The following is a 57,671-nucleotide window of genomic DNA, read 5'->3' on the forward strand; positions in this document are numbered from 1 at the left end:
TGGTGATTTACTGTCAGCCACCTGCCGATTACTTACCCGCGCCAGAAGCGGCGCTCATCACGGGTATCACTCCGCAAACGGCGGTCAGTAAAGGGCTGCCAGAACCTGAATTTATCGCCCAGATTCACGCGCAATTGGCGACGCCCAATACCATAAGCTTGGGCTACAACAGCATTCGTTTTGATGATGAAGTGACGCGCTATACCTGTTATCGCAACTTCATTGACCCCTATGCATGGAGCTGGCAAAACGGCAACTCTCGCTGGGATCTATTGGATGTGCTACGCGCGTGTCATGCGTTGCGACCTAAAGGCATCGAGTGGCCAGAAAACGAAGAAGGCTTTATTAGCTTTAAGTTGGAACATTTATCGGTCGCTAATGGCATTGAACACGCCAACGCGCACGACGCGATGGCGGATGTGATTGCCACCATTGAGATGGCAAAAAAAATCAAAGCCGCACAGCCCAAATTGTTTGATTACTTTTTGTCGATGCGCCATAAACGCAAACTCAATGAGCTGATCGATATTGTCAATATGACCCCCTTGATGCACGTCTCCGGCATGTTAGGCCGAGAGTGCCAATACACCAGTTGGATGGTTCCAGTGGCGTGGCACCCGACCAACCAAAACGCAGTTATCATGGTCGACTTAGCCAAAGATCCTCAGCCACTGTTGGATCTTGATGTCGACGCACTCAACACGCGTTTGTACACCAAGCGAGACGACCTAGGGCCAGATGAACTGCCCGTGCCGGTCAAACTGGTACATCTCAATAAGTGCCCAATTCTCGCCCCTGCGAAAACCCTCACGGCGGACAATGCCGCTCATATTGGCATCGACCGCGAGCAGTGCTTACAAAACCTAGCCACGCTGCGCCAACACCCAGAAATCCGCGAAAAGTTGATTGGCTTGTACAGTATTGAAAGAGAGTACGCCGCGTCATCCGACGTGGATACTCAGTTGTATGACGGATTCTTTTCTCCAGCCGACAAAGCGGCCATGGAGATCATTCGCCAAACGGATCCGCAGCAACTCGCAGGTCTAGACATTGAATTCAGTGATCCACGCATCGCCCCGCTGCTATTTCGCTACCGCGCACGCCACTACCCATGGACATTGGATGAAAAAGAGCAGCAGCAGTGGGCGGCGCATTGCCGCGAGTACTTCGAAAGTCGCATTGAAGATTACATGATCAATCTGGAAAACTTAGTTCATGAACATGAAAGTGACGAAAAGAAAGTCGCTATCTTAAAATCGGTCTATCAATACGTTCAACAGTTGGTCTCTTAAGGCAACACCGCTCTTATGCCTCGTACTTTATTGCACTACTTCATCTCATTTGGCTTGATTTTTCTCTGCCTGATCGCCGGTCTTAATATTCAGCAATGGCTGGAGACCTCGATTCCCGGCAGCATCATCGGCATGCTTATTTTGTTCTCCTTGATGGCAAGCGGCTTGGTGCCCTCAAAGTGGGTCAAACCCGGTGCGACGCTGTTTATTCGCTATATGGTACTGCTGTTTGTGCCCATCAGTGTCGGCCTGATGAAGCACTTCGATCTGCTCTACCACAATGCGTGGCCAATTCTGGCAAGTGCGATTGGTGGCACAGCGATTGTCCTCGTCTCTCTGGGCTGGATGCTGGATCGCCTGCTTAAGCGAGGCGACCAATGATGTGGCTACTCGTAACTGTGGTGGTGTTTTTGAGTGCGCGTTGGGTGTGCAGCAGAGTCAACTCACCGTTAATGAACCCGCTGCTGGTCAGCCTAGCGGTTCTTATCCCGCTTCTGACTTGGCTGAGCGTTCCTTTTGAAACCTATTACGAAAGCAATCACTGGATCAATCTCCTGCTGCAGCCTGCGGTTGTGGCCTTGGCCTACCCACTGTATGAGCAGCTCCCCCAAATTCGGGCCAATTGGCGCATCATTATGTTGGCATGCGGCGTGGGTAGCGTCCTGTCAATGGCGACGGCCAGTCTGATTGCCGTTAGCCTAGACACCGACTTAACCTTGATCGCCAGTTTACTCGGCAAATCGGTAACCACGCCGATTGCGATGGAAGTCTCTAGCCATTTGGGCGGCGAACCCGCGATTGCAGCGATCTTAGTGCTGTTGGTCGGCTTGTTTGGGGCAATTTTCGCCTACCCTATCTACGGGCTGTTAAACATCACCCACCCAATTGCAAAGGGTCTGACCATGGGCACCGTCTCACATGCCCTTGGCACCGCGACCTGTGCGGAGAAAAACGCGCAAGATGCGGCGTTTAGCTCTCTGGCTCTGGTGGTATGTGGCGTGATCACCTCCATATTGGCACCGTCATTTTTCGCTCTGGCGCTCTGGTTATCGCACTAGCTGCGGCTAGGCAGTGCGCCAAAATTGTGTGACATCACTCATCTATCAGTAAATTTGCACTCGTTACAAGCGTAAGTGTGATTTTTATCACTGTATTGTTTGGTGCGTCGCATAGAATGATTGTCCAGTATCACAAGATGTCAACAACCTAGCTATGTTTTCCCTAGCATCGAGCTTGACTCTGAAATAACAATAAAGGATTCACTATGACCAGCCGCATAGAACAAGCCCTGACACAGCTCCCTAGCGACGTTGCCGATTACCTCAAACCCATCGTGCTGAGCGAGTCATTTGATGCCACCCTGTCAGCCGACCAATTTGAGCAGTTAAAAAACATCAGCGGTAAAAGCGATGCCGACACGCGAGTGATGCTCTTGCCTGTCGCGGCGGCGTTTTCCTACGCCCCCCTGTCTAAATTCTACGTCGGTGCGATTGTGCGCGGCTTAACCGGTCGCTTATATTTCGGCGCCAACGTTGAGATTGCCGGTGTGCAACTCGGTCAAACAGTGCACGCCGAACAATGTGCCATCAGCCACGCGTGGATGAAAGGCGAGCAAGGCATTTCTGACATCACCATCAACTACAGCCCTTGCGGCCACTGTCGTCAGTTTATGAATGAACTGTCGACGGCAAAAGAACTCACGGTTCAATTGCCTGAACGTGAAGGCAAGACTCTGCACGATTATCTGCCAGAAGCCTTTGGTCCTAGCGATCTCGGTATTGAGTCGGGTTTGATGTCTGAGGTCAATCACGGCTATCACAGTGAAGACGGTGACGAGTTGGTACAAGCGGCTCTAAAAGCGCTGAATATGAGCCACTCACCTTACACTCACAACCTGAGCGGTGTCGCACTCAAAACCACCGATGGGTCGACCTATCTCGGTGCGTACGCTGAAAACGCTGCGTTCAACCCTAGCTTACCACCGCTGCAAGTCGCGTTGATTCAATTGTTGATGGCCGGTAAATCCTTCAGCGAGATTGAATCTGCAGCCTTGGCAGAGATGGCCGAAGGTGGAATCAGCCACTTGGCCGACACGCAAGCGACCCTTGAAGTATTAGGACCAGATATTCCGCTGACCTATCTTGCGATCTAAGCTTTAACGCCGACACATTGTGCTCGATAAAAAAGCGCCTTTTATCCACATAACGTGAGTAAAAGGCGCTTTTTCTGTTTACGGTGACTATTTTGTCTGCGAAGACCTATTCTGCCTACAACGAAAAGTAGCGGCTCACTATCGAGGCATCAAACGTCAAAGAACGGCGTCGCATCCACTTCTAGCTGACTTGGCGCAATCGCTTTGGCAATCTTGACGCTGCTGCGCTTGAGATCGACAAAAGCCACATCGACATAATGCTTGTTCTTACGCGAGTAAAAACACTTCACTTCCGGTTTCAGCGGCTCAGATTCATTGGATGTCCAGACGATGCCCACTCGCCCATCACTGAGTTCGACCAACGCCCCCACTGGGTACATACCGATACAGTTGATGAACTTATACACCAATTCACGATCAAGGTGATTGGGCGTGAGGCTCAATAGAATTTTAAACGCCTCTGCCGAGCTCATTCCGCGCTTGTAGACGCGATCCGCAGTGAGGGCATCGTAGATATCCACAATGCAACTCATGCGACCATGCAGTGGAATTTCATCCCCTTTAAGGCCATTCGGGTAGCCGTTGCCGTCCAGTTTTTCGTGATGCATCAGACAGACATCACGGCTCACATCACTGAGCCCAGTCACGGACATGATCATATCTTTCGCAAACACTTGATGAAGCTTCATGTGCTCAAATTCTTCCGGTGTTAAGCGTGCCGGTTTGTGCAGCACCTTATCATCCACCTTCACTTTGCCCACATCATGAATAATGCCGCCGATCGCCATCTCTTTGAGCATCTCTCTTGGCAATTGCAGATGTTTACCAAAGGTCACCAATAAGGTGGCCACATTGACCGAATGCTCCAATAGATACTCGTCCTTGTTGCGCAGCGCTGAAACACATTGCAGCGCATCGGAGTCCACCAGCGCGGATTCAATCAAATCTTCCGCCCAATCATCGAACTCATCGACGTGCACAGTTTTGCCATCAAACGTATGGGTCAGAACTTTCTGTGCCAGTCCTTTCGCCTCACGAATGATATTGGCGGCTTTTTTCTGCATTGAGAAACGACTTTTCGGCTTGCGCTTCACCGCCTCGGTGCGAATCACCTCGGTCGCTGCAGGCGGCGCAATGTCATGGGAATCATCTTCTTGATCTTTGACCGGAGTAAAGACACAGCCTTTCGCGGACAGGCTTTCATCCACCCACGCGAACTTGATACCGTTGCCGATCAACTGCTTGACAGACTGATCAGACGGCACGCGCCCTGCGTTGGCGAGATTGACCTTTTTGTTGTCTTCCAGTGCGGTGACAAACATCCCAACGGTCAGTGTCTCTATTGGAATTTTGATGGAATTATTAGGATCGTATTGCATGCTTATTGATAGTTATATTTACAACATGTGACTTACAAAAGTATAACCTCGATTTATGAGCATTGCTCTACAAATACATGCAAGACTCCTAATATAAGTCACAAAATTGAGATAGACGCAAACGTTTGCCTTTTGAGATCTATCCTCGTATGATCAGCGCCAAATTCTACATCTCTAAAAGGTTGATTATGTTTGGTACAGCGACTCGTCAAAATGCAACGCGTGTTCTTCTCCTCGGCTCAGGTGAACTGGGTAAGGAAGTCGCCATTGAGTGTCAGAGACTGGGCTTAGAAGTCATCGCGTGTGACCGCTATGAAGATGCCCCTGCTATGCAAGTCGCGCATCGCAGTTACACACTAGACATGCTTGACGGCGACGCACTGCAAGCCATCATCGACAAAGAGCAACCTCACTATGTCGTGCCAGAAATTGAAGCGATCGCAACCGACAAGCTGGTCGAGCTTGAAGCGCGTGGTCTCAATGTCGTGCCGAGTGCGAAAGCCACACAGTTGACTATGAACCGCGAAGGCATTCGCCGCTTAGCCGCGGAAACGCTCTCTCTGACCACCTCTCCATACCGATTTGCCGACAACTATGACGAATTCACCGCAGCGATTGAGGCGGTCGGTCTGCCATGCGTGTGCAAGCCTGTGATGAGTTCATCGGGTAAAGGACAAAGCGTCATTAAGACCGATGCAGACATCGAAAAAGCCTGGGCATACGCTCAAGATGGCGGCCGCACTGGCGCAGGCCGCGTGATTGTTGAAGGCTTTATTGATTTTGATTACGAAATCACCCTACTGACGGTACGCGCCGTTGACGGCGTTCATTTCTGCGCCCCAATTGGTCATCGCCAAGAAGATGGCGATTACCGTGAGTCTTGGCAGCCACAAGTCATGTCGGATAAGGCGTTAAAAACGGCGCAGCATGCGGCGCAAAGCGTTGTCGATGCATTAGGCGGCTACGGCATTTTTGGTGTCGAACTCTTTATCAAAGGCGACACGGTGATTTTTAATGAAGTTTCGCCGCGCCCACACGATACCGGCTTGGTCACTTTGATGTCACAAGACAGTTCAGAGTTCGCACTGCATGTCCGCGCGTTTACCGGCATGCCAATCAGCAGCATTACTCAATACGGCCCTGCCGCGTCTGCCGTCGTGTTAGGTCAAGGCACCTCACAAGACATCCGTTTTGAAGGCATGCAACAGGCACTCAGCGCGCCTCAAACTCAGCTGCGTTTATTCGGTAAACCTGATATCAACGGTCGCCGCCGTCTTGGCGTTGCGATTACACGCCGTGACGCCATTGAGCAAGCCATCGAGAGCGCTGTCGAAGCGGCCGGTAAGATCAAGGTGATTTACTGATAGGTTCACGCCTCCCTCTATTTAAGTAATAAAAAACTCTGGTCCGCAATGGCCAGAGTTTTTTATTTTCGCCGATTGTCAGCGTTCCGATCGTCGCCTTATGATGACGCCTGAATCAAATAGACCTCTTCGGCAAAGCGTGACAAACCGCGCTTCGCAATTTTTGGATGGCGCTCGTCGGCATCATCTCGATAGAGCTTAGTCACTTGATACCCCTCAAACAGGGCACGAACTTCCTGCTCGGCCACGCTAAATGGGGGGCCCGCCATCTCTGATTGAGGATAATCTAAGGTGACGAGTAAAATCCGCCCACCGGGTTTGAGTAACGACTGAATTCTTGCCACATAGTCGACACGCATCTCTTCAGGCAGCGCCACTAAGGCTGCGCGGTCATAGACCAAATCGACCGGTTTGACGGGCGCGGTAAAGATGTCTCCGGTGTAAATAGAGAGCTCATCGAATTGAAACAGCTCATGCTGACCATTGAGAGGAATCACCAACGGCGTATAAAAATGCTCAGCGAAAAAGGCGCGCACTGCTATGTTACTCAGCTCCACCCCTTGCACGTCACTGTGCTTGGTGGCAAGCCACACCAAATCTTCTGATTTACCACACAACGGCACAAATACGTTTTCATCTGCGCTGGGGTTGGTCGCTGGCCAGTATTGAATCAGCAATGGATTCACGTCTTCCAAGTGGAAACCAATCTCATTGGATGCCCATTTGGCATGCCAAAACTCAGGATCTTTCATTCTCTTTCTCTTTCGATGACTGACGTGCCATAGCCTAACGGAAAGTCAGCCTTCGTGGTAGGTGGGATAAGGCGTTCGGCGATGGAATCTGGTCATAATTGGTTACAACTTACGGATGAACTTAAGCAAAAACGCGCAATCCAACCAAGGTAAGCCAATGAAATTGAGACCAACGTCATAATTCAAAAGTTTATCGAATAGCAGACCTTGGAAAGGCCATTTCCATCCCAAGATCTTAATCAGACACGTAGCACTTAGCGGTTCCTTTTTCCTCCATTTTCTAAGCGACTACGATTCTAAGGAGAGTGAATGAGCGTATTCTTGCGTACCACTGCACTGATGCTGTTAATGCTCAGCCGCGCCCCGGCGTTTGCCGCCATCCCTATGGCCCCTGACCGAGATGAAGGACCCAGTACTAAGCAAAACCAAGTCAGTCCTAAAGCGTTTAAACACAACTTGAGCGGTTTGTACGGCATTAAATCAACCGACGCCTCACCCACTCAACCCTATTCAGATTTTGACGTGCTCTACAGCAAAGCGCACCAAGCGCAAGCGGAGCTCGAAACCTTATGTAAAAGTACCGCACTGTTAACCTCCACCGACGCTTACTTTGCTGGCGTAAAATCAAGCCAGCGAGCACAAGAGAAAATTGCCCATGAGCTCGACGGTCAAGTAGATCGCATCACCGACCTTGCTAGAGCCACCATAGTGGCGCACGATATTGATGGCTTGATGTCCGCCTATGAAGCATTAGCGCGCGAAACTACGGTAGTCAAAGTGAAGAACCGTTTTAAGAGCCCGCAAGCATCAGGCTATCGTGACTTGAATATTCTGGTTCAACTGCCCAAAACTCAACTGGTTGCCGAGGTGCAACTGCACCTCAAAGCCATTGCGGATGTCAAAAATGGTGCAGAGCACGATATTTATGAGCAGATTCAGCTGATTGAGCGTCAAGCCGCCGCAGAATCGCGCCCGCTTAATGACATTGAAATGGCCAAGGTCGATAAAATGCGCAAGCTCTCTAAAGCGCTGTATCAAGACGCTTGGCACCCCTACCTCACTACGCATCTTAGCGCTGCCTAATTAAGTTCAGCTCTCCTCATTAATGGGCAAACAAGGGGCAAGACCCTGTTTGCCTCACAACTTGCTCACTCCTGCTTGACGCATTCAGCCAATCGGTTACCCTTTTGTATAGTCAATAATGGATGGCGTGTCCCTCTGAAATCAGTGAGCTTATGAGTCAATCACCGTTATACCTGCAAATCAAACACTACATCGAACAACAGATCAGCTCGGGTCATTGGCCAGTTGGTCACCAAATCACCACCGAGCTTGAGTTAACCAAGCAGTTCAATGTCAGCCGTATGACGGTCAACAAAGCGATTCGCGATCTGGTTGCTGAGGGCAAACTTCAGCGCCGACCTCGATTGGGCACGTTTGTTTGTGCACCAGATGAGAAAGCGGAGTCACCGCTGCTTGATATTCGCAATATCGCAGAAGAGGTCGCGCAGCGAGGCAAAGCCTACTCCAGTAAAGTGATTAAGCAGGTCGAGTTATTGGCCGACGGCGTGATTGCGACCAAGCTGGGGGTGATGCTCGATACCAAGGTGTTTTACAGTGAAATCATTCACTTTGAGGACAACTCCCCCATTCAATACGAACTGCGCTGGGTCAACGAAGCGTACGCGCCCGACTATCTCTCGCAAGACTTCACCACCTTAACGCCCAACCAGTACCTTTCTCAGCACTGCCCGCTCAGTGCGATTGAACACACAGTGGAAGCGATCGTGGCAGATGATAAAGTCCGCAGCGCATTAAAGTTGGCGGCGAACGAGCCCTGTTTGCTGCTCAATCGCCGTACCTGGAGCCAAGATAAACTGGTCAGTACCGCGTTACTTTATCATCCCGGCACGCGTTACAAACTCAGCTCAAAAGTGACCTTCTGACCGTTTGAAATTGGTCTAGCGATCACATTTTCATAACATCACACTTGATCATTTGACTACTCAAGACTCATTATTTGTATATACATTTAAATCTAAGAGTCTATCGAATGTTCTCCTCTGAGCTACCCTACTACGACTTGGTGCTCTCCAATGCTCGGCTCGTCACCATGTGTGAGGGCGAGAGCGGCTATCAAGTCAGCGCGCCGACCAGTATCGGTATTGTGCAAGGTAAAATCGCCTTTGTCGGCGACATCCAACCGCAGCCCGAACGCTATGATTGCCAAGGCCAACTGGTGACGCCGGGGTTGATTGATTGCCATACTCATCTGATTCATGCCGGTAGCCGAGCGCACGAGTTTGAAATGCGATTGTGCGGCGCCAGTTATCAAACCATCGCGGAGCAAGGCGGCGGCATTCTCGCAACCGTGAAAGCCACTCGAGAGGCGAGCGAACAGACGCTCACTGAACTTGCGCTGCCTCGTTTGGATGGACTGCTACGCACCGGTGTCACGTCAGTGGAAATCAAATCCGGTTATGGCCTTACGCTCGCCGATGAGCTGAAAATGTTGCGCGCCGCCAAAGCACTTGAACAGCACCGTAAGGTGCGCGTGACGACCACCCTGCTTGCCGCCCATGCGGTGCCACCAGAATACCAAGGGCGCGCCGACGATTACGTTGACTATATTTGCCAAGCGATCATTCCTGCCGTGGCCGAAGAGCAGCTTGCCACTAGTGTGGATGTCTTCTGTGAATCCATCGGCTTTTCACTGGCGCAAACCGAGCGTGTCTTCCAATGTGCGACCGCGCATGGGCTCGCGATTAAAGGGCATACTGAGCAACTGTCGAACCTTGGCGGCAGTGCGTTAACGGCCAAGTACTCTGGGCTCTCAGCGGATCATATCGAGTACATGGATGAGACCGGCGTGAATGCGCTTGCTCAATCAGGCACTGTTGCCACCTTGCTACCCGGCGCGTTTTACTTTTTAAAAGAGACACAGCACCCACCGATAGACTCCTTGCGCCAAGCCGGCGTCCCTATGGCGCTCGCGACAGACTTCAACCCCGGCACCTCGCCGTTTGCCGACTTAACCATGATGATGAACATGGCGTGCACCTTATTTGGCTTAACGCCACAAGAAGCGCTGCGCGGTGTCACCTGCCACGCCGCGAAAGCGCTGGGCTATTCACCGACCCGCGGGCAGATCGCACCAGGCTTTGACGCTGATCTTGCGATTTGGGACATCGCCCACCCAGCAGATCTTAGCTACCAGCAAGGCATGCCGCGTTTAACCGCACGTGTTGTATTGGGAGAGCTCAATCATGCCTAATCAACCTCAATCATCTTTTCACTGGCAAGGGCGAGATGACAAAGAAGATGGCGCACTGGGCCAGCGCGTCCATCATGTCGTCACCTCTACCACTAGCGACGCACTCAGTGAGCACACTCAAGATGCCATTGCCCTATTGGGTTTTGCCTGTGATGAAGGCGTGGCACGTAACAAAGGACGAGTCGGCGCCGCCGGTGGGCCAGATGCGATTCGCCAAGCATTGGCAAACCTCGCGTGGCATGAATCGACCCCTTGGCTGGACTTAGGGAATGTCACCTGCACCCAAGGTCAGCTTGAGTCGGCGCAGCATGAGTGCGCGCAGCACATTTCACTCGCACTCGAGCACAGCAAAGTGATCACCTTAGGTGGCGGGCATGAAGTGGCGTGGGCCTCTTTTCAGGGGTTAGCGAGCTTTCTTCAGCACCACTTGGATAAAACATCGCCTGCAACCACAACTCAAGGCGGAGCTCAACAGCAGCAGATCGCACCGAAGATAGGCATCATCAATTTTGATGCCCATTTTGATTTACGCACCTTTGATACCCAAGACACGCAACCGAGCTCAGGCACGCCGTTTCATCAAATTGCTCGTTACTGCCAAGCGCATCAATGGCCCTTTCAGTACGCGTGCATTGGTGTAAGCCGCGCGAGCAATACCGCCGCGCTGTTTCAACGTGCGGATGAACTGGGCGTCTTGTACATCGAAGACACCGAGCTCGCGCCCTACTCACTCAAAACCCCACTCGAGCAGTTGCGCCAATTTATCGAGCAGTGCGATTACCTCTATCTCACTATCGATCTGGATGTCTTTCCTGCCGCCACAGTACCGGGCGTGAGCGCACCTGCCGCTCGGGGCGTGAGCCTTGATACCTTATCGCCACTTTTACAGCTCTGTCTTGCTCAGCCTGAAAAGCTGCGTCTAGCCGACATTGCCGAATACAACCCTAGATTTGACATCGACCAGCAAACGGCGCGATTCGCTGCCCGCTTATGCTGGGACATAGCTAAGGCCATGGTGAACACACCAAGCCAGACTAAACAACCGAACAAGGAGTTCCCCCAATGAGTCAACCGACCAAGCACCACAACCCGCGCCTCGATACGGCGCGTACCATTCGCGCACCACATGGCACAACCTTGCGCGCGAAGTCTTGGCTTACCGAAGCGCCACTGCGTATGTTGATGAACAATCTAGACCCCGATGTGGCCGAGCACCCACACGCGCTCGTCGTGTATGGCGGTATTGGACGCGCGGCGCGCGATTGGGCGTGTTATGACAAAATCCTCGAGGTGCTGGAGCGCCTTGAAGACGACCAAACCCTAGTGGTGCAATCGGGCAAGCCTGTTGGTGTTTTCCCCACTCATAAAAATGCGCCACGCGTACTGATCGCTAACTCGAATCTCGTTCCCCATTGGGCCAACTGGGAACACTTTAATGAGCTCGATAAGCAAGGGCTGATGATGTACGGTCAAATGACGGCGGGCAGTTGGATCTACATCGGCTCGCAAGGGATCGTCCAAGGCACCTATGAAACCTTTGTCGCGGTAGCCAAACAACACTTCTCTGGTGATGCCAGTGGCCGTTGGGTGCTTACCGGTGGTTTAGGCGGCATGGGTGGCGCTCAGCCGTTAGCCGCGACGATGGCGGGTTTTTCGATGATCGCCGTTGAATGTGATGAGTCGCGAATCGATTACCGTCTGCGTACTGGCTATGTTGATAAAAAAGCGACCTCGCTCGATGAAGCACTAGCAATGATTGCAGACGCTACCACGCCGATTTCTGTTGGCTTACTGGGCAACGCCGCCGATATTTTCCCTCAGTTGGTTGAGCGCGGCATTACACCCGATGTCGTCACCGATCAAACCTCGGCGCACGATCCTCTAAATGGCTACTTGCCATCAGGATGGACGATGGCACACGCTGCGACAATGCGCTCACAAGATGAAGCCGCCGTGGTGAAAGCGGCCAAGCAATCCATGGCGCGCCAAGTGCAAGCGATGCTCGATTTGCAATCGCGCGGCGCCGCTACCCTAGATTACGGCAACAACATCCGCCAAATGGCGCTTGAAGAGGGTGTCGAAAATGCGTTTGATTTCCCTGGTTTTGTCCCTGCCTATATTCGCCCACTGTTCTGCGAAGGGATTGGGCCGTTTCGCTGGGCGGCGCTCTCTGGCGATCCGGAAGATATCTACAAAACCGACCAGAAAGTGAAAGAGCTGATCCCCGATAACCCACATCTGCACCATTGGCTCGATATGGCGCGCGAGCGCATTCAATTCCAAGGTTTACCGGCACGAATTTGTTGGGTGGGCCTTAAAGATCGCGAACGTCTTGGCCAAGCATTCAATGAAATGGTCAAAAACGGCGAACTCAAAGCGCCAATTGTGATTGGCCGCGATCACCTTGATTCTGGCTCGGTTGCCAGCCCGAACCGTGAAACAGAAGGCATGATGGATGGTTCTGACGCGGTCTCAGATTGGCCCCTATTGAATGCACTGCTCAATACCGCAGGCGGCGCCACTTGGGTGTCGCTGCATCATGGCGGCGGTGTCGGTATGGGCTTTTCACAACACTCGGGTATGGTCATTTGCTGTGATGGCAGCCACGATGCCAGTGAGCGAGTTGCACGTGTCCTGCACAATGACCCTGCAACAGGGGTGATGCGCCATGCGGATGCAGGCTACGATATCGCGAAAAAATGCGCCGCAGAGCAAGGATTAGATCTTCCTATGCTCAATGAAGAACTGAAAAAGCTAAAATAACCCGCGCAAGAGAAGGAATATGAACATGCTCAACTTACTGTTAAAGCCGGGACAGCTCAGCTTACATCAATTGCGCCACATCAGTCGCAGCCCAGTTAACCTTTCACTGGACGACAGCGCCATCCCTGCCATTGAAGAGAGTACGCAGGTGGTGGAACAGGTGATCGCGGAAAATCGCACCGTCTATGGTATCAACACCGGTTTTGGCTTAATGGCCAACACGCGTATTGCGCCTGAAGACTTAGAAACCTTGCAAAAGAGCATTGTACTGTCACACGCTGCCGGCATAGGCGAGCTGATGGCAGATGAAACCGTACGCTTGATGATGGTGCTCAAAATCAATAGCTTAGCCCGTGGCTATTCAGGGATTCGCCTAAGTGTCATCCAAGCGCTTATCGAGCTGGTCAACGCGCAAGTCTACCCTTGCGTGCCGCAAAAAGGCTCCGTTGGCGCCTCGGGTGATTTAGCGCCGCTGGCTCACATGAGCACCGTGTTGCTTGGTGAAGGACAAGCGCGTCACAACGGAAAGATCATTTCGGGTCTTGAAGCCCTAACGATTGCGGGTCTAAAACCGATCACCTTAGCGCCAAAAGAGGGCCTTGCTCTGCTCAACGGCACACAAGCCTCCACCGCCTTTGCGTTAGAAGGTCTGTTTGCGGCTGAAGATCTGTTTGCTTCAGCAACCGTGTGCGGCGCGATGTCAGTGGAAGCAGCGCTTGGCAGTCGTCGTCCGTTTGATCCGCGCATTCATCGTGTGCGGGGTCATCGCGGACAGATGGACGCCGCTGCTGCGTATCGTCACCTGCTTGATAACAGCAGTGAAATCGGTGAATCGCACAACGGCTGTGAAAAGGTGCAAGACCCCTACTCCCTGCGCTGCCAGCCTCAGGTCATGGGCGCGTGTTTACAGCAGATTCGTAACGCGGCCGATGTGTTGCAGGTAGAGGCCAACTCCGTCTCAGACAACCCCTTGGTGTTTGCCGACGACGGCGACATCATCTCAGGCGGTAACTTTCACGCCGAGCCGGTGGCGATGGCTGCAGATAACTTAGCGCTCGCTATTGCCGAAATTGGCAGCCTTTCAGAGCGTCGTATGGCGCTACTTATTGACAGCGCGCTCAGCAAACTACCACCATTTTTGGTCGACAACGGCGGCGTGAACTCGGGCTTTATGATTGCTCAAGTCACCGCTGCGGCACTGGCAAGCGAAAACAAAACCTTGGCTCACCCTGCCTCGGTGGACAGCTTGCCAACCTCAGCGAACCAGGAAGATCACGTGTCGATGGCGACATTTGCTGGCCGTCGCCTCAAAGACATGGGCGAAAATACCCGCGGTATCTTAGCCGTTGAGTACCTATCTGCCGCGCAAGGGATCGATTTTCGTTCCCCTCTTTCCTCTTCACCACGTATTGAAGAGGCCAAGCACATCTTGCGCGAGAAAGTCAGCTTCTACGACAAAGATCGTTACTTCGCCCCTGATATTGAAAAAGCCAATAGCTTGCTCAAAATGGCCGTTCATAACCATCTGATGCCACAAGAGATCCTGCCGAGTCTCTAACCCTCTACACTCAAACATAATGCCTAGAACGCCACCTGCGTTCTAGGCCCATCTCAAAACGAGTCATGGTTTGGTGAAAATTCAACTGGATCGACCATTGAAATCAAATCGTCATATATAATCACGGCAGTTTTGGCTAAGTAGCGTACATTATGTTTTTAACTCCTTATTTTTCTAGCAACGACAAGCAATTCCAATTCACTCGCCTTCAGGCCAGTCATTTCGCCAAAAAAGTGGCCGGTGACTACAACCCTATTCACGATGAAGACAACAAGCGCTTCTGTGTACCCGGTGATCTATTGTTTGCTGTGCTGCTACAAAAAGAGGGCGTCAGCCAGAAGATGCGTTTTGACTTCTCAGGTATGGTGAATGATGGCATTGCCCTGCACATTGAGAACAAATGCAGCAAAGAAGCCGCTGTGGTTGATGCCAACGGTAAAGAGTACTTGCACATGAACCGTGAAGGCGCAGTGAGCCACGATCCTGCGTTCATCGAGCACGTTGTGACCAACTACGTACAGTTCTCCGGCATGAACTTCCCTCACATCATGGTGCCTCTGATGGAAGAGCAGCAGATGATGATCAACTGCCAGCGTCCTTTGGTGATTTACGAGAGCATGGAAGTGGAATTTACCCGCCTAGATCTGACCCACCCAGAAGTCAGCTTTGCCGGTGCCACCTTTGATGTGGAAGGTAAACGCGGCGTTGTTACACTCAACTTTGATTTTAAAGAAGATGGCGAAATTGTCGGCAAAGGTGTCAAGCGCATGGTTGCCAGCGGCCTGAAGCCATACAACCAAGCCGACATCGATGATTTGGTGAATCGCTTCAACGAGCGTAAGGAAGCGTTTCTTGCTCAGTTTAGTGTTGCTGCGTGATTAGCTAGACTCACTACATAGCGATTGATAGAACAACGCCTCACACAAGTGAGGCGTTGTTTTTTATATGTGTGATGATAGTTATTTTCTATATGGATTTAATCTAACACACTTTTGGACAATTCTGTGTTATATGTATTGCTAAATTAGTCATCCTTGAATAACTTTTTGTATACCGAAATCTCAAAACCACCAGTCCGCGGTGGTCTATTTGCGTGGGATTAAACAGTGATGTGCATCACTTTTGCTAAATGGGTGACTATTTACGCAACATAAATGGTAGCTTATTGACCCAGTGAATTATCCACCGAATTAAATCTCATCAATTCTCTTAAAGTGTCTTTTAGCCAAACCAGTTTAGGATTGTATGCATTACGTTTATGCCAAATCATAGTAAACGGGATCACCAGTTGCTTGAGGTGCTCAGGCTCTAGAGGGATAGGTAAAGAGACAAGGTTTGGGTGTAAATGCTCAATATACTTCTGACAATATTGTGGAGCAGTAGTTATTAACTGATGGTCTGGCTGCGCTGTCATGTAGAGAGCTTGTTCAAAACTTGATAGCGTTAAACCGATAGAGCGTGTCGCACCTATCTCGATCAAGACGTCATCAAGTGCCCATGTGTCGCTTTTCTCCCATACTATATTGATATGCGAATATTTGAGGAATGTACTTAAGTTCCAGTCTTCACTCAGTGCTGGGTGATCGTTACGCAAAAAAACTTTTGGGTTGTCATGAAACAGCACTTCAAAATCAATTGAGTATGGAAGCAAGTCTAGCGACTCTCTTGATCTTGGATGAGTCTCTCGTCCAGTAAACGCAATGTCAGCCTCACCACTGACCAAAGCTTCAATAGAATCATAATCCCAGTTGCTTGTTTTAACAGTAGCATTAGGGTAATACCGATGCACTTTGGTCAGTAGTTGATTGAGAAAGGTCAGCAGTAATGGAGACTCGACATGCAAATCAAAATGAACATTATTAGGAACGGGTTGACTTCGTTTTTCTAACAATTGATTGCTCATTTGCAGCCAATCAGACAGATCTTGCGACATATTTTCTACAAGTGGTGTTGGAAGAAGACCAGAAGGCGTTTTAACAAACAACTCGTCATCAAACCAACCTCTGAGTTTATTAAGTGATTTACTCACAGTCGATGGAGTTACGTTGAGCTTTTTGGCTGCCATAGTGACACTACGCTCCTGAACTAAAATCTGCAACGTAAACAATAGGTTAAGATCAAGGCTTGAGAGTGATTTTTTCATTGTTAGAGTAAGTTGTATTGAACCTCTCTAATAGTAATAGAACCATACTGATAGCACTACCTACAATCAAAATAACTATAAGAATATTAAAAGCACTCACATTTAAGGCTCCCATTAGCCATATATAAGCAGCAGAGAACGTAACGTGACTGATACAGAGCAATGAACTCGCTACCGCAGCTCGTTTACGAAAAGGGGCTAACGCTTGACTCATTAATATTCCAAAACCTAAAGAGAAAGCAACACAAAGGAAGGCAAAAGAGGCAATATAATACTTGGTATCTAGCTGTAACTGTGCAGAGCACACAAGCCCAAATGCTGAGAGCAAGAATAAAAGCTGCCCTATAAAGGTTAAGTGTTTTTGACTCAAATAGTTTAAAGCTAGCGGTGTAGCGAATGACGTAATCATACTAGAGCAAGCCGTGAAAGCCATAATCGATGCGTATGCTTCACGGTCAAGCTCAAGCGTTCCCATAATCACCATGGGTGACACATTCACAAAACTTAGAATGATCGTTACGCCCAATGAAGTGACGAGTAAACGCTTAATAAAATATGGGTTCACGAAACTTTCTGAATCGTTATATTTGCTATCAGATATAGCGGGTTTATCTAAGGTTTCTTTCAATACGAAGATAGCCATGACACAAACAAAACAACCAATACCAGCCATTACAGTAAATAAAGTACGCCAAGGGCTATAGAGCATGATCATATGTCCAACAACAGGGGCAATAACGGGAATAACGCAAATTATGCCATTCAGCATGGACAGCACTTTGGCTCTGACCTCATCATTGAGAGCATCACGCAAAATAGCAAATGCTGCCACATAGCAAGCACCAGCTCCAATTCCTTGAAATAATCTAGCCACTAAAAATGAGTTTATGTACTCAGTATTACCAGCTAACAAAGAGGCTATGATAAAAATCACACTACCGACAATAGCGACAGGCTTTCGACCAAACCTATCTGCTATCTTACCCGCAATAAACATAGTGCTCGCCATTCCACCCAGATAAACAGAGAAAGCAGTATGTAATTGCGATTCAGTGGCATTAAGATCCGTAGCAATTTGAGGGAGACCGACAAGGTAAAGGTCTATAGCTGTTGGATATAGCAGTACAAAGCTGAAACTGCACAGTAAAAAACGGATCATATAACCTCCAAATAATATCAACGACATTAGTTTAAGGTTTGACTGTGGTGAATGACGAGTGAACTAGGCGACAACGGGTATGTCGCAAATGGAAATTTCCGTTGTCCACATGTTCCATTGTGATGGGACTATGGTAAGCAGTAGTATTTGTGTCACATTGTACGCACACACCAGAGAGGGCATCATGTCAATCGAGTGGGATATAGGATCATTAGATGAAGTCATTTACGTTCAAAATCAGGTTCCTGAGTTTGAAAGAACCTCAACCAGAGAAGAGCTTGAACAACGTATAAACGATAAGCCCTCATTAGTGTTGATAGCGAAATCAAGAGGTGAAATTGTTGGTTATCAAGTTGGTTATCAAATTGATTCTCGGGAGTTCTATATATGGCTAAGTGGCGTTATTCCAGCATATAGAAGGATGGGTGTAGCAACAACGCTTAGAAAAGCTCAAGAAAACTGGTGTTCGGGAAAAGGCTATACAGCGGTCAGCGTTAAGTCAATGAATCGATATTCGTCCATGCTAAAGATGCTTATTTCAAGTGGTTACAAGATCTCAGGTTATGAGGATAAAGGGTGTTCTGACGAGAGTAAAATTCACTTTTTCAAAGACATAACTTAGGGCTGACAAATGGAATATAGTGCTATTTCTTTACTATCAAAGGCTCAGATAGTTTAGATAGAGCACTAGCTATCTATGCTGAACGAGATCAGGCTTATTTACTCCTGATCTTGAGATGTTGTGCAGCACAAATACACATAAATATTCACAACAGAAATACTCTATAAATTGTCGATAGCTACACTTTTGACTGCACTCAAGAACCGCAGCCATGAGGAAAAATAAGTCAAATGGCGCTTTGGCAAATTGAGTACTTAAACGGTCACAACTCACAATGGGGCATTTCCGAGCCATCCACCAAACACTTCTAATACCACGAGATATTAACGCCACAATCACCTTACAACTAAATCCACCGGCGCACGCTCTGCTTGTAATCAATAAACGCTTGGCCAAAACGTTGCTCTAAGGCGCGCTCTTCGGGTTCGATTTGGAAACGATTCATGTAGAGGACAAAGCCGAATGATAGCAGGATGGAGAGCAAGTTTTGTTGCCAGTAGGCAAAGCCGAACAGCAGAAGGAATAAGCCTAAGTACATCGGGTTGCGCGTGATGCTGTAAATGCCCTTCACGACCATTTGTGATGTTTCGTGGGGCTTTTGTGGGTGAACCGTAGTTTTGGCGCGTTTGAAGGCGATGATGCCTGTGATCCCCACGTAGCCAGCGCAAACAAAACAGATCGCAAACACGGTAAAGCCAAACGGCAGTGGAAAGCGCAACGTTGGGAAGAGCTGAGCGACTTTAGCAATCACAACAAACATCGCGATAAATACCACGACGGGAGGGATCTTAAGTTCGAGCTTTTGCATCTTGGTTCTCCACTGCTTTGTTTTGGGGAGTGTTATTACCCGCCAATATGATAAAAATAGCCCAGATGCGTGTTCTGGGCTATTGATAGCGTGACCTAGGGTGAGATCAGTTTATACGATTTGCAACAGCGCCTGTAACGGGTGCTGAGTCACCTGTGATTCAAAGCGTTTGACCTGACTGCGGCATGAGTAGCCGGTGATCAAACAGCGCTCTTTAGGCAATGCGTCTAAGTTGGGCTTCCAGCTCAGTTGATAAATGTCTTTCGACATGGTGAGCTTATCGACCTCGTGACCAAACGTCCCCGCCATACCACAGCAGCCCACTGGCACGGTATTTAGCTTGGCGCCGAAATGAGTAAAGATGGCGCCCCACTCTTTCTCAGCGTTTGGCATCTTGGTTTTCTCGGTGCAGTGCGCAAACAGATACCACGGTTCGTCATTATTGGCTGAATCACGGGTTGAGTTGTTTACCTCAAACTCTGACAATTTCGGATAGAGCCACTCATGCACGGTCAACACCTCAAAATCGCCGCGCGCCTCACCAAGTACCTCTTTATATTCGTCGCGGTAACAAAGAACCAACGCAGGATCGACGCCGACTAAAGGTACGCCGACATCAGCCACTTGCTCTAAGAAGGCGGCGGTGTTTTTCGCGCTTGAGGCAAACTGCTTCAAAAAGCCTTTGATATGCTGCGCTTTGCCGTTGGGCTTAAACGGCAGCAAAATTGGCGTTTTACCGAGCTTTTGTACCAACTTGGCAAAATCTTCCACAACTTGCGCGTCGTAGTAACTGGTGAATGGGTCTTGCACGATCACGACGTGATTTTGCTTGTCATCCGCAGAGAGCGCTGCAAGTTCTTGAAGATTAAACGGCTTAAGCGCGGATAAGCGCGATTTCAGCGTCGGTGTTGAGAGCAAAGGCGCATCCACATAACCGACGGTGGCTGCCGTCATCTCTTGTACCCACTTTTGGCTAAGTACGCCGTTGACCAACTTAGGCGCTTTTGCCATCAAAGGCAGCATGGTTTCAATGTTCGCCACCAGATAATCTTTCGCTGGACGCTGATAACGTGAGTAGTAGATGTTCAAAAAGCGCGAGCGGAAGCTCGGCACATCGACTTTAATCGGACACTGGCTCGCACACGCTTTACAGGCCAAACAGCCACTCATCGCCTCAAACACCTCGTGAGAGAAATCGTATTCGTGACGCTTGTTGAGTGTATTGCGGACACGGTCGATCATGGTCTTGATGCTTGGCGTGCGCTCTAGCGTCTGCTTTTCCAGGTCGAGCACATCAATGTTTTGCTCACTTAACTGGCGCAACCACTCTCGCACTATCCCTGCACGTCCTTTTGGCGAGTGACGGCGATCGGCAGTGACCTTCATCGACGGGCACATTGGCGAAGCGGTGTCATAGTTAAAACAGAGACCGTTGCCGTTACACTCCATTGCTTGCTTAAAGCTATCTCGCACTTGTACATCGATTTGGCGATCATAGTAGCCGCGTTTGGTATCGGTCACTTTAACCAAAGACTCTTGGCTATCGAGCGGAGTACAAATTTTGCCAGGGTTCATTTTGTTGTGTGGGTCAAAGGCGGCTTTAACACGGCGCAGCTCAGTAAAGAGCTCTTGACCGAAGAACTCCGGACCGTATTCAGAGCGGAAGCCTTTACCATGCTCGCCCCACATAAGACCGCCGTATTTGGCCACAAGCTTCACCACCTCATCGGAGATCTGGTGCATCAGCGCTTCTTGTTTCGGATCGCACAAGTCTAACGCAGGACGCACATGCAGTACCCCCGCATCCACGTGGCCAAACATGCCGTAATTCAGCTGCTTGTCATCCAGCAGTTGGCGAAACTCTGAGATAAAATCGGCCAAGTTTTCTGGTGGCACACACGTATCTTCGGCAAACGCGACCGGCTTTGCGCGTCCTTTCGCCGCGCCGAGCAAACCCACCGCTTTTTTACGCATATTGTAAATACGGCCAATACTCGCCAAATCATCGCACACTTGGTAGCCAATGATCCCGGCTTCACCCGCCGCGAGCATCTCTTCTAGACGGGCGGTTAAGTCACTCACTTGTTGTGCGACTTCCTGCTCATCTTGCCCGGCGAACTCCACCATGTTGATGCCCTGCATCTCTTTGCCCGGCACATCAGCTAACAGATCGCTGACGGTATGCCAAACAATGTCTTCTTTGGCTAAGTTGAGCACTTTAGAGTCCACCGTCTCAACGGAGAGCGCTTTGGCTTCCACCATAAACGGCGCATTGCGCAAGGCGGAATCAAACGTGTCGTATTTTACGTTAACTAGGGTACGCGCTTTAGGAGTTGGCGTGAGATTGAGTTTGGCTTCGGTGATGAAAGCGAGCGAGCCTTCTGCGCCGCACAGCACACGGGTAATATCGAAGGTATCGTTTGCTTCATCAAACGCATTTTTTAAATCGTAACCCGTTAAGAAGCGGTTAAGCGGCGGGAATTTAGCGTTAATCTGCGCGCGTTTGTCGCGGCACACTTGCTCAGTGACCGTTAGCGCTTGATGCGCATACTCGCCCTCTTTCGGTAGCCCATGAGATAAGTCCGACTCAAGAATCGACCCATCGGCAAACACCGCTTGCAATGACAGGACATGATCAGAGGTTTTACCGTATTTGAGTGACCCCTGCCCGGAGGCATCGGTATTGATCATGCCACCCAAGGTTGCGCGGTTACTGGTGGAAAGATCTGGCGAGAAGAAGTAGCCGTATGGGCGCACCGCATCATTGAGCTGATCTTTAATCACGCCGGTTTGCACTCGCACCCACCCCTCTTCTGAGTTGATTTCGAGAATCTTATTCATGTAGCGCGACAAATCGACCACGATGCCTTTCGTCAGCGATTGACCATTAGTTCCGGTACCGCCACCACGCGGTGAAAAGGTGACACGTTCATAGGCGGCTTTGCTGCCGAGTTGACCAATCAGCGCGACATCTTGCGTCGATTTCGGGTGGATAACGGCTTGCGGTAGTTGCTGATAGACGCTGTTGTCTGTGGCGACAGCGAGGCGACTTGAGTATTGGCTTTCGATATCGCCACTGAAGCCGGCGAGTTTTAATTCATCAAGAAAACCGAGGACGACGGGATCGACATCTGGTTGAGAGTGTAATCTTGGTAACATTTGCTTCCTGCCCCTACTGCGCTGATCCTATCAGCATTGGGTTCGATACATTCGGGTTATAATTTGAGTTAGGTCACTTTACAACATTTAAAAGGGTGATCAAAACAGAAATGCAGTGTCAAATTGGAACTTCTCGCAATTCTTTCCCACACTTAGAAATCATGGACTTGATTTAAAGTGCTTTTATGAGCGATTCATCAATGAAGAAAAACAAAATCATCACGACAGAAGACATTCTCCTTAAGTTATGCCAGTCCGTTTCTGGCGTTATGACCTCTGCGACCAGCTCTCAAATTACCTACTCTGCGATGGTGCAGAAAATCACCAAGACCAGCCTAAAACCGGACTTCGGTTGTTTTGTCCTCTTTGATGGTGGTTTTTCGGGGTTGGTGGTGATCAACTTTACGGCCAAAGCCGCGCTTGAGGTATACACCAACTACATGCGCAATATGGGGATGCCGGAAGAAGAGCTCGCCGTCACTCACACCTCCGACGAAGTGGCCGATGTACTGGGTGAGCTGATGAACCAGCTCGTCGGTGCGTTCACCAACCAAGTGCGCAAAGATCTGCAAACCCACATCACACAGAACCAGCCTAAAATGCTGTCACTCAACAAACAGGTGATTCTGTCGGTCGATACCAACCTTGATCGCCCTCAAGCGCGACGTGTGACCTTCTCGACCGAGAAAGGCAACATCTTCTACTTAGAGTTGGCGATGGATAAGACTGAGTTTATTCAGCTCGAAGAATTTGAAAGCCACGACGAAGATGAAACGCCAGACAGCATCCTAGAGAAAGCGCGCCAAGAGATGCAGGACAAAGAGAAAAAATCGGCCGATAAAAATGACGATGCCGATGACATCTTCGCCGAACTAGGTATCTAAATCCGCCAACTTTTCAGCCCAGCGGTTTTTACCCCCTTCAAACGCCATCGACTTTTCGGTGGCGTTTTCCTACATCACCATTTCCGTTTTATGACAGAACACGTTAAAATAGCCGACTTTGTTAAATTAGTTACCCCTTAGCTGTCGATGGATAAACAAAAAGCCCTCAAAAAAATAGCGAAGTGTCTGGAGCTCGGAAACTCAGCCAACGTTAACGAAGCCGCCAATGCCATCAAGATGGCACATCGCTTGATGCTCAAATATGGTCTAGACAAAGACGATATCGAGTTCATCAAGATGGGCAAAACCCAATCGACACACTTACTCCCTGCCAACGTCAGCTCAAATCTGCTGCGCATCATCCGTGGTATCAACACCAAATTCGGCGTTGAGGCAGTGCTGTTGAACCATAAGGGTTTAAAACGCGTGGAGTTTATTGGCGAAGCGGATCGCGCCATCTTCGCCGCGTTCGCTTTTGACATCGTATACCGCGAAATGAACGAACAGACCGGTCGTTTCAGAAACAGTTTTGCAGGCACCGGGACATCTAACGCCGAAGTCACTCGTCGCGTAAACTCGTTTTTGTCTGGATGGGTGGAAGGTGCGCTGGAAAAACTGCCGATCATCTCTCCAGATGAAGAGTCTGCGAAGAAAATCGATGACTACATCGATAAAGAGTTTCAAAACATCGATCGTGAAACCTTCAAGCAGCAGTTACGTGAAGCGATGAAAAACATCACAGAAGATTACGAAGTGGGTCTTAAGAAAGGTCGAACCGTATCGGTCAATCGCCCGCTCAATGGTGGACAAGCGCCAAAACTACTGCGTTAGCCCAAGAGTGCGCTCGCCAAATGCTTGAACGCTAGATTGGCAACAGCATTAAAGAAAAGCGACGGCGCGCACTCACCAACTTGGTTAAGATGCATACACATCTTTGCGCGGCTGAGTATAATCAAAGGTATCACTGGTCAACTTTACCAAACGGACGTTGTTTTTGACTCGATTTGCGGCTTTAGTTTTCCTTATTCTGAGCACCCCACTCTGGGCCAATACGCTTGAAGAGCTTCAGCAGCAAGCCCAAGCGAATAATGTTCACGCTCAGTTCCAACTCGCCAGCACTTACCTTGCACAAGAAAACCCCGATCAACAAACGATCGATGATGCCCTCTATTGGCTCGAAACATCGGCGCAAGGGGGGAATCGTCAAGCTGCGTTTGAATTGGCCAGCTTGTCGCTTGATAATAACAGCGTCAGACCCGACCTAGAAAAAGCGCTCTTCTGGCTTACGAAATTGGCATTGGCCGATGACGCTCAAGCTCAGCTGCAACTTGGCCGAGTCTATGAACAACTGTCAGTACAACCCGACAACCTTGATCTTGCAAAGATGTGGTTTCAACTCGCTGAGCAAAATGCCACTGACCCAAGCTTACAAAGTGACGCCGAAAACGGATACAACCGCGTCTTAGAAGCACAATTTAACGCCAGGAGAGCCAAGCAAGTGGCGGCCATCAGTCAACTAGACGTTGCCTTTGACGATGAATCCATCACCCTCAGCCCTCAAGCCCAAACCATCGACGCCAGCCAAGAGCACGATGGTGTTTTGTTCGGCTTGATGGGTCTTTGCCTGCTAACAAGTGGCCTTTGCATTTGGCTGTGGCGCAAGCAAAGAGGTTTAGTACGCCAGCGCACCGCGACTGAGCAACAAGGCCATGCTCAAACCTCTAAAATGCAAACCAGAGTTAAGGAGCAAGATGCCCTGCTCAAGCAGCAAAAGCGCCAGCTTGAAACTCTCTACCGTGAATTTAAAAAGCTGCAAGGACAGAGCAAGGTTTCTCCCACTCGTCCAACGCAGAGCAAACCTGCGGCGCCTTCACCGGTTCACTTAGCCAGTGCAATGTTTGGCTTTAAGCCCTCACAATTGCCCAGTGAGCGTGAAATCAAAGTACGTTACAAGCAATTGAGTAAGATTTATCACCCGGATCTCAAAGGCAGCGAAGAGGAAATGAAACGTCTTAACGGTGCGCTCAAGCTTCTGATTAAAGAGGTTAACAAATAGTTACATTTGCTCAGCGCATCCTGTTCAAGTTTTCACCAAGCGTTTAAAATTCAGCGTTGCGCAATCGATCTCCATCGCACTTCGATAACAAATCATTAACCTAACCGTGTTCTGTATGTCATAATCCTGCCCGACAATAAACCTGAGCAAGAAAAACAGACTCGGGTAAGATGGGGAGAACGAGATGTTTACGATCGAAGGAGTATGTGACTGGTGTAAAAAGCCTAGCCTACTCACCAAGCATGATTATGTCGATGGCAAGTACCACCACTCTTGCAAAGAGTGTTTTGAATACGCGACACTGGATGTGCGTCAATTCAATCTTGCCGAGCTGCGCCAACGCGAGCGCCTATCACACTCACTGTGATATAGACAGTTGTCAGCACTTCTCTCAAGGACGACAAGCCACTCTCAACGAGTGGCTTTTTAGTCTCTGGTTTTCTACTATTTTGGCGTTTTACCCGTTCTCTGGTGCATCGGCTTGACACTCAGGTCGTGCGCGAGCGAACGCCGCCAACTTACCAAGTGACGCCGTCACATCCGCAATATTGGGATAGCGCCGCATATCAAGGTCGAAGCGCTGTGCGTTATAGACCTGGGGCACCAAGCAGACGTCCACTAAGGTCACTTCATCCCCGACACAGTAGCAGCCGCGACGCTCGCTAATACGTGACTCAAGCGCCTCAAACGCGACTTCAATCCAGTGTCGGTACCACTGCTGTTTTTGCTCTTCGCTGACGTGCAATGTCGAAGTGAGGTACTGGAGCACGCGCAAGTTATTGATGGGATGAAGATCCGCGGCAATATCCAAAGCCAAGGCTTTGACCCAATAGCGCTCGTCACCTGACGGAGGAATCAGTCTTGAGTGTGGATAGGTTTCATCAAGATACTCAATAATCGCCAGTGACTGGTGAATGCGCCTATCACCCTCCACCAGCACAGGGACTGACTTCGCAGGATTGATCGCTTGATAAGCCTCGCTGTGCTGCTCTCCACCCTCTTTGACCAGATGAATCGGGCGTGATTGATAGCTCAAGCCTTTCAGGTTGAGTGCAATTCGGACTCGATACGCCGCAGAGGAACGCCAGTAATCGTAAAGAATCCGCTCACTCATAGCGCACAACCTGTTGATCAATAGCGCCAAAGATCGATGCGCCCTGCTCATCGAGCATCTCTATTTTGATGCGATCGCCAAAACGCATAAAAGACGTGGCAGGCTGACCATCGCGGATAGTTTCAATCATTCGCAGCTCAGCAATGCAGGAATAGCCAACACCTCCCTCCAGAATAGATGTGCCGTAATCCGTGCCTTGCTTGTTGGAAACGGTGCCTGAGCCAATAATGGTTCCGGCGCCTAGTGGGCGTGTTGCTGCAGCGTGCGCGATAAGCTCTGGGAACTCAAAGGTCATGTCCACACCAGCGTTAGGGCAGCCAAACGGTTCGTTATTGAAGTGGCTTAGCAGCGGCAACGCCACCTTTGCGCCATCCCACGCGTCCCCTAGCTCATCCGGGGTGACCGCGACCGGAGAAAACACCGACGACGGTTTGGATTGAAAAAAGCCAAAACCTTTTGCCAACTCATTGGGGATTAACCCGCGCAACGAGACATCATTGACCAACATTAACAACCGAATTGAAGATTTGGCCTCCTCAGCGCTGACGCCCATCGGCACATCACCAGTGATGACGGCCACTTCCCCTTCAAAGTCGATACCCCAAGCTTCATCCGCCAGTGGGATGTCATCAGTTGGACCAATAAAGTGATCCGACCCACCTTGATACATCAGTGGATCGGTCCAAAAACTGGGCGGCATCTCCGCGCCGCGTGCTTTGCGCACCAGTTCGACGTGGTTGACGTACGCAGAGCCGTCGGCCCATTGATACGCACGTGGCAAAGGAGACTCACACTGCTCAGCCGAAAATGCCAGCGAATCTTTGGCTTCGCCTAGGTTCAAACGTTGATATTGAGTCTCAAGCTGCGTCGCCACGCTGGACCAATCATCAAGCGCAGCTTGCAAGGTCGGCGCAATGTCTGAGACATCCAAATAACGGCTTAAATCCTTGCTAACCACAACAAGGCGACCATCGCGTGTTCCATTTTTCAAACTGGCGAGCTTCATACTTCCTCCTTGCCCGAGGGCTGACGCCAACTGTAGACATAATCAATATTCTCCACCTCACTCGCCGCTTGACCGATGTCGAGCGCATATCGGGTATCGATCATGACCGCTACTTCGTCGGTGAAGGTTTTCTTATGGGCTTGACCGGCCTGAAACGCCTTGGGGTGTGGCCCGTGAGTAAACCCTGCGGGGTGAAAGGTCACCATGCCGGCTTCGATGTTGTCACGACTAAAAAAATCTCCGGCGTGGTAGAACAGCACTTCGTCATAGTCATCATTGTTATGAAAAAACGGTACTTTCAACGCACCGGGATCGCTTTCAATTGGGCGCGGCACGAACGTACAGACGACAAATCCCTCACCGACAAAGGTGGTATGCGCCGATGGCGGCAGGTGATAACGATGTGACATCAATGGCCGAATATCACGCCAGTTGACTCGCACCACGGATAAGTCACCATGCCAACCAATCGCATCCAAAGGATTAAACGGATAGGTCACCACACTCACCTGTTCGTGGCGTTTGATGTGTACCTCTGTGGTTTGCTCTGAATACTGCGCTTTAAACGCCTCATCAATACTGGGCACATCGAGCACCGCTGGATCAAATACCGCGTGATTGCCGACCATGCCTTTCTCAGGCAGCGAATAGGCGGCATCGCTGTTTTCAATCATCAACACAAACATGGGTTCTGAGATCTCTAGGCGCCAAGACGTCGAGCGTGGAATCATCACGTAATCCCCTTCACGCACCGACAAGTGACCGTAGTCGCAATAGAGCTCCCCACTGCCTTGGTGAATAAACAGCAGATCGTCACCATCGGCGTTGCGCACCAAATGACGCATCGACTGCTCGCAGCGCCACACTCGAACCTTACAATGGCGATTGTGTAACAACTTCGGCACTTGCCAAGGGGAGGCCTGACGCGCGCTGTCTACCTGATTAAAGTTGAACGCGCGTGGCTTAAGATCCCCTTGCCACTCACTCCATCCCGTCGGCGCGTGTCGATGATGAAAGTGACTGGCAGGACCGAAAAATCCACTGCGACCGGCCTCTCGCTCAAAAATGGCCTCTTCAGGAAAATCCGCATGGGCTTGCTTAGAACAGACGCCCTCCCGATGCGGAAAGGTGATCCATTTACGCATCACTCAGTACCCCGCGACGAATTTGATCTTCTTCGATGGATTCAAACAGCGCCTTGAAATTACCTTCACCGAATCCTTCATTACCTTTACGTTGAATGATTTCAAAAAACACCGGGCCAATCACCGTTTGGGTGAAAATTTGCAGCAGTATGCCGTCTTTCATCGGCGCGCCATCGATAAGAATTTGCAGCTCACGCAGGCGTGCGAGATCCTCACTGTGCCCCTCGACACGCTGATTCACTTTTTCATAATAGGTATCAGGGGTAGGCATAAAGTCCATGCCGCGATCGCGCAGAGTCTGCACCGTTTGGTAGATGTCGTTGGTGCTCAGGGCAATGTGTTGAATGCCTTCGCCGTTGTACTCACGAATAAACTCTTCAATCTGCGATTTGTCGTCAGACGATTCGTTGATTGGGATACGAATCTTGCCACACGGCGCGGTCATCGCTCGGCTCACAAGACCGGTCAGCTTGCCTTCAATATCAAAGTAACGAATCTCTTTAAAGTTACCGATCCGTTCGTAAAATCCAGCCCAGGTGTCCATGTTGCCCTGCTTGACGTTGTGCGTGAGGTGATCGATTTCAAACAGCCCAACATCCATAGTGTTCATGCGCTCGTCAGCATCGGCATAGAATCGGAAATCCACATCATAGATACTGCCGTCTTGGTAGCGGTCAACGAAGTAGAGCAAGCTATCACCGATGCCGTACACCGCCGGAATGGATAGCTCCATAGGACCAATTTCCGTGACATAGCGCTTGGCGCCGTTGTTTAACGCATTCTCAAGTGCCTTGGCAGCATCTTTGACTCGAAACGCCATGCCGCAAACCGAAGGGCCATGTAGGCGCGAGAACTGCTCAGCTTGACTGTGCGGCTCCGCGTTGACGATAAAATTGACGTCTCCTTGACGATACAACCACGCCTCTTTTGAGCGATGCTTTGCTATCTCTGCAAAGCCGAGTGACGCAAACAGCGCTTTCAGATCTTGAATGCCCTTGTCATCAGCAGCGGTATATTCAACAAATTCAAATCCGTCTGTGCCTAACGGGTTTAGTGCCCTATTCATGGTGTTATCCTCACCTGTTGTTGATCTCTATCGCCTTTAAATTCGCCTATTGATACGATTAATGAAATATCGATGCGCGATTTGGCATCCATTCAAAAAACCACCTCGAAATGTAAAATAAATGTAACACCACAATGAAATCACCATAAACACATGATTTAACTATCCCAAACCCGCCCAAGGGCAGTAACAATTATTTTACAATTGCTCTTGTGTGATGAATTCCCTTAAGAAGTGGCGAACTCCTCGCCACTTAAGTCAAGATTGAGTCAAATCCACCTTCGATTTGATTTGGCGCAGCGTCATGGCGCTCGCTCTCATTAGGCTAACCGCATCTATCCCCCTCACCACAACCCATGAGGTAGACCATGAGTCACATCAACCCATCACGCTTGGTCGAGCATTTTATTGAGCTTGTTAAAATCGACTGTGAGACAGGCAATGAAAAACAGATTTCTGAACACCTAGCACAGCAGCTCGGCGAGCTCGGTTTCACCGTACACAAACTGCCCGTCCCTGCTCATATCTCTAACGGTCATAACCTGTATGCGAAATTGGAAGGCAGCCTAGCAGGTAGCATCGCGTTCAGCTGTCATATGGACACCGTCACGCCAGGCATCGGTATTGAACCTGTGATTGAAAACGGCATTATTCGCTCTAAAGGAGAGACCATCCTAGGTGGCGACGACAAATCGGGCATTGCCGCTATCATGGAAGCGGTACGCGTGCTAAAAGAGCACAATCAAGCGCACAAAACCATTGAGCTTGCTTTCACCGTGCATGAAGAAGGTGGTCTATTTGGCTCTGAGCATTTTGATATGAGCTTTATCGAGTCCAACCACGCCATCGTACTTGATACCGGCGGCCCGATTGGCACCATTGTCAATGCCGCCCCGGGCCAACAGAAAATCGTCGCGAAATTTATCGGCCGCCCAGCACACGCAGGTCTAGCGCCAGAAGAAGGCATCAGCGCCATTCAAGTTGCCGCAGAGGCGATCACGCAAATGAAGCTGCTGCGCATTGATGAAGAGACCACCGCCAACATCGGTATTGTCGAAGGGGGCAACGCCACCAATATTGTGATGCCTGAACTGACGGTAGTGGCAGAAGCGCGCTCGCTCAATGGCGACAAACTCGACGCGCAAGTTGAGCATATGATTGAGACTTTCCAGCGCGCCGCTGACGCCTACGGCGCACAGGTTGAGATTGAATCGACGCGTGCTTACAACGCCTTTGTCATAGACGAAGAATCACCATTGATTCAATCGGTTAAAGCCTCTTTTGACGCGATTGGCGCACAGCCATTCACCAAAGGCACCGGTGGTGGCAGTGATGCCAACAACTTTAACGCCAAAGGGCTAACGACCGTGAACATCTCAACGGGTATGGCAAAAGTGCACACGACAGAAGAGTACATCGCCATTGATGACATGGTGAAAGTGACCGAGTTTGTTCAGCACTACGTAACTCAAGCGTAAACGAGCTAACAGCACAAACAAGCCCATCTGTTTTCTACAAGTAACGAAGCGGATGGGCTTTATCTCAATGTGATGTCGCGAAAATGCGGATTCTCCACCAGCACTGACAACTGTTTGATCTCATCGAGCACCACCACACGCTCTTGTTGATGGATGCTAAGCAGAATGGCCTCGCGCCTGCTCTCATCTCGGCACGTATCCAGCGCAATCCCTTCCATCTCGGTGCCATCTTTGAGTGTCAAACGCACGGGATAACGGTAGAGGCAGACAATCTCAATATAGTCATAGTCACTGCAACGTATCATGCATCACTCCTTATCGAAACTGTCGACCACGATGGCACCCATCGAGGCTGGCATAGTGATCACCACCACGCGCTTAAATGAGGTGATGGGGTCTTCCATCAGGGGCAACTTATCCAGACAGACCAGCACTAAGGCGACCACACACGCCGCAATCAAATACGCCGCGACGATGCGCGCAACAAACTCCCATTTGCGCGTCTGAACGTTACTTTGGAATACACTTTGATAGGTAAACAGGGTTAAAAACACCACCGAGAGCGAAAACAGGAGAAACAAATTGAGCGGTGGTAAGGTTTCACCCAAGCGCCACGCCTCTTCAGAGAACGAAATCGGCACAGCAAGCGCAAAGGCGCCGACAAATATCTGACTCGCATCTTCGAAATTAAAGCTATATTTCATTCACTTATCCTGCAGAATTTTCTATCAAGCTTAGTTGATAAGGCGAGGACGATAAAGCGCTAGAGCCGTTATCGTCACGACAAAATGATTTCGTGGAAGTTTTCCCAATATCGTGGTCAGTTGTGGCTAGAATGGCGCAACTTTTCTATTCGGATAGCCTCCATGAGTCTACTTGAAAACCTCTCCATTATCATGGCGCTGATCTTAACCAGTTGCTTTTTCTCCATGTCAGAAATCTCGTTGGCTGCGGCGCGCAAAATTCGTCTGCGCCAACTCGCAGACGATGGTGATCACCGCGCGACCTTAGTCCTCGGGCTACAAACCCATCCGGGTAACTTTTTTACCGTAGTGCAAATTGGCCTCAATGCCGTGGCTATCATGGGCGGTATCGTCGGTGAATCGGCGTTTACCCCGTATATCGCCGCTATGTTGAGCCACTGGGTGCCTGCTGCGTGGATCGCTCAGGCCAGCTTTGTGCTCTCTTTTACCTTGGTCACTAGCCTGTTTATTTTGTTCGCCGATCTGATGCCTAAGCGCATTGCGATGGCGATGCCTGAAACCGTCGCGCTGGCCCTCGTCAAACCACTCTTGGTGTGCATTCTGATCCTCAAACCCATCGTATTGGTGTTTAACGGTTTGGCGACGCTGATTTTTCGCCTATTGCGCGTCCCTGCCGAACGCAATGATGACATCACCAGTGATGACATCTATGCCGTAATGGATGCAGGAGCCGAAGCAGGCGTCCTCGATACGAACGAGCAGCAAATGATGGAAAGCGTGTTTCAGATGCAATCGATCCCCGTTACGTCTGCCATGACGCCGCGTGAAGACATTGCGTTTCTCTCACTTGATGACGATGAAACCATGCTTAAGCGCAAGATCGCCGACAACCCGCATCACAAATTTTTAGTCTGTGATGGCCAACTCGATGCAATTAAAGGCTTTGTCAATTCAACCGAACTGTTGATCCGCCTCATCAATGAGCAAACGTTGGATCTAAAAAGCAGCAGCGTGGTGCAAACCTGCCCCATCATCCCTGACACCTTGAGCCTATCGGAAGCGTTGGAATACTTTAAATCCAATCGCGTCGACTTCTCTGTGGTGATGAACGAATACGCCTTGGTCATGGGCGTTGTGACTTTCAATGATTTGCAAAGTGCCGTGATGGGCAGTTGGGTGTTAGCCGAAGGCGAAGAGCAAATTGTCGCCCGTGACGAGCACTCTTGGCTGGTCGATGGGGTCACGCCGATCACCGATGTGATGCGTACACTGCAAATTGACGAGCTGCCCCATTCACAAAACTACGAAACCATCGCCGGCTTTATGATGTTTATGTTAAAGAAAATTCCGCGACGCACTGATTCGGTCACCTACTCTGGCTACAAATTTGAGGTGGTCGACATCGATGACCATAAAGTAGACCAATTGCTGGTCACTCGAGTGGAACAAAAAGACGACGATCAATAACGCACCAACCTTTACCAAGACTCCTCTTGAAAACGGGCGGACCTCGCTTGAGCGAGTGTGCAGTCCGTTTTCTCCATCAATTCCGTTAAGGTGATATTGGGGTTACCGGCGATAAGCTGAGCAAGCTGGATGTTGAGTGGCAACGGCGCAGGGGCACGCGCGGCAACTCGCGCATTGATGAGCGTGTCAATTTTTTGCCTAACGTAGGCATAATCTTCGCAGCTATCTTCTCGGCTAAGCAATTCATGACAGAGTGCATTGAGCGCCCCCTCTTCCCCCACCAACTGCCAGTGGCGTGAACGCCTGACACGGCTCAACACACAGTGGTGCTGCTGCGCGAGTCGTTTGAGGCTTTGACACTTCTCTCTGCCCAGTTTTTGCACCAATGAGGGCAGTGCGAGTGTCACAAGGTCAGCTTGAAGAGTCATAACAGAGATCAGTGGGCGTTGGATTGGATCACTTTATCGTAAAAGGCCTTTGCGTCCAGCGGTTTTGAGAAAAAGTAGCCTTGATACTCATCACACCCTTCATTAAACAGGAGAGATAATTGCTCAGAGGTCTCAACACCTTCTGCCACGACCGATTTACCTAGGTTTTGCCCCATCTGAATAATGGTTCGCACCAACATGTGATCGGTGATGTCAGTGGTGCAATCATCAACAAATGACTTATCGATTTTAAGGACATCAATGGGCAAGCGCTTCAAGTAGTTGAGCGACGAGTATTCAATCCCGAAGTCATCAATGGCCACCGACATCCCTCGCTCTCGCAGGCGTTCACACGCTTCCACCACATATTCGGGCTCTCTCATTAAGGTCGATTCTGTGATTTCAATTTGTAGCGCCTCTCCAGGTAACTGGGCGTTATCGAGCGCATCGATGATAAAACTGGCAACGTCATCATGGGCAAACTGAACGGTAGAGACATTAATCGACACAAGGATCGGTAGCCCAGAGTCATGCCAAGCTTTCACCTGCTTAATGCTTTGCGTAATCACCCAACGGCCAAGAGGCACGATAAACCCAGTTCGCTCTGCAATCGGAATAAATTCGAACGGCGAAATCATACCAAGTTGGGGGTGAGACCAACGAATCAGCGCCTCGGCCCCGACCACGCGATCGCTGACCATAGAGACCTTAGGCTGATAATGCAGCACGAAATGGCCCAATTGCAGGCTCTGCTTCATCTCCGACTCTAACTGATGCTGACGAATCGTCTCATCGAGCAGTTGGTCATCATACCAAACAACGGAGCCGGGCCCTTGGGATAGCGCGCGATAAAGAGCCAAATTCGCATTTTTCCCCCACAGACTCACCACACCATTCGCGTGCTTGGCCAACGCAACCCCCACACAAAAATTCAGCCGATAGGTCGTGTCACCGACCACAAACAGCTTGCTGTGTTTGGTAAGAATGGTGTCTAGCACCGATTGCAGCTTGCGCTCTACATGGACATTTTCCACCAACACGACAAATTCATCGCCCGCAATACGATACATTTGGGCTTGGTTTTCTATTAATCCACTGATGTGGCTGGCGAAAGATTGCAGCAGCTCATCACCATTGCGATAGCCCAATTTGTCATTGACGCTTTTAAAATTGTGCAGACCAATCTGCAATACCCCAAAACAGTGTGCATTACTCTCGTTCATGGCCGATACCGCCGCATAGAAGGCATTAATATTGGGCAGCTTGGTCAAGTAATCCGTGAAGCTGTCTTTTTTAAAGGCCAGCGCTTGTTGTTGGGTTTTCTTGATGTAATACGTCATCAGGGTCGCGAAGACGGTGATCGCGCCCACTTCTATGGCGTCTTCGATAAACTCGTCAAAGTCATCAGGCTCTAGGCTGTGAAGATAGCTGACAATCAGTAATGCCGCGATAGCCAGAGGCCAAAACGACCCGGGGAATAGGATAATGAAACAGAGTGGAAGTAAAATGAAGCTCTCTTCGATGGCATCCATCTCTAACGGCTCAATCAGCCCACCGATAAAAATCAGGCTCGCCGCTAACAGCGCGCAGATACGTCTACGCTGCTCAGATTGAGTGAACAAAGCATAAATCATTAAGAGGGGAAAGAGTAAATACGCTGCTCTGCCCATCTCGTGTTCGAGCAGCAGGGTGCGAGAAATCAGGGCAATAGAGAGAACATAAGCCACCTTAATCGCAATTCCGATCGACCGATTGAATGAATTCTCTTGCACTGCCATCCCTAATCCGTGGGTGATTTAAAATTTATAGCGACTTTGTTGCATAATTTCCACACTTTTTCGTCAATCCAATACCTTTGTCGAACAAGCAGATACAAAAAAGAGGAAGGGGTTCACCGCTTCCTCTTTACATGAATGTAGGGATAACTTTACAGCCCGAGCTGTTCTGCCATCGCTTTCATCTCTTCAAGATCCATTTGATGGACACGAATCATCTGGTTGATTTGGCTCAAACGAGAATTGGCGGCATCTTGTTTGTCGCACGCATCCGATTTCGCTTCCCAAGAGGTGCCTTCTAGAAAGGTGTCACACGCTTTCTTCAGTGAGGCCAACTTGGGCTCCAACTCGTCGCGCTCTTTTTGCAATGCGGCTAATTCTTGTTTGACTCTCAGTTCTTGTTGGAAGAGCTCACGCGAACGCTCAAACATGGTCGCCTGCATATCGGCTTGGCGATTAAGCTGCGCATTTTCACCCGCAACATCCGCTAACTGTGATTTCTGCTCGCCGACTTGCTGCTCTAGGGACAGGTTAACCTTTTCCAGCTCCGCCACTTGCGATTCGAGCTGAGCGATTGATGCCTCGTACTGCGCTTTTTGCTCTTCAATCGCTTGTTCCAGCTTTTGCTGCACTTCAACGTCAACGTTGGCGACTTTTTCTTCCACCGTCACCACGAGCTGTTTTTTGTCTGACACAAGCGTTTGATACTGTGATTCCAACGCGTGGTATGTCTGTTGCCACTTTGACGCCGTCACGCTCGAGCCAATTAATGCTCCCAGTGCGATACCCAATACGCCGGCAATCGCAATATAGAGGTAGGTTCGCTTGTCGCGTTGCTCGATAACGACCACATCATCATTATCTACGTCTGTCTGTTTATTCACGTATGACTCCTGCTCCACTAGCGAATCAACTCAGTGATCACGAGTGTCACGGTATAAATTAAAAACCCTGAAATCAACGTCACCACCACTGCTTTTTGCAGTTTTTCGCTCGTGCGATAGCGGATCAACACAAATGCCAATGCGACCAAAAAGGCAATCGCTAACAATCTTGTCATAGCCTCTCCTTAGCTGTACCCACATGCTTGGGGGCAACTTGATAACCTTTTCATTTATACCATTTTTTCGCGCCTTTTGGTCAGCGTCCGGTAGTTTTATTCTGTTTACTTAGGTGAGTGCGCAAATTCTCCGCGCTTAATGCCTTTTATGAGTGATTCATTTGGGCAAACTGCACTTTTGGGGTATAAAGAGCGCGACACCAAATGGGAGATAAACATGAAACCGTATCAGTTAGAGAAGAAAAAACGTCGTATTCAAAAGAAATTGTTCCTCGGCGAATTTGCCGTGCTGGGTTTCGAGATTCGTTGTGAAACCAACATTCAAGATTTCGACCGCTACGACCAGTTTGTGGATGATTTTATTGACTACATCGACAGCCTTGGTTTGTGCTTCGGCGGTGGTGGCCTTGAGACATTTGACGGTTTCCTATGCAGTGTGGCCCGCTACGGCAATGCGACGGCCGAGCAGCAAGCCTTGGTTGGCGCGTGGCTAGAAAAACGCGAAGAAGTGACCAACGTGGAAATCGGCGAGCTGGTAGACGCCAACTACTTCTAAGCTTTCATCTTTGATTGTTCAAAAATAGCGCAGTTGAGCGCTATTTTTTTTGCCCTAAATTCACCGTACTTTCAGCGTTTTCCGCACCCTCCCCCCTTAAAACGATCACAAGTGCAAAAACACGCTTGATCTCACAAAAAAAAGTGTTACAGTTCTCGCGTTAATAGCACAGAACTATTGACCATCTTTTGCTCAACACATTGAGCAATTGTTCCGACGAAGACTGCAGGAGAGTGGTTAATAACTAAATTTTAACATTTAGTTAAGATAACCCGCCGAAGAATTAACTATTTCAGGTGCTACTTAGGTAGCGAGGACTGTAGTTGGAGGAACCTCTGGAGAGAACCGCTCTACCTTGTTGTAGAAAGTGGTCGCCGAAGGAGCAAGCCTATGTTTAGGTGAAACTCTCAGGCAAAAGGACAGAGGAGTGAAAAGACCCGTTATTCGGTAGCTTCCTGTCTATCGTTTTTGAGATCATCGATCTCGGCTTTTCCCTCTTCTCCTTATTTAAGCATTATCAATTTAAGGGGAACCCATGAATAACCTACAATCTTTACTGATCACTATCGACAATTTCGTTTGGGGACCGCCCCTGCTGATTTTGTTGGTGGGTACCGGTGTCTATTTCACTTTTCGTTTAGGTTTACTCCAGTTTAGACACCTTCCCACGGCACTGAAAATGGTGTTCAGCAAATCAGACTCCGGCAAGCAAGGGGATATTTCCAGCTTTGCTGCGCTTTGTACCGCCCTGTCCGCCACCATAGGTACCGGCAACATCGTTGGTGTCGCCACCGCCATCAAACTGGGTGGTCCCGGCGCACTATTTTGGATGTGGTTGGCGGCCCTATTTGGCATGGCCACCAAGTACGCGGAGTGTCTACTCGCAGTGAAATTCCGCAAAGTGGATGATAAAGGACAGATGGTCGGCGGACCGATGTACTACTTGCAATATGGTGTCGGTTCTAAAACCTTAGCCGTACTGTTTGCCATTTTCGCCCTCGGTGTCGCCTGTTTTGGTATCGGTACCTTCCCGCAGGTTAACGCCATTTTGGATGCTTCTGAAATCTCGTTTGGCGTATCCCGTGAGGTCTCGGCGGTCGTACTGACGCTATTGGTCGCTTTTGTAACGCTAGGTGGCATTCAGTCGATTGCGAAGGTCGCAGGAAAAGTGGTGCCTATGATGGCGCTGTTCTATGTGATGGCGTGTTTGAGTGTCATCATCATGAATTCTGATCAGCTTTTCGCTGCCGTTGAATTGGTAGTCGTCTCTGCCTTTACACCAACCGCAGCGACAGGCGGCTTCCTAGGGGCAAGCATTATGCTGGCGATTCAATCTGGGATTGCCCGCGGCGTGTTCTCGAATGAATCTGGCCTGGGTAGCGCACCGATGGCCGCCGCAGCAGCGAAGACCGACTCTTGCGTCAAGCAAGGTCTGATCTCGATGACCGGCACCTTCTTTGACACCATCATCATCTGTACCATGACGGGCCTTGCCTTGATCCTGACTGGCGCATGGCAAAGTGATTTTGCTGGCGCGGCCATGACCACTCACGCCTTTGCCGTCGGACTTAACGCCGACACGCTAGGTCCATTGCTCGTCTCCATTGGCCTGATTTTCTTCGCCTTTACGACTATTTTAGGCTGGAACTACTACGGCGAACGTTGCGTTGTGTTCTTGCTAGGCACTAAGGCTGTGCTGCCTTACAAAGTCATCTTTGTCGCTCTGGTCGCTTCTGGTGCGTTCCTTCACCTCGATATGATTTGGATCATCGCCGACATCGTCAACGGACTAATGGCCATTCCTAACCTTATCGGCTTGATTGCGCTGCGCCACATTGTGGTCGAAGAGACTAAACAATACTTTGCTGCGCTGTCGGTGGGTAGCAGTGCCAAAGCCACCGTGTAAGGTGACGTGATCAAAAAGCCCGCGCTCTAGCAAGCGCGGGCTTTTTTCATTTCTAATCCACTGTGATTTCTAATACATTGTGTACAGATTAAATTCGTTTTAAATCTGCGGCTTTTCAATCATCAGTTTAACACCAAGCGCAATAAGAACCGCCCCGGTGGTCCCTTCCATCCAGCGATTAAAACGCGCACTGCGAAGCAGAGATTTAGCCCGAGTCAGCACGCCCGCCAGTCCACACTGCCAAACCATCGCAATCACAAAATGGATCGCAGCCATCAAGCATGACTGCACAAACGCAGAACCCTCTGGATTGATGAACTGAGGTAAAAACGCCAGATAAAACACCGCCGTTTTAGGGTTCAGCACGTTCGACAAGAAGCCTTCTCGCAGTGAGCGCCACGCCGTGGCTTTGGTGTGTGCCACCGTTTGCACCGCGATCCCCGCATCCAATTGGCCATTGAACAGCCCCTTAATGGACATCACACCTAGCCAAATCAAATAGCCCGCGCCGACCATTTTCACCGCACTAAATAGCTCAGCCGATTGCGCCAAGACCGCCGAGATACCAATCGCAGAAAAGGTGGCATGGACAAACAAGCCCGAGCAAATCCCCAAACTGGTTAATACACCATCGGAAAAGCCGCCACGCGACGAGTTACGAATCACAAGCGCAGTATCGAGTCCTGGGGTTAACGTCAAAATGGTGATGGCGACCAAAAACGCTTCCATATTGTTGATCATTGCAGGTCCTTATTATTGGGGAGCAAAGGCTCCAGTCAGCGCGAGATATAACCAGGTCATCTCAGGAAAGATCGCCATCTTATAGCAAGGCCGTCAAAATAGGCAATGATTATGCTTCTTGCTGCAATTATTGAACGCAAACCTCTTGGTCAATTCTGAGGAGGTTGTTAAGATTTTGGTTTTCCCAGTCACCTAAGGTGTGGTCATGAGCGCATTCGACAAACTCAAACAGCATTCCCAAAAAATTTCTCGTTTTAATCACTTAGCGGCCATCTGTGGATGGGACCAAGCGGCAGTGATGCCGAGCGGAGGGAATCAAGCTCGCTCAGAGGCAATGGCCGAGCTATCTGTGCATATTCATCAATTGCATACCCAGCCACAGCTCGCGGATTGGTTTGCCGAAGCAGAAACAGAAGTGCTCAGCGTTGAAGAGAGCGCCACACTGCGAGAGCTTAAACGCCAGTGGCAACAAGCCAATTTGCTGCCTGAAGCACTGGTGCAGGCCAAATCCCTAGCGGGCTCGAAATGTGAACACGCTTGGCGTACCCAGCGTGGCCAAAACGACTGGATCGGGTTTGAGAAAAACTGGGCAGAAGTCGTTAAACTTTCGAAAGAAGAGGCGCAAATTCGTGCCGATGCCAACGGATCGACACCGTATGATGCGATGCTCGACATTTACGAGCCGGGCACCACATCAGAGTCACTCGATACGCTGTTTGCCGATGTAAAAAGCTGGCTACCTGCCTTGATCGATGAGGTGCTCGAAAAGCAGGCTTCTGAGCACTACCTCACCCCAACAGGCCATTTTCCCACCGAGCAACAAAAAGCGCTCGGGCTGGATGTAATGAAACTACTGCAATTCGATTTCGACCATGGCCGATTGGATGAGAGCGTCCACCCTTTTTGTGGTGGCGTACCGCAAGATGTGCGAATTACCACCCGCTACGATGAAAAGGAATTTGTACAATCGCTCATGGGCATCGTTCACGAGACAGGCCACGCCCGTTATGAGCAAGGTTTACCCAAAGCACTAGCAGGATTGCCGTCAGGCGAAGCTCGCTCAATGGGTATTCATGAGTCTCAATCACTGTTTTTCGAAATGCAAGTGGGCCGCAGTGATGCGTTTATTGCCCATCTATCGCGACTTGCCACCCAACACTTCTCCGGACACGATACGTCGCTTTTTAGTCAAGCGAACTTTCAAAAGCTTTATACTCGCGTCAAAAAAGACTTTATCCGGGTTGATGCCGACGAGCTCACCTATCCGGCTCACGTCATTTTACGCTATGAGATCGAGCGTGATTTGATCAATGGTGATATTTCCCACCAAGATGTTCCAGAGCTCTGGGACACAAAAATGCGCCAGTATCTCGGCCTTTCTACCGCCGGTAATTTCAAAAATGGCTGCATGCAAGACATTCACTGGACAGATGGCGCCTTCGGCTACTTCCCATCATACACCTTAGGAGCCATGTACGCGGCGCAGTTTATGGCAGCGATGAAGAAAACTGTGGATGTGGATGAAGCCATTCACTCTGGTGATCTCACGCCTATTTTTACTTGGCTGGGCGATAACATCTGGAGCAAGGGCAGCTTACTGACAACCGATGAGCAGGTTAAATCGGCAACAGGCGAAGTGTTGAATGCTCAGTTCTTCCAAAATCACCTGAGAAGTCGATACCTGTAGATAGTACTCACGTAAAATGAAACGCCGCCACAGGGTTTACCCTGTGACGGCGTTTTTGTGTGCTCTTTACGCTTTAAGATGTTGCTCAAAAAATTCCAATGTTCGCTGCCAAGCAAGCTCGGCCTCTTTTTCGGCGTAACGTCCGGTGGAGTCATTGTGAAATCCGTGATTCACGCCCTCGTAAACGTAAGCTTGATAGTTCGCCCCATTGGCCTTAAGCGCTTTCTCATACTCCGGCCAAGTGGCGTTGACACGCTCATCAAGACCCGCAAACTGAATCATCAACGGCCCTTTCACCTTCGGGATCAAAGATTCCGCTGCAGGTGTACCATAAAAAGGCACCCCTGCATCCAACTGCTCAGGAATGGTCGCAGCCAGCATATTGACTATGTAGCCACCAAAACAAAAACCGACCGCCCCTAATTTTCCGTTACTTAGCTCATGCGATTTCAAAAAGCTCGCAGCGGCTAGGAAGTCCGCTTCAATCTTCTCTCTATCTAAACTCTTTTGCATCGCGCGGCCTTCATCGTCATTTCCTGGATAACCGCCCAACGGATAGAGTGCATCGGGAGCAAAGGCGATAAAGCCTTTCGCGGCCAATCTTCGCGCGACGTCTTCAATGTAGGGGTTAAGCCCACGGTTTTCATGCACAACCAATACAACAGGCGCGGTGCCTGTCAACTCTCGTGGCACGACCAAATACCCTTGCCCTTCACCGTGACCATTCGGTGAGTCAAACTTGACGTAGCTGGCTTTGATTGCGGGATCGTTAAACGACACCTGCTCTGCCAGTGCATAGTTCGGTGTCAGTGCTGACGTTAAGACTGACATCGTAAAGCCTAATGCCACAAGACCAGAGAGACGTCTCATGAATTCTCGTCTGTCTATCAATCCATGTGCGTATTCGTCGTACCAATCAAATGCTTCTTGCGGAATTGCTTTAGGCGCCACAGGCGCTGTGACCTTTTCACCGATGATGTTTGACATCCTTATCTTCCTCATTGACTGTTATTACTTGAAGCGATAGTTACTTGAAGCAATAGTTATTTGATAACGTTCGCCTTTTGAAACGATCGTTCAAGAAGTAAGATAGTCGCTATTGGACAAAAACGAGTGTTATTTACATAAATTTACACAGTAGACGCGACTGGTATCGCTGCCAAGTTCGTCACGTTTTTACCTTGGAACTTGGACTGGTACAAGGCTTCATCAGCATAGGTGAGCAAGTCATTGAGCAAATCCTCTGAATGCAACTGCGGACCCACGCTACTGACAATCCCAAACGAGCAGGAAGCGTGAAAGCGTCCCCCATCTTGCCCAAATTCCGTCTGAGCAATGCGCTGGCGAATTCGCTCGACAATGGCTACGGCTTCTTCGTCATTTGATAAACCCGCCAGCAGTATCACGAACTCATCACCTCCAAAACGCGCAAAACAGTCTGTCGGTCTGATCGTATCTCGAGTAATACGGGCGATGTCCTTAAGTAGCCCATCACCGCTCGTATGCCCATAATGATCATTGATCGCCTTGAAATCATCGATATCAAAGATACAGAGATAAAAACGATGTTCACTCGCCCGTCGACTGCGTGAAACTTCATCGGCCAAACGAATTTCAAAATAACTACGCGAATACGCTTGTGTTAGATGGTCAAACATCAGACGGGTGCTGAGCTCTTGGCGCTCACTGTATAGCTCGTCGATATGGAGGACCAATATCCACGTAATGCAGCAAGTCAGCAGGAACGATCCTATCCAAGTCAAGGGTGGCATATCGAGCACTTCTATCGCGGTCAGCGTGTCACTGACGCCAGTGCACATCCAAATCGCACTGGCGGCCAACAACATTCTTAACGTACGCAAATCGTCTTCTTGTCGCTTAGCCCTTTGCCTTAGGTAAACGCGAAATAGAACGATCATACAATACATCGCTAGCAGTAATATCCACGCGCCCCATAGCTCAAACAGAGGCCCAAACACAAGTCCGGTGTAGTAACTGGATGTCACGTAAAATTGATTGTCCAGAAAGTATGGACTCGGAACCACCGCCATCAATGAAAACAGACCACATATAGCGTAGGCAAGCTTCAATGGCGTCGGAGCCTTATAGTCAAAGAAAGCGATGTAAAAATGCAGACCGAGCACAATCGTAAACATTGAAGTCACGATGGCGACTCGGTTAAAAATATTTAGCAAAACCAGATTGTCGCTAACGTTCAGCATAATGGCAAACGCACCAAGGAACAGTCCGCTAGCTAAAGCGGTTAAGGAAAATATTCGATAGTAATGAACATTTTCCTCGTAACGAGATTGAAGCCGGTTATACAGCATCACAAAAAAGAAGCTCAGCACTAAACTGATGCTTGATGCGATAAACATAGGCAATGAGGTAAGTAGCACGATGCCTTCCTTTTAAGACCCAGGGTATCCCTGTTTGAAAACGCTAAGTCTCAACCTAGCAATCGCTACCCCTGTACTCAAGAAATATTCATCTTTTCAATCACTTTTTGGCATATTTCAACGTGACGTCACATTTGCGACAGGTTTCACATTTATGCTGTACAACGCCCACCACTGCAATCGCCAAACATTGGCTCCTAGGCTTAGGCCTCCGCCAACTGAGTCAGTAGCTCATCACGGCGCAACTCTAGGATTTCATCGATAAGTTGCTCTTTCGCACGGAGGCCAAAATGATCGGCGTAGTTTTTCACCTTAGAAATCTCTTCAGGTTGAAGTTGATACACCTCGCGTTTGAGGCGTTGCATCGCTTCACTCTTGATGCAACCTTGCTGCTGAAGCAATTTGATGATTTCCATGTCGGCTGGGTGTGGTGTTCTTGGCATAACGGTTTCTTATATTTTTCGGATTGACGTTGCTAGTCACTGCTCGTTGGCAGTGTTAAATGTTGCAGAGAGGGTAGTCTCTGATTGTTACAATCAAATTTAAACCAATAGAAAGTTAAAAATTCCAGACCAAAGTCAACGTTCTGTGCTGAGTGTCCCTTCACGTCGGTACTCATAGGTATCCGCAAAGCGTGACAGAATCCAATCCCCAGCCGTGATCAAAGGGTAGCCACCCTGCCCTTGTTTTTCAGCTAGGCAGGATTTTAGCGTCGTGACAGGGGTATCAAAATCTGGCTCGACGAAAAATGGCATGGAAAAACGCGTCTTACCGTTGCTCGGACTCGCGACTCGATGCTTAGTGGAGCGATAAATATCATTCGTCCAGCGCTGCATTAAATCGCCAATATTCACGACAAAGCTTCCCTCGACGGGCGTGGCGTCTATCCATTGATTTTGCTTATTCAGCACCTGTAAGCCACCGCTCGCATCTTGGTAGAGTAATGTAATACAGCCGTAATCCGTGTGGGCTCCCGCGCCATTGCCCACCGTGTTGGTTGAAGGTTCTTGACTTGGGTAGTGCAACATACGCAACACAGAGATAGGTAACGTAAAATATTGGGTAAAGAAATCTTCTGGCTCATTCAGTGCAATTGCCATCGCTTTCAGTAACTTAAGGCCGACATCTAACGTAAGGCTGTAATGCTGATTCATCGCCTGGGTAAAACCTTCAATCGACGGGTATTGGTTGGGGCCATAAAGCTTCGGACAACGTGCGACTTGCGAATGATAGGGCGAGAGGTCGAGCGCCATATCAAACGACTCTTTGCAATCCAACTCGCCGAGTGGATCGAGTTTCTCGGCGCTCAAGCGCCCCCACCCACGGTGATTCATACTGTGCTCAATCGATATCGCTTGTTTCTCCTCTTGTGGTAGGGAAAACAGCGAGCGTGCATAGTGTTCAATCTGATTAAACTGAGTTTGAGGAATGCCATGTCCTACTACATAAAAAAAGCCGAGCTCTCGGCAAGCTTGATCTATCTGATCGATGACTGGGCCCCAGTCGCGGCGATCATCAGAGTTGAGCGGAGAAATATCGATAATAGGAAGTGACATGAATGCTCCTTGCAGTGTGTCATTGACTCTGCAAGGAGTGAGCAAAAAGCTGACCAACAAGCCAACTTTTCTTTATCTAATTGCATCAATCACTTAGATGAAAGCGAAAGCGGAGCCAAATGATACTTGCCCCACAAACTGCCGAATAGGATTGTGTTTGCACCAAAGTGAGGAAACATATAGCGAGCCGACATCAATCGATGAACCGCTCTTTGATCTCCAGAATATTCGGTAACTGATCCATAAATACGGGCACCAATTGTGGATCAAAATGTTTTCCGGCTTGCTCTTGAATTAGGGCGACAGCATCACTGACCGGCCAAGCTTTCTTGTATGGGCGTTCACTGGTCAGGGCATCAAACACATCCGCAATTGCCGCTAGGCGTCCTTCTATCGGAATCGCTTCACCGCTTAATTCCTGAGGGTATCCGGTTCCATCCCACTTTTCATGGTGGTTAAGCGCAATACTTTGAGCGAGGGCGATAAGCGGAGAGCGCGGGTTTTCCAAGATTCGTACCCCTGCTTCCACGTGCGTCTGCATCAACGAAAACTCTTCTGGTTCGAGTCGACCCGGCTTGAGCAAAATACGATCTGGAATCGCGATTTTTCCAATGTCGTGCATCGATGCCGCCATGCGCAGTTCGTCTGCCGCTTCCTCATCAAAACCGATCGCAAGCGCCAGGGTCTTCACATAATGACTCATGCGCAGTACATGCATCCCGGTCTCATTGTCTCGGTATTCAGCGGCGCGGCCTAAGCGCTGAATTAAGTCAATTTGCGTCGCTTTGAGTACATCAATTTTGACCATAGACAGCTGCGTTTTGACTCGAGCACGCACAATGGCAGGGACAATAGGCTTAACAATGTAATCGACCCCGCCGAGGTTAAAACCGGTCTCCTCATCAATGCTGTCACTGAGCGCGGTGACAAAAATGATCGGAATCATTGCCTTATCGGGGGTCGCTTTCAGTTGCTGACAAAGCTCAAACCCCGTCATCTCTGGCATCATCACATCAAGCAAAATAAGGTCAAACTTCTCTTGCTCGAGCAAACTTAATGCGTCTTTGGCACTGCGAGCAAAGGAGAGCCGATAATCGCTGTGCAGTACTTGTTTCATCACTTTCAAGTTCGCGGGTTCATCGTCCACGACCAATAATCTTGGCACCGAACGCATCACAGGGTTATGACGTGTGAGGGGCTCTAGCGTTAATGTTGTCATCGTCACAGCGTTCCTTATTCAGCTAGGTAGGTTAACGCCAAGTCGATATGCTCGCTGGCTTTGGAAAATTCAAACTCGTCGATCGCGTTCATGGCATCGATGATCGGCTTTTGCAGTTTGTCTGGCGCGCGACTGCGAAGGGTTTCACCAATATCCTCACGCAACTCGCCACTGTGGGTCGCCGCTCGCCACTCTGTTAATAGACGCTCAATCTCATCGGCAGGCAACGCGTCATCGAGCGTTATTTCTTTCACCTGGGTATCGGTTTGACTCAGTGCAATACGGCTATCAAGCTCCTGCTTGACCTTATGCCAACAGAGCGACAGATCGCCAATCAATGGCAGCGCTTTCGCGTGATCTTGCTGTATAGCGGCGTGCTCTATCTGGGCAAAGAGTTGGTGCAGCGCCATTAAAGCCAAGTTGCCACACACGCCTTTGAGTGCATGGGCTTGCGAACGCACAGCCCGCCAGTCTTGGTTTTGCAGTGACTGCGCCAAGGCACTCGGTAGCCCCTCATGCTTGTCCAGCATCTTGCCAAGTTCCGCTAAGTAGAGCGCCTCATCCACCCAAAGTGTCAGCGCTTTCTGCCAATGAATCATCGCCTGATCACGGCTCTCTTTGCCAGACGGCTCTGCGGGCGACGATGGGATACTGACCTGTGATTCAACCTTTAACACGCGCGCCATTTCTGCGCTCAAACGGTTAAAATCAACCGGCTTATTGGCAAAGCCGTTCATGCCCGCCTCCTGCGCTTGGCGCTTGTCTTCGGTCAAGACACTCGCAGTCAGAGCAATAATCGCAACAGGGGGTTTGTCTTGCTCGCGTTCCCATTGACGAATTTGACGGCTGGCTTGTAGGCCATCGAGGCGCGGCATTTGTAAGTCCATCAGTATCAAATCAATCTCGTGCGTTTGGTATTGCTGGACCGCTTCAACACCATCGCGCGCGACCCATACTTGATGACCCGCTCGTTCAAGAAGCAGAGAAAGCAGCGTCACGTTTTGTTCAATATCGTCACAGACTAACACTCGCTGGCTTGGCAGCTTCACTTGCGAGTGAACGTCCGCGCGCGGCAGCCGTTCACTTTTGGGAAGTGGCAGTTCGAAGTAGAAGCAGCTTCCTTTTCCGAGTTCACTGGTGGCATGAATCTCTCCACCCATTAATTCAACCAACTGCTTAGAAATACTGGTCCCTAACCCCGTACCACCGAAACGACGGCTCATGGAAGCATCGGCTTGCGTAAAAGGATCAAAGATCGCCTCAACCCGGTCAGGCGCAATGCCGATACCGGTATCCATCACGCTAAAACGCATCACATCGCTCTGCTCAGTGGGCGCGATGTTAAGCGTGACGCTCCCCTCTTCGGTAAACTTGATGCCATTACCAACTAAATTCATCAGTACTTGGCGGATGCGGTCTTCTGCGCCGAAGACAATAGCTGGCACGCGATCATCAATATGTAGGTTGAGCTCAATGCCTTTGTTTTTCGCACTAAGCCATAACGTAGAGATGACGCCATCGACACAATCCGCAAGATGAAACACCACAGGTTCGACTTCGAGCTTGCTTTTTTCCAACTTAGCGCTGTCGAGAATATCATTGAGAAGATGAAGCAAAGAGCGAGACGCGTTGGATATGGTTTCCAGGTGACGTCTATCCTCGCTACCCATTGGTGATTCGAGCAAAATATTGGTAAAACCGATGATCGCGTTCATGGGCGTGCGGATTTCGTGACTCATATTGGCCAAGAATGCCGCTTTGGTTTCGACCGCTTCTTCGGCAATGCGTTTGGCATTTAACAGCTCAGACTCCATCTCTTTGCGATTGGTGATGTTGATCATCACACCATCAATCCACAATATAGTGCCGTCTTCATCGCGCACTACCATGCCGTTTTCAAGCACCCATACGGGTTGGCCGGCTTTATCAATCAACTGATATTCGACAGCATAGGTTTGCTTGTCGCTGGTCAAGGCGGCGATCGTGTCACGCACCGACTGCTCGCCCTCTTCAACAATCAGTGACGCTAAGCTTATGTTTCCTTCAAGGAACTCCTCAGATCGATAGCCACAGAGCTCCACGATGGCATCACTAAGGAAAATCGGACTCCATTTTGGGTCAAAACAGCGTCGGAAAGCCGCGCCGGGGATATTACGCATCAAAGAGGTTAATCGCTCTTGGCTGTCACGCAGCTTGACTTCCATCGCTTTACGTTCAGAAATGTCCGCGATAAAACCAACAAATAAGGTATCACCATGCGCAAGGTGGACTTTACCTACACCAAGGCGCACTGGAAATTCATGGCCCTTTTTGTGCTGTGCATAAACTTCTCGCGGCGCACCAATGATTTTGTTCTCGCCCGTTCTGAGGTAATTAGCCAAATAGCCATCGTGTGCTTGCTTGTGAGGGGCTGGCATTAATTTGGAAATGTTTTGCCCGAGCAATTCATGCTCTTGCCAACCGAAAATTCGGCTTGCGGCAAAGTTCACACCTTGAATGACGCCTTTCGCATCGATAGTAATCACCCCGTCCGTCGCGGTATCGAGAATGGCTTGCAATCGAGATTCACTGGCGGTTTTCTCGGTTAATAACTGTCGGTAGCGCAGCTGTGAGCTGACGTTCACCGCTAAGGTGGAAATAAGCAAAGTCGCAATGGAAACGGCGATGGCGATAAAAGACTGTTCGTGCAAATCCTGTGGGGCCATCATCATAGAATGGGGCTCAAGCATAATGAAGCGCGCGGCTTCCATGCCGGTGTAATGCATACCTGAAATGGCGCACCCCATGATCGCAGCGCTAACCAAGTTGATATGAAATGAACGCATGGTGGGGAAATGATGCTTAAGTAGGCGGCGCGCAGAGAGTGCGACGATGGCCAATCCGACCGCGACAACGATAGACAGACCAAACCAATACGGGTCATAGCGCAACATGGCCCCCATTTCCATGGCTTCCATTCCGATATAGTGCATGGCACCAATACCCGCGCCTACCACCACACCATTGCGCAGAATAAGTCGATAAGAATCACGCTGGTTGATCAACGATCGCAGTACCAAATAACTCGCTAACACAGCAGGAAGAAGCGATATCAACGTGAGTAAGGTGTCATAACTCATGTGATGGGGCATCTGAAAGGCGAGCATGCCGACAAAGTGCATACTCCAAATCCCCCCCGCCATAATGAAGGCACCAGAAATCAACGCCACCTGCTTATGTGATGGCGTAACGATGTGCCGAGCGGCAGCGGCGAGTCTCAGTGCAAAGAATGACGCCATCATCGCGAGAAAGATAGAGACAACCACTAACCAAGGAACGTAGGTTCCTGTCATCAACGTATATGAGCCAACTTCTGTTATGAATAACCTGTCGAGCATGAGGGAAATCACCCACTTTTTGTAATGATATTTTTATCAACTATTGGATGCATAAGGTACTATTTGTATTAATAAATGTGTAGGCATTTATAACCCTTAATTATTAGTGGAATCTCACTTACCTATAAACTTGACTGCTATTTCAATCACTTTTGTTCATTTTCCGATCTTCCCACTCCCCCTAAAACGCAAAAAAGCCGCAGAACTCTGCGGCTTTGTGATGACCAAAAGGTCAAATTTAGGGGTTATTCGCTGATAAGCTGCTGCTGTGGTGCGCGCGATGCGTTGACCAAGAGCACACCAACGGTCAGAACCATGGTGCCACACAAGATGAACAGCAGGCGTCCAGTGAATTCATTTGGAATCAATGCCATCGCAAGGATACCTAGACCAGCAACACTGATCAGTTTGCCCAGCATGCCACGTTGCTTAGTGTCGAGGTTCTGCTGTTCTTCTGAGTTAGCCACCACAGGCGTCTTCCAGTTTTCGAACAGTTTTTCTACTTCCGCTTCACGCTCTGGCGAACGTCCTTTGTACACCAAGGTTGTCGCTAAGAAGAAGCCACCAGTGAACACTACGTGCGCCGCAAGGCTCAGTGCCACTTTCAAGTCCGCCCATTCACGACCAGTCAATGCTTGTTCCATACCGAACCAGTTCTCGATATGTTGTGCGTTTAGCGAGATACCAAAGTAGTAAGAGACGAAGCCACCGACCACTAGCGTTGCCCAACCAGCCCAGTCTGGCGTCTTGCGAACCCACATACCCAGTAGTACTGGGATCAACATTGGGAATCCGATCAGAGCGCCCACGTTAAGTACAATGTCAAATAGGCTTAGGTGACGCAGTGAGTTGATAAACAAACCAATGCCGATGATGACAAAGCCCATCACAATAGTGGTCACTTTACTTACCACAACCAACTCTTTCTGAGACGCATGAGGGCGCATAATTGGGCTGTAGAAGTTCATCACGAAGATACCCGCGTTACGGTTGAGACCTGAGTCCATTGAAGACATGGTCGCCGCAAACATTGCTGACATTAGTAGACCCACCATACCTGCAGGCATTACGTTTTGTACGAATGCTAGGTAAGCTGCATCTCCACCCACAGAGCCATATTGGTCTGCAAAGTCAGGCATAAATGCTGCTACGTACCAAGAAGGTAGGAACCAAATCAGTGGACCAACAATCATAAGTACACAAGCAAGACCTGCTGCTTTGCGAGCGTTGTCACTGTCTTTTGCACATAGGTAGCGGTATGCATTGATACTGTTGTTCATTACACCAAACTGCTTGATGAAGATGAATACCACCCAAAGCACAAAGATGCTCATGTAGTTTAGGTTGTTACCAACAAAGAAGTCGCCTTCGAAGTTAGACACGATGTTCGTTAGACCACCACCGTGGAAGTATGCCGCTACCGCACAGGTAATGGTTACCGCCATGATAACGAGCATCTGCATGAAGTCAGAGGCAACGACCGCCCAAGAGCCGCCTGTCACCGCCATCAGCATGAGAACCAGACCCGTCACAACGATCGTGGCTTCCATCGGGATGTTGAAGACAGCGGCTACGAAGATAGCAAGACCATTCAGCCAAATACCTGCTGAAATTAAGCTATCTGGCATACCTGCCCATGTGAAGAACTGCTCTGACGTCTTACCGAAGCGCTGACGAATGGCTTCAATTGCCGTAACAACACGAAGTTGACGGAACTTTGGCGCAAAATAGATGTAGTTCATGAAATAGCCAAACGCGTTGGCAAGGAATAGGATAACAACGACGAAACCGTCGCTGAACGCGCGTCCTGCGGCTCCTGTGAACGTCCATGCTGAAAACTGCGTCATGAAGGCGGTAGCTCCTACCATCCACCATAACATCTTACCGCCCCCTCGGAAGTAGTCGCTGGTTGAGGTGGTGAACTTACGGAACATCCACCCAATCGCGACTAAAAAGAAGAAATAGGCAAGAACAACAAGAGTATCAATGGTCATTTTTTCAGCCTTAAAATTAATAACATTAGCTTGTGACAAGCATACCCGAACATAAATTCATTTGTACTACAATATGCCTTTTGTGTGATCTAAAACAGATTTGATCGCACACTTTATTTGCAAGCGAATATTTAGTTTCATACACAAGCAAGATACAGAGCACAAATACATAGCGCAGAATGATGCAAAGGTACGACTTAGAGTACTCCCGACAACGACACTCAAAAAAAGTCATACAATTAAACATAAAAAACCCAGCTTACGCTGGGTTTTTTTAACTACTTACACACTATACTAAGACAGCGAGATTTCAACAGTCTCACCATCAACGGTAAGAATCAGCGACTGCCCTTCTAGCTTATGAGAGACTTCCACTTGCTCACCGGCGTTCTTGTTTGGCACAAGAAGCGTTAGGATGTTGTGCTGTTTTGATGGTTTGAACTGCACTTCAACGTGACGGTGAATTTCAAGATCTTGGTACTCGTATGGGTCAACTTCGCCGAAGCCTTCAACGTTCTTAACAGATTCAATGTTGTCGGCAGACTCGTTGATGAAGTTCACGTCTAGGTGCGCTACTTCGCCACGGATAGTGAATGACTTGTCAGCCACTTCATTCGCGAATGTTGTGTGCATTAGCCAAGTCATGTCTTTCTCTTCAGAAAGAGCAGCCTTGTCTTGCATTACGAATACTTTACCCTTCACAAACCAGATCTTACGCTTGTAAGACTCGATTTCTGGAACGAAGTATTTGTAAGATGCTGTTGCATCACCTTCAACCATTTTAACTTCTGATTCTGTATCGAAGTCAGTGATGTTACCGCCCGCTTCAATACAGAAACGATCTTGGTGACCGTCAAAGCCCGTGTTCTTGTTCTCACCGTACTGACCTTTACCACCGAATAGAGGAAGGTTCTTAGAGAAGGTTTGACGACGCCATTTAGTGTGCATGTCTACACCGAAACCACCGTAGTAGCCAGTGATCGCTGCTAGCGTTTCACCGAATGCGTGCAGAGTGAACGCGTTTTGGTCACCGTGTGAGTGAGAGATAGAACCAAATGGTGAGCACTTAAATACCATGTGGATGTGGTTATCACGCTCAGTCATCTTGTTGTGGAAGGCAGCCCAACCAGTGATTGGGAATACTTTCAACAGTGGATCGTTTGACGGTGCTTTCTCTTCTGGTGCATCCCAAAGGATGTTGAAGCGTAGGTCGTCGTAGCCGAAGTCCCACCAACCGAAGTTGTAGAATTTCGTGTGTGCTTCAGTATCACGGCCTTTAAGCTGGTTGTAGTACCAAACGTACTCAGGCTTCTGGTTAACACCTGCGTAGTGCTTGATGTTGTAAGCCAGTTTTAGACCTGGGAAGTCACCGATTGATGACTGGTCACAGAAGCTCGCGCGCTTAGAGTGAACAGGCATACAGTAGAGTGGGAAGTCACCAGTGTTTTCGTAGAATGTCTTGTTGAACATATCTACGCCACAGTAGGCTTTCAATAGGTCGAATGCTTCGCCTAGGAATGCAGTTTGCGTGTTCCAGTAGTCAGGACCTTCAGCCCAACCGCCGTCTTCACCGCCCCATGGTGGGTAGTGTACTGCGTAGTACTCTAGAGCGTATGCGATGTACTCGCCTGCTTTCGGGTGATCGTGGTAAAGCGCGATACACGTTGGGATGATAGCAGAAGAGATTGAACGTACACCGTGGCTGTTTAGAGGGTTGTTCAGTAGATCAACCGTCACGCGTAGGTGGTGCATGATTTCGTCTAGACGCTCGATTAGTGCATCTTGAACTTGCTGACGCTCTTCATCAGTGAAGTAAGCGTGTAGCCAGTCGTAACCCCAAGCCATGGCTGCGATTACACGGAAAGCGGCTTCGTCGTTGTAACCACGAGAAGTGACGCCTTCTGGATCGTAAGTCGAGAGCTTTAGAGTCCAAGCTTTTGCTTTAGCAATCAGCGCTTCGTCTTCTTTCACGATACCAGCGATGGCAAGGTTACGTGTCGCGTTAAGCGCCATTTGGCAATCAACGTACATTTGACGCCAGTAAGGACGCCAAAGAGACGCTTTACCTACCGTCTCTTCTGGGTAAGGTTGAGGCTCTTCAAATGGAGCCGTATCTAAAAACTTAACCGTAGAGTTGTTGTAGAAGTCGTCGAACATGCAGTGAGATTCATCTGCGCGTACCGCGGCTTTAAACGCTTCTAGGTCCGCAGACTGAACAAGAAGACGCGGACGTGCTTCGCTCAGGTTGTCGAGGAACGACAAATCAAAATCGCGCTTTTGTACTTCGATTGGGAGTAGATCGACAAGGTTACCTGCTGAAGTGTCATTTTCCAGCTTCATCTTCCTGATCGCATCAAGAGATTTTTGGTTGCTCATGTTAACTCTCTTTGTAGTGAGGGTTTGAAGGGTATGGGTAATAATATAAATCTTATTGTAGGACAATTAAACCTTAAAACGCGAAAAATGGCCTTTTTTGTCATTTCCGTGACCTAAAACAAATCGACAGCTCAGAAACACAAAAAAGCGAGCACCCGGCTCGCTTTCATCATCGATTTGGAATCGGCTTAGTTGACGTGCTCAACCGCCGCCTTCACTAGTGCACCTAGCTCGTCCCACTTACCTTCGTCCATCAGGTTCGTTGGTACCATCCAAGTACCGCCACACGCTAGTACAGAAGGGATAGATAGGTAATCATCCACATTCTTAAGGCTAACGCCACCCGTTGGCATGAAGTTAACTGGGTAAACCGCTGTCAATGCTTTTAGCATAGGCACGCCGCCTGAAGGCTCAGCAGGGAAGAACTTCAACGTACGAAGACCCATTTCCATCGCTTGCTCAACAAGGCTTGGGTTGTTCACGCCAGGAACGATCGCAACGCCTTTGTCTAGGCAGTATTGCACGGTACGAGGGTTAAAGCCTGGGCTAACGATGAAATCAACACCCGCATCGATAGACGCGTCCACTTGCTCGTTAGTCAGAACGGTACCTGAACCGATCAACATGTCAGGGAACTCTTTACGCATCACGCGGATCGCTTCAATCGCACATTCAGTACGTAGCGTGATCTCTGCGCAAGGCATGCCGTTTTCTACCAACGCACGACCTAGAGGAATCGCGTGCTCAACTTTGTTGATGGCGATAACAGGGATCACTTTCAGGCTTGCTAATTTTTCGTTCAATGTTGTCATAATGTTTAGACTCTCTCGTTATAAAGCTCGCACAAAGGCGAGCTTATTATTCATTCGATTACAAAGGTAAATCTGGCATCACATCGCGAGGAATGATCGCACCTTTGTGCTGAATCACTTGTCCTGCCATGCAGTGGCCGTTGAATGCGGATTCTTGTGCATTACCGCCCGTCAGACGTTTTGCTAAGAAGCCAGCGCTGAATGAGTCACCTGCTGCTGTGGTGTCGACTACGTTGCTGACCGGTTTTGGCGCGACGTAGTTCGCTTCTTCACCTTCAACGACTAGGCAATCTTGCGCACCACGTTTGATGATGATCTCTTTTACGCCCGCTTCCGATGTGCGCTTGATGCACTCTTCAAGGTGTTCATCACCGTAGAGTGCCTGCTCATCTTCAAACGTCAACAACGCAGTATCGGTCAGAGATAGCATCTTCGAGTACCACTCAATCGCTTCAGCTTGGTCTACCCATAGCTTAGGACGGTAGTTGTTATCGAAGAATACTTGACCGCCGCGTTCTTTGTATTGCGCTAGGAAGTTGATCAACGTCTCACGCCCCACTGGGGTCAAAATCGCGAGCGTAATACCGCTTAGGTAAACCGCGTCAAAGCCAAACAGCGCATCAATCAACGCTTTAGACTCAGGCTGCTCGAACATAAACTTCGCTGCCGCTTCGTTACGCCAGTAGTGGAAGTAACGCTCGCCAGTATCATCGGTTTCGATGTAGTACATACCTGGGTTTTTGCCGTGAATTCGCATCACGTGTGACGTATCGATCCCCTCTTCTTGCCAAACCTGTAGCATCTCAGTACTGAACGAGTCTTCACCCAGCGCCGTAATGTAACTGGTGTTCACATCGTGACCTTTGGTCAAGCGAGAGAGGTAGAGTGCGGTGTTTAGTGTGTCACCACCGAATGATTGCTTTAGTTCACCTTCTTTCTTTTGAAGCTCAACCATACATTCGCCGATGATAGCAACATTAATCATTTTCATTGTTTACCTTAGCAATTGAACTGCCAATGAATTACTTCAGGAAGTCTTCACGTGCAGGGTTAAAGACGTCTAGCAGGATACTGCCTTCTTCGAGCGCAACTGCGCCATGAACAAAGTGTTTCGGTGCGATGTACGCGTCACCTGGCTTAAGTACTTTTTTCACGCCGTCCACTTCTGCTTCGAAACTGCCTTTCACTACGTAGCCGATTTGATCGTGAATTTCGTGAGCGTGAGGGTGACCAATCGCGCCTTTATCAAACTCAAGGTGAACCGCCATCAAGTCGTCAGTATAGCCAACAATTTTACGTTTAATCCCGCCGCCAATGTCTTCCCAAGGGTGATCATCTAAAAGAAAAAATGGATTCATCGTTTTGCTCCTAAAATCTAGCGTAGTGCTGTTTGTTCACATCATACCTCAGTGAGATTAATTGTAATACAATACAAACCAAAAGTGTGACACAAATCAAAAATGAAACTACGTTTCAACTATTTCACCATCAATTATCGAACAAGAAAACGTCGAGTAAATCTCTGTGTTCTGGCCCGTTAATTCAGGTCCTCAATGCGAATTCAGTGATTTCGCTCATCATTTTTCCTCTCTACCCTACCATAATAATCAATATTGTATTACTTTATGTAGCAAATAATTTCTCTGCTACACCCAAAGGTGACGAGGACATAACGATGAACGCGCTCTTATTCACGCAAGATGAACTGACACTCCTACGCCAGGAAGTGGGTCAGCCTAGCTTAATGGGCAAGACCATCGACAAACACTGTCGTGAACTTGAAGCGTTTATGCGCTTACCCCTCGAAGTACCCGGTCACGGTGAAGCCGGTGGCTACGAACACAATCGCCACAAACAGAACTACACATACATGAACCTCGCTGGACGCTTGTTTTTGGTCACACAAGATGAGCGCTACGCGGCGTTTGTTCGTGATTTACTCGATGGCTATGCGGATATCTATTTAACGCTTGATTATCAAGTTCAGAAGAATACCAACCCTACTGGGCGATTGTTCCACCAGATCCTTAATGAACATGGCTGGCTTCTGTTTGCCAGCATTGGCTATTCCTGTGTTTCTCACACCATGAGCGAAGCGCAAAGAACGCGCATTATTGATCGCCTCTTTGTGCCGATGATTGAAATGAGTACAGAGAAGTATGCACACCGTTTTGACCATATTCATAATCATGGTGTGTGGGCAGTCGCCGCTGTCGGTGCCTGCGCCGTCGCGATTGATAAGCCTGAGTACTTGGAGATGGCCGTCTATGGCCGCGATAGAAACGCGACCAGTGGATTCTTAGATCAAGTATCGCATCTCTTCTCCCCATCGGGTTATTACCTTGAGGGGCCTTACTACTCTCGCTTTACCATTCGACCGTTAGTGCTGTTTGCGGAGATCATCCACCGACACCTACCTGAGGTGGATATTTACCGCTAT

Annotated in this window: 51 protein-coding genes and 1 riboswitch (1 of these 52 running past the window's edge); of the genes, 23 read left to right on the forward strand and 28 right to left on the reverse strand. The window is 49.3% G+C overall.

Annotated elements, in window-relative coordinates; all coding sequences use genetic code 11:
* The 4 genes from sbcB to cdd all read left to right on the forward strand — a co-directional run.
* Positions 1–1,292 (forward strand): exodeoxyribonuclease I (gene sbcB / locus AC6R10_RS00005; RefSeq protein ID WP_500671105.1); only part of this gene is annotated, 1,292 nt, incomplete at its 5' end.
* Between the two features lie 15 nt (positions 1,293–1,307).
* The gene (locus AC6R10_RS00010) at positions 1,308–1,673 is read left to right on the forward strand and encodes a CidA/LrgA family protein (protein ID WP_500671106.1); all 366 of its coding nucleotides are present in this window, start codon (positions 1,308–1,310) and stop codon (positions 1,671–1,673) included.
* Positions 1,673–2,350 (forward strand): LrgB family protein, encoded by a 678-nt coding sequence (locus AC6R10_RS00015; RefSeq protein WP_500632222.1) that lies wholly within the window; start codon positions 1,673–1,675, stop codon positions 2,348–2,350. Before AC6R10_RS00010 ends, AC6R10_RS00015 begins: the two co-directional genes overlap by 1 nt.
* 206 nt (positions 2,351–2,556) lie before the next feature.
* Complete coding sequence (gene cdd / locus AC6R10_RS00020) at positions 2,557–3,444, forward strand: cytidine deaminase (RefSeq protein WP_500671107.1); 888 nt, start codon at positions 2,557–2,559, stop codon at positions 3,442–3,444.
* A 149-nt stretch (positions 3,445–3,593) separates the two neighbouring features.
* Here cdd and AC6R10_RS00025 read toward each other — a convergent pair whose 3' ends face one another.
* Complete coding sequence (locus AC6R10_RS00025; RefSeq protein WP_500671108.1) at positions 3,594–4,823, reverse strand: cyclic di-GMP phosphodiesterase; 1,230 nt, start codon at positions 4,821–4,823, stop codon at positions 3,594–3,596.
* A gap of 188 nt (positions 4,824–5,011) precedes the next feature.
* Between AC6R10_RS00025 and purT the strand changes: the two genes are divergently transcribed.
* Complete coding sequence (gene purT, locus AC6R10_RS00030; RefSeq protein WP_500671109.1) at positions 5,012–6,187, forward strand: formate-dependent phosphoribosylglycinamide formyltransferase; 1,176 nt, start codon at positions 5,012–5,014, stop codon at positions 6,185–6,187.
* 98 nt (positions 6,188–6,285) lie between these two features.
* Here the strand turns inward: purT and AC6R10_RS00035 are convergent, their stop codons facing one another.
* Positions 6,286–6,939 (reverse strand): thiopurine S-methyltransferase, encoded by a 654-nt coding sequence (locus AC6R10_RS00035; protein ID WP_500671110.1) that lies wholly within the window; start codon positions 6,937–6,939, stop codon positions 6,286–6,288.
* A 309-nt stretch (positions 6,940–7,248) separates the two neighbouring features.
* Between AC6R10_RS00035 and AC6R10_RS00040 the strand changes: the two genes are divergently transcribed.
* From AC6R10_RS00040 to AC6R10_RS00070, 7 genes are all read left to right on the forward strand, one after another.
* Complete coding sequence (locus AC6R10_RS00040; RefSeq protein WP_487902427.1) at positions 7,249–8,022, forward strand: nucleotidyltransferase family protein; 774 nt, start codon at positions 7,249–7,251, stop codon at positions 8,020–8,022.
* Between the two features lie 152 nt (positions 8,023–8,174).
* Complete coding sequence (hutC, locus tag AC6R10_RS00045; protein ID WP_334550531.1) at positions 8,175–8,885, forward strand: histidine utilization transcriptional repressor HutC; 711 nt, start codon at positions 8,175–8,177, stop codon at positions 8,883–8,885.
* Positions 8,886–8,992: 107 nt separating this feature from the next.
* Entirely contained in the window at positions 8,993–10,213 is a 1,221-nt protein-coding gene (gene hutI, locus AC6R10_RS00050; RefSeq protein WP_500671111.1) for an imidazolonepropionase, read from the forward strand.
* Positions 10,206–11,279: a formimidoylglutamase gene (hutG, locus tag AC6R10_RS00055; protein WP_500671112.1), complete on the forward strand. Its 1,074-nt coding sequence runs from the start codon at positions 10,206–10,208 to the stop codon at positions 11,277–11,279. Before hutI ends, hutG begins: the two co-directional genes overlap by 8 nt.
* On the forward strand, positions 11,276–12,976 hold the full coding sequence (gene hutU, locus AC6R10_RS00060; protein WP_500671113.1) for a urocanate hydratase: 1,701 nt from the start codon (positions 11,276–11,278) through the stop codon (positions 12,974–12,976). Before hutG ends, hutU begins: the two co-directional genes overlap by 4 nt.
* Positions 12,977–12,995: 19 nt before the next feature.
* The gene (gene hutH / locus AC6R10_RS00065; protein ID WP_500671114.1) at positions 12,996–14,534 is read left to right on the forward strand and encodes a histidine ammonia-lyase; all 1,539 of its coding nucleotides are present in this window, start codon (positions 12,996–12,998) and stop codon (positions 14,532–14,534) included.
* A gap of 152 nt (positions 14,535–14,686) precedes the next feature.
* Positions 14,687–15,412: a DUF3581 domain-containing protein gene (locus AC6R10_RS00070; protein WP_500671115.1), complete on the forward strand. Its 726-nt coding sequence runs from the start codon at positions 14,687–14,689 to the stop codon at positions 15,410–15,412.
* Between the two features lie 284 nt (positions 15,413–15,696).
* Here the strand turns inward: AC6R10_RS00070 and yidZ are convergent, their stop codons facing one another.
* Both yidZ and AC6R10_RS00080 read right to left on the reverse strand, forming a co-directional pair.
* Positions 15,697–16,677, reverse strand: coding sequence for an HTH-type transcriptional regulator YidZ (yidZ, locus tag AC6R10_RS00075; RefSeq protein ID WP_500671116.1), 981 nt, complete (start codon positions 16,675–16,677; stop codon positions 15,697–15,699).
* On the reverse strand, positions 16,652–17,836 hold the full coding sequence (locus AC6R10_RS00080) for an MFS transporter (RefSeq protein ID WP_500671117.1): 1,185 nt from the start codon (positions 17,834–17,836) through the stop codon (positions 16,652–16,654). The genes yidZ and AC6R10_RS00080 overlap by 26 nt, the downstream gene beginning before the upstream one ends.
* Positions 17,837–18,020: 184 nt before the next feature.
* Between AC6R10_RS00080 and AC6R10_RS00085 the strand changes: the two genes are divergently transcribed.
* Positions 18,021–18,458, forward strand: a complete 438-nt coding sequence (locus AC6R10_RS00085; RefSeq protein ID WP_500671118.1) for a GNAT family N-acetyltransferase — start codon at positions 18,021–18,023, stop codon at positions 18,456–18,458.
* A 346-nt stretch (positions 18,459–18,804) separates the two neighbouring features.
* On the opposite strand, the gene AC6R10_RS00090 is transcribed toward AC6R10_RS00085, so the two are convergent.
* Positions 18,805–19,266, reverse strand: a complete 462-nt coding sequence (locus tag AC6R10_RS00090; protein WP_500671119.1) for a methyltransferase family protein — start codon at positions 19,264–19,266, stop codon at positions 18,805–18,807.
* Between the two features lie 111 nt (positions 19,267–19,377).
* A complete protein-coding gene (gene ydiJ, locus AC6R10_RS00095; protein WP_500671120.1) occupies positions 19,378–22,425 on the reverse strand; it encodes a D-2-hydroxyglutarate dehydrogenase YdiJ in 3,048 nt (1,015 codons plus the stop codon).
* 200 nt (positions 22,426–22,625) lie between these two features.
* Here ydiJ and AC6R10_RS00100 point away from each other — a divergent pair, with 200 nt between their 5' ends.
* From AC6R10_RS00100 to AC6R10_RS00115, 4 genes are all read left to right on the forward strand, one after another.
* The gene (locus AC6R10_RS00100) at positions 22,626–23,309 is read left to right on the forward strand and encodes a DUF3334 family protein (protein WP_334551461.1); all 684 of its coding nucleotides are present in this window, start codon (positions 22,626–22,628) and stop codon (positions 23,307–23,309) included.
* Between the two features lie 147 nt (positions 23,310–23,456).
* On the forward strand, positions 23,457–24,140 hold the full coding sequence (locus AC6R10_RS00105; protein WP_500671121.1) for a DUF2786 domain-containing protein: 684 nt from the start codon (positions 23,457–23,459) through the stop codon (positions 24,138–24,140).
* A 163-nt stretch (positions 24,141–24,303) separates the two neighbouring features.
* Positions 24,304–25,365 carry a tetratricopeptide repeat protein gene (locus tag AC6R10_RS00110; RefSeq protein ID WP_500671122.1) on the forward strand — a complete coding sequence of 354 codons (1,062 nt, stop codon included), beginning with the start codon at positions 24,304–24,306 and terminating at the stop codon, positions 25,363–25,365.
* 184 nt (positions 25,366–25,549) lie between these two features.
* A complete protein-coding gene (locus AC6R10_RS00115; RefSeq protein WP_334550546.1) occupies positions 25,550–25,732 on the forward strand; it encodes a hypothetical protein in 183 nt (60 codons plus the stop codon).
* 90 nt (positions 25,733–25,822) lie between these two features.
* On the opposite strand, the gene maiA is transcribed toward AC6R10_RS00115, so the two are convergent.
* The 4 genes from maiA to hppD are packed head-to-tail and all read right to left on the reverse strand — an operon-like array spanning position 25,823 to position 29,696.
* A complete protein-coding gene (gene maiA / locus AC6R10_RS00120) occupies positions 25,823–26,479 on the reverse strand; it encodes a maleylacetoacetate isomerase (protein ID WP_500671123.1) in 657 nt (218 codons plus the stop codon).
* Positions 26,472–27,485, reverse strand: coding sequence for a fumarylacetoacetate hydrolase family protein (locus AC6R10_RS00125; protein ID WP_500671124.1), 1,014 nt, complete (start codon positions 27,483–27,485; stop codon positions 26,472–26,474). Before AC6R10_RS00125 ends, maiA begins: the two co-directional genes overlap by 8 nt.
* On the reverse strand, positions 27,482–28,630 hold the full coding sequence (locus AC6R10_RS00130) for a homogentisate 1,2-dioxygenase (protein ID WP_500671125.1): 1,149 nt from the start codon (positions 28,628–28,630) through the stop codon (positions 27,482–27,484). The genes AC6R10_RS00125 and AC6R10_RS00130 overlap by 4 nt, the downstream gene beginning before the upstream one ends.
* Positions 28,623–29,696: a 4-hydroxyphenylpyruvate dioxygenase gene (gene hppD / locus AC6R10_RS00135; protein WP_500671126.1), complete on the reverse strand. Its 1,074-nt coding sequence runs from the start codon at positions 29,694–29,696 to the stop codon at positions 28,623–28,625. The genes AC6R10_RS00130 and hppD overlap by 8 nt, the downstream gene beginning before the upstream one ends.
* 368 nt (positions 29,697–30,064) lie before the next feature.
* Between hppD and AC6R10_RS00140 the strand changes: the two genes are divergently transcribed.
* Positions 30,065–31,174 carry a M20/M25/M40 family metallo-hydrolase gene (locus tag AC6R10_RS00140; protein ID WP_500671127.1) on the forward strand — a complete coding sequence of 370 codons (1,110 nt, stop codon included), beginning with the start codon at positions 30,065–30,067 and terminating at the stop codon, positions 31,172–31,174.
* Positions 31,175–31,233: 59 nt separating this feature from the next.
* Here the strand turns inward: AC6R10_RS00140 and AC6R10_RS00145 are convergent, their stop codons facing one another.
* Positions 31,234–31,479, reverse strand: a complete 246-nt coding sequence (locus tag AC6R10_RS00145) for a Rho-binding antiterminator (RefSeq protein ID WP_500671128.1) — start codon at positions 31,477–31,479, stop codon at positions 31,234–31,236.
* Positions 31,480–31,482: 3 nt separating this feature from the next.
* On the reverse strand, positions 31,483–31,878 hold the full coding sequence (locus AC6R10_RS00150) for a DUF2391 family protein (RefSeq protein WP_334550553.1): 396 nt from the start codon (positions 31,876–31,878) through the stop codon (positions 31,483–31,485).
* 162 nt (positions 31,879–32,040) lie between these two features.
* Here AC6R10_RS00150 and paeA point away from each other — a divergent pair, with 162 nt between their 5' ends.
* A complete protein-coding gene (gene paeA, locus AC6R10_RS00155) occupies positions 32,041–33,345 on the forward strand; it encodes a polyamine export protein PaeA (RefSeq protein ID WP_500671129.1) in 1,305 nt (434 codons plus the stop codon).
* Positions 33,346–33,356: 11 nt separating this feature from the next.
* Here paeA and AC6R10_RS00160 read toward each other — a convergent pair whose 3' ends face one another.
* The 4 genes from AC6R10_RS00160 to AC6R10_RS00175 form a co-directional block, all read right to left on the reverse strand.
* Entirely contained in the window at positions 33,357–33,773 is a 417-nt protein-coding gene (locus AC6R10_RS00160; RefSeq protein WP_500671130.1) for a ribosome recycling factor family protein, read from the reverse strand.
* 8 nt (positions 33,774–33,781) lie between these two features.
* The gene (locus AC6R10_RS00165; RefSeq protein ID WP_500671131.1) at positions 33,782–35,551 is read right to left on the reverse strand and encodes a putative bifunctional diguanylate cyclase/phosphodiesterase; all 1,770 of its coding nucleotides are present in this window, start codon (positions 35,549–35,551) and stop codon (positions 33,782–33,784) included.
* 149 nt (positions 35,552–35,700) lie between these two features.
* Positions 35,701–36,432, reverse strand: a complete 732-nt coding sequence (locus AC6R10_RS00170; protein ID WP_334550558.1) for a chromosome partitioning protein ParA — start codon at positions 36,430–36,432, stop codon at positions 35,701–35,703.
* A 17-nt stretch (positions 36,433–36,449) separates the two neighbouring features.
* Positions 36,450–36,608, reverse strand: a complete 159-nt coding sequence (locus tag AC6R10_RS00175) for a hypothetical protein (RefSeq protein ID WP_487902409.1) — start codon at positions 36,606–36,608, stop codon at positions 36,450–36,452.
* 217 nt (positions 36,609–36,825) lie between these two features.
* Between AC6R10_RS00175 and AC6R10_RS00180 the strand changes: the two genes are divergently transcribed.
* Both AC6R10_RS00180 and AC6R10_RS00185 read left to right on the forward strand, forming a co-directional pair.
* Positions 36,826–37,164, forward strand: a complete 339-nt coding sequence (locus AC6R10_RS00180) for a YggL 50S ribosome-binding family protein (protein WP_500632165.1) — start codon at positions 36,826–36,828, stop codon at positions 37,162–37,164.
* Between the two features lie 325 nt (positions 37,165–37,489).
* Positions 37,490–37,597: riboswitch (glycine riboswitch) on the forward strand.
* Positions 37,598–37,699: 102 nt separating this feature from the next.
* Positions 37,700–39,070, forward strand: coding sequence for an alanine/glycine:cation symporter family protein (locus AC6R10_RS00185; protein ID WP_500671132.1), 1,371 nt, complete (start codon positions 37,700–37,702; stop codon positions 39,068–39,070).
* Between the two features lie 99 nt (positions 39,071–39,169).
* Here AC6R10_RS00185 and AC6R10_RS00190 read toward each other — a convergent pair whose 3' ends face one another.
* The gene (locus AC6R10_RS00190; protein ID WP_500671133.1) at positions 39,170–39,811 is read right to left on the reverse strand and encodes a LysE family translocator; all 642 of its coding nucleotides are present in this window, start codon (positions 39,809–39,811) and stop codon (positions 39,170–39,172) included.
* 205 nt (positions 39,812–40,016) lie between these two features.
* Here AC6R10_RS00190 and AC6R10_RS00195 point away from each other — a divergent pair, with 205 nt between their 5' ends.
* Entirely contained in the window at positions 40,017–41,498 is a 1,482-nt protein-coding gene (locus tag AC6R10_RS00195; protein ID WP_500671134.1) for a carboxypeptidase M32, read from the forward strand.
* 66 nt (positions 41,499–41,564) lie between these two features.
* Here AC6R10_RS00195 and AC6R10_RS00200 read toward each other — a convergent pair whose 3' ends face one another.
* The 11 genes from AC6R10_RS00200 to AC6R10_RS00250 form a co-directional block, all read right to left on the reverse strand.
* Entirely contained in the window at positions 41,565–42,485 is a 921-nt protein-coding gene (locus AC6R10_RS00200) for a dienelactone hydrolase family protein (RefSeq protein ID WP_500671135.1), read from the reverse strand.
* Positions 42,486–42,628: 143 nt separating this feature from the next.
* Positions 42,629–43,897 (reverse strand): GGDEF domain-containing protein, encoded by a 1,269-nt coding sequence (locus AC6R10_RS00205; RefSeq protein ID WP_500671136.1) that lies wholly within the window; start codon positions 43,895–43,897, stop codon positions 42,629–42,631.
* Between the two features lie 203 nt (positions 43,898–44,100).
* Positions 44,101–44,340, reverse strand: a complete 240-nt coding sequence (locus tag AC6R10_RS00210; protein ID WP_487902401.1) for a hypothetical protein — start codon at positions 44,338–44,340, stop codon at positions 44,101–44,103.
* Positions 44,341–44,475: 135 nt separating this feature from the next.
* On the reverse strand, positions 44,476–45,453 hold the full coding sequence (locus AC6R10_RS00215) for an isopenicillin N synthase family dioxygenase (protein WP_500671137.1): 978 nt from the start codon (positions 45,451–45,453) through the stop codon (positions 44,476–44,478).
* 193 nt (positions 45,454–45,646) lie between these two features.
* Positions 45,647–46,672, reverse strand: a complete 1,026-nt coding sequence (locus tag AC6R10_RS00220) for an HD domain-containing phosphohydrolase (RefSeq protein WP_500671138.1) — start codon at positions 46,670–46,672, stop codon at positions 45,647–45,649.
* Between the two features lie 14 nt (positions 46,673–46,686).
* A complete protein-coding gene (locus tag AC6R10_RS00225) occupies positions 46,687–50,004 on the reverse strand; it encodes an MHYT domain-containing protein (protein WP_500671139.1) in 3,318 nt (1,105 codons plus the stop codon).
* A gap of 290 nt (positions 50,005–50,294) precedes the next feature.
* Positions 50,295–52,043: a sodium:solute symporter family protein gene (locus AC6R10_RS00230; protein ID WP_500671140.1), complete on the reverse strand. Its 1,749-nt coding sequence runs from the start codon at positions 52,041–52,043 to the stop codon at positions 50,295–50,297.
* A gap of 294 nt (positions 52,044–52,337) precedes the next feature.
* Entirely contained in the window at positions 52,338–54,419 is a 2,082-nt protein-coding gene (locus tag AC6R10_RS00235) for a DUF4962 domain-containing protein (protein ID WP_500671141.1), read from the reverse strand.
* Positions 54,420–54,607: 188 nt separating this feature from the next.
* Positions 54,608–55,231 carry a bifunctional 4-hydroxy-2-oxoglutarate aldolase/2-dehydro-3-deoxy-phosphogluconate aldolase gene (locus tag AC6R10_RS00240; RefSeq protein ID WP_500671142.1) on the reverse strand — a complete coding sequence of 208 codons (624 nt, stop codon included), beginning with the start codon at positions 55,229–55,231 and terminating at the stop codon, positions 54,608–54,610.
* 58 nt (positions 55,232–55,289) lie between these two features.
* Positions 55,290–56,222, reverse strand: coding sequence for a 2-dehydro-3-deoxygluconokinase (kdgK, locus tag AC6R10_RS00245; RefSeq protein ID WP_500671143.1), 933 nt, complete (start codon positions 56,220–56,222; stop codon positions 55,290–55,292).
* 31 nt (positions 56,223–56,253) lie between these two features.
* Positions 56,254–56,589, reverse strand: coding sequence for a cupin domain-containing protein (locus tag AC6R10_RS00250; RefSeq protein WP_334550598.1), 336 nt, complete (start codon positions 56,587–56,589; stop codon positions 56,254–56,256).
* A gap of 311 nt (positions 56,590–56,900) precedes the next feature.
* Between AC6R10_RS00250 and AC6R10_RS00255 the strand changes: the two genes are divergently transcribed.
* Positions 56,901–57,671, forward strand: the 5' portion of a protein-coding gene (locus AC6R10_RS00255) for a heparinase II/III domain-containing protein (RefSeq protein ID WP_500671432.1). 1,395 nt of this gene lie beyond the right edge of the window; the window shows 771 of its 2,166 coding nt (coding positions 1–771); its start codon is at positions 56,901–56,903; the stop codon falls past the right edge of the window.

The organism is Vibrio sp. R12-SG2-ISO1, assembly GCF_059834045.1.

Coding starts and splice junctions, on each gene's coding strand:
- AC6R10_RS00010 (WP_500671106.1), top strand. CDS start 1,308: ATGCCTCGTACTTTATTGCACTACTTCATCTCATTTGGCTTGATTTTT.
- AC6R10_RS00015 (WP_500632222.1), top strand. CDS start 1,673: ATGTGGCTACTCGTAACTGTGGTGGTGTTTTTGAGTGCGCGTTGGGTG.
- cdd (WP_500671107.1), top strand. CDS start 2,557: ATGACCAGCCGCATAGAACAAGCCCTGACACAGCTCCCTAGCGACGTT.
- AC6R10_RS00025 (WP_500671108.1), bottom strand. CDS start 4,823: ATGCAATACGATCCTAATAATTCCATCAAAATTCCAATAGAGACACTG.
- purT (WP_500671109.1), top strand. CDS start 5,012: ATGTTTGGTACAGCGACTCGTCAAAATGCAACGCGTGTTCTTCTCCTC.
- AC6R10_RS00035 (WP_500671110.1), bottom strand. CDS start 6,939: ATGAAAGATCCTGAGTTTTGGCATGCCAAATGGGCATCCAATGAGATT.
- AC6R10_RS00040 (WP_487902427.1), top strand. CDS start 7,249: ATGAGCGTATTCTTGCGTACCACTGCACTGATGCTGTTAATGCTCAGC.
- hutC (WP_334550531.1), top strand. CDS start 8,175: ATGAGTCAATCACCGTTATACCTGCAAATCAAACACTACATCGAACAA.
- hutI (WP_500671111.1), top strand. CDS start 8,993: ATGTTCTCCTCTGAGCTACCCTACTACGACTTGGTGCTCTCCAATGCT.
- hutG (WP_500671112.1), top strand. CDS start 10,206: ATGCCTAATCAACCTCAATCATCTTTTCACTGGCAAGGGCGAGATGAC.
- hutU (WP_500671113.1), top strand. CDS start 11,276: ATGAGTCAACCGACCAAGCACCACAACCCGCGCCTCGATACGGCGCGT.
- hutH (WP_500671114.1), top strand. CDS start 12,996: ATGAACATGCTCAACTTACTGTTAAAGCCGGGACAGCTCAGCTTACAT.
- AC6R10_RS00070 (WP_500671115.1), top strand. CDS start 14,687: ATGTTTTTAACTCCTTATTTTTCTAGCAACGACAAGCAATTCCAATTC.
- yidZ (WP_500671116.1), bottom strand. CDS start 16,677: ATGAAAAAATCACTCTCAAGCCTTGATCTTAACCTATTGTTTACGTTG.
- AC6R10_RS00080 (WP_500671117.1), bottom strand. CDS start 17,836: ATGATCCGTTTTTTACTGTGCAGTTTCAGCTTTGTACTGCTATATCCA.
- AC6R10_RS00085 (WP_500671118.1), top strand. CDS start 18,021: ATGTCAATCGAGTGGGATATAGGATCATTAGATGAAGTCATTTACGTT.
- AC6R10_RS00090 (WP_500671119.1), bottom strand. CDS start 19,266: ATGCAAAAGCTCGAACTTAAGATCCCTCCCGTCGTGGTATTTATCGCG.
- ydiJ (WP_500671120.1), bottom strand. CDS start 22,425: ATGTTACCAAGATTACACTCTCAACCAGATGTCGATCCCGTCGTCCTC.
- AC6R10_RS00100 (WP_334551461.1), top strand. CDS start 22,626: ATGAAGAAAAACAAAATCATCACGACAGAAGACATTCTCCTTAAGTTA.
- AC6R10_RS00105 (WP_500671121.1), top strand. CDS start 23,457: ATGGATAAACAAAAAGCCCTCAAAAAAATAGCGAAGTGTCTGGAGCTC.
- AC6R10_RS00115 (WP_334550546.1), top strand. CDS start 25,550: ATGTTTACGATCGAAGGAGTATGTGACTGGTGTAAAAAGCCTAGCCTA.
- maiA (WP_500671123.1), bottom strand. CDS start 26,479: ATGAGTGAGCGGATTCTTTACGATTACTGGCGTTCCTCTGCGGCGTAT.
- AC6R10_RS00125 (WP_500671124.1), bottom strand. CDS start 27,485: ATGAAGCTCGCCAGTTTGAAAAATGGAACACGCGATGGTCGCCTTGTT.
- AC6R10_RS00130 (WP_500671125.1), bottom strand. CDS start 28,630: ATGCGTAAATGGATCACCTTTCCGCATCGGGAGGGCGTCTGTTCTAAG.
- hppD (WP_500671126.1), bottom strand. CDS start 29,696: ATGAATAGGGCACTAAACCCGTTAGGCACAGACGGATTTGAATTTGTT.
- AC6R10_RS00140 (WP_500671127.1), top strand. CDS start 30,065: ATGAGTCACATCAACCCATCACGCTTGGTCGAGCATTTTATTGAGCTT.
- AC6R10_RS00145 (WP_500671128.1), bottom strand. CDS start 31,479: ATGATACGTTGCAGTGACTATGACTATATTGAGATTGTCTGCCTCTAC.
- AC6R10_RS00150 (WP_334550553.1), bottom strand. CDS start 31,878: ATGAAATATAGCTTTAATTTCGAAGATGCGAGTCAGATATTTGTCGGC.
- paeA (WP_500671129.1), top strand. CDS start 32,041: ATGAGTCTACTTGAAAACCTCTCCATTATCATGGCGCTGATCTTAACC.
- AC6R10_RS00160 (WP_500671130.1), bottom strand. CDS start 33,773: ATGACTCTTCAAGCTGACCTTGTGACACTCGCACTGCCCTCATTGGTG.
- AC6R10_RS00165 (WP_500671131.1), bottom strand. CDS start 35,551: ATGGCAGTGCAAGAGAATTCATTCAATCGGTCGATCGGAATTGCGATT.
- AC6R10_RS00175 (WP_487902409.1), bottom strand. CDS start 36,608: ATGACAAGATTGTTAGCGATTGCCTTTTTGGTCGCATTGGCATTTGTG.
- AC6R10_RS00180 (WP_500632165.1), top strand. CDS start 36,826: ATGAAACCGTATCAGTTAGAGAAGAAAAAACGTCGTATTCAAAAGAAA.
- AC6R10_RS00185 (WP_500671132.1), top strand. CDS start 37,700: ATGAATAACCTACAATCTTTACTGATCACTATCGACAATTTCGTTTGG.
- AC6R10_RS00190 (WP_500671133.1), bottom strand. CDS start 39,811: ATGATCAACAATATGGAAGCGTTTTTGGTCGCCATCACCATTTTGACG.
- AC6R10_RS00195 (WP_500671134.1), top strand. CDS start 40,017: ATGAGCGCATTCGACAAACTCAAACAGCATTCCCAAAAAATTTCTCGT.
- AC6R10_RS00200 (WP_500671135.1), bottom strand. CDS start 42,485: ATGTCAAACATCATCGGTGAAAAGGTCACAGCGCCTGTGGCGCCTAAA.
- AC6R10_RS00210 (WP_487902401.1), bottom strand. CDS start 44,340: ATGCCAAGAACACCACACCCAGCCGACATGGAAATCATCAAATTGCTT.
- AC6R10_RS00215 (WP_500671137.1), bottom strand. CDS start 45,453: ATGTCACTTCCTATTATCGATATTTCTCCGCTCAACTCTGATGATCGC.
- AC6R10_RS00220 (WP_500671138.1), bottom strand. CDS start 46,672: ATGACAACATTAACGCTAGAGCCCCTCACACGTCATAACCCTGTGATG.
- AC6R10_RS00225 (WP_500671139.1), bottom strand. CDS start 50,004: ATGACAGGAACCTACGTTCCTTGGTTAGTGGTTGTCTCTATCTTTCTC.
- AC6R10_RS00230 (WP_500671140.1), bottom strand. CDS start 52,043: ATGACCATTGATACTCTTGTTGTTCTTGCCTATTTCTTCTTTTTAGTC.
- AC6R10_RS00235 (WP_500671141.1), bottom strand. CDS start 54,419: ATGAGCAACCAAAAATCTCTTGATGCGATCAGGAAGATGAAGCTGGAA.
- AC6R10_RS00240 (WP_500671142.1), bottom strand. CDS start 55,231: ATGACAACATTGAACGAAAAATTAGCAAGCCTGAAAGTGATCCCTGTT.
- kdgK (WP_500671143.1), bottom strand. CDS start 56,222: ATGAAAATGATTAATGTTGCTATCATCGGCGAATGTATGGTTGAGCTT.
- AC6R10_RS00250 (WP_334550598.1), bottom strand. CDS start 56,589: ATGAATCCATTTTTTCTTTTAGATGATCACCCTTGGGAAGACATTGGC.